Source organism: Klebsiella sp. 141203 (assembly GCF_032601985.1).
In the GTDB taxonomy this organism is placed as follows: domain Bacteria; phylum Pseudomonadota; class Gammaproteobacteria; order Enterobacterales; family Enterobacteriaceae; genus Klebsiella; species Klebsiella aerogenes.
Map to the genome: position 1 here is coordinate 56,262 of NZ_JAQIRL010000007.1, position 56,281 is coordinate 112,542.

The 56,281-nt window shown below is 57.1% G+C and carries 54 protein-coding genes (1 of these 54 running past the window's edge); 33 read left to right on the forward strand and 21 right to left on the reverse strand.

All coding sequences use genetic code 11. From position 1 onward, the window contains the following. The 3 genes in view from ytfR to yjfF are tightly spaced (at most 10 nt apart) and all read left to right on the forward strand, a layout consistent with a single transcriptional unit that may run on beyond the window. Positions 1-736, forward strand: partial view of a galactofuranose ABC transporter, ATP-binding protein YtfR gene (gene ytfR / locus PGR29_RS22120; protein ID WP_308957778.1) — the end only. 767 nt of this gene lie to the left of the window's left edge; the window shows 736 of its 1,503 coding nt (coding positions 768-1,503); its start codon lies off the left edge, out of view; its stop codon occupies positions 734-736. A gap of 10 nt (positions 737-746) precedes the next feature. Further along, on the forward strand, positions 747-1,772 hold the full coding sequence (gene ytfT / locus PGR29_RS22125; RefSeq protein WP_316425310.1) for a galactofuranose ABC transporter, ATP-binding protein YtfT: 1,026 nt from the start codon (positions 747-749) through the stop codon (positions 1,770-1,772). Further along, positions 1,759-2,757 carry a galactofuranose ABC transporter, permease protein YjfF gene (gene yjfF / locus PGR29_RS22130; protein WP_015704198.1) on the forward strand — a complete coding sequence of 333 codons (999 nt, stop codon included), beginning with the start codon at positions 1,759-1,761 and terminating at the stop codon, positions 2,755-2,757. Before ytfT ends, yjfF begins: the two co-directional genes overlap by 14 nt. Before the next feature lie 42 nt (positions 2,758-2,799). On the opposite strand, the gene fbp is transcribed toward yjfF, so the two are convergent. After that, positions 2,800-3,798, reverse strand: coding sequence for a class 1 fructose-bisphosphatase (fbp, locus tag PGR29_RS22135; protein ID WP_015368583.1), 999 nt, complete (start codon positions 3,796-3,798; stop codon positions 2,800-2,802). Between the two features lie 174 nt (positions 3,799-3,972). Between fbp and mpl the strand changes: the two genes are divergently transcribed. Both mpl and PGR29_RS22145 read left to right on the forward strand, forming a co-directional pair. Further along, positions 3,973-5,346, forward strand: a complete 1,374-nt coding sequence (mpl, locus tag PGR29_RS22140) for a UDP-N-acetylmuramate:L-alanyl-gamma-D-glutamyl-meso-diaminopimelate ligase (RefSeq protein ID WP_087858324.1) — start codon at positions 3,973-3,975, stop codon at positions 5,344-5,346. A gap of 68 nt (positions 5,347-5,414) precedes the next feature. Continuing rightward, a complete protein-coding gene (locus tag PGR29_RS22145; protein ID WP_213317454.1) occupies positions 5,415-5,936 on the forward strand; it encodes a GNAT family N-acetyltransferase in 522 nt (173 codons plus the stop codon). A 53-nt stretch (positions 5,937-5,989) separates the two neighbouring features. Here PGR29_RS22145 and yjgA read toward each other — a convergent pair whose 3' ends face one another. Beyond that, a complete protein-coding gene (yjgA, locus tag PGR29_RS22150; protein ID WP_015368580.1) occupies positions 5,990-6,541 on the reverse strand; it encodes a ribosome biogenesis factor YjgA in 552 nt (183 codons plus the stop codon). A gap of 94 nt (positions 6,542-6,635) precedes the next feature. On the opposite strand from yjgA, the gene pmbA reads away from it, so the two are divergent. The 14 genes from pmbA (at position 6,636) to PGR29_RS22220 (ending at position 18,075) form a co-directional block, all read left to right on the forward strand. Beyond that, complete coding sequence (gene pmbA / locus PGR29_RS22155; protein ID WP_213317455.1) at positions 6,636-7,988, forward strand: metalloprotease PmbA; 1,353 nt, start codon at positions 6,636-6,638, stop codon at positions 7,986-7,988. A gap of 64 nt (positions 7,989-8,052) precedes the next feature. Continuing rightward, positions 8,053-8,439 carry a cytochrome b562 gene (cybC, locus tag PGR29_RS22160; protein WP_015368578.1) on the forward strand — a complete coding sequence of 129 codons (387 nt, stop codon included), beginning with the start codon at positions 8,053-8,055 and terminating at the stop codon, positions 8,437-8,439. Positions 8,440-8,717: 278 nt separating this feature from the next. Next, entirely contained in the window at positions 8,718-9,056 is a 339-nt protein-coding gene (locus tag PGR29_RS22165; RefSeq protein WP_015368577.1) for a PRD domain-containing protein, read from the forward strand. 10 nt (positions 9,057-9,066) lie between these two features. After that, positions 9,067-9,429 carry an SFCGS family glycine-rich protein gene (locus tag PGR29_RS22170; protein ID WP_015368576.1) on the forward strand — a complete coding sequence of 121 codons (363 nt, stop codon included), beginning with the start codon at positions 9,067-9,069 and terminating at the stop codon, positions 9,427-9,429. 2 nt (positions 9,430-9,431) lie between these two features. Then, the gene (locus PGR29_RS22175; protein ID WP_015368575.1) at positions 9,432-9,731 is read left to right on the forward strand and encodes a DUF4312 family protein; all 300 of its coding nucleotides are present in this window, start codon (positions 9,432-9,434) and stop codon (positions 9,729-9,731) included. Positions 9,732-9,752: 21 nt separating this feature from the next. Next, positions 9,753-10,529 carry a DUF4311 domain-containing protein gene (locus PGR29_RS22180; protein WP_015368574.1) on the forward strand — a complete coding sequence of 259 codons (777 nt, stop codon included), beginning with the start codon at positions 9,753-9,755 and terminating at the stop codon, positions 10,527-10,529. 13 nt (positions 10,530-10,542) lie between these two features. After that, a complete protein-coding gene (locus tag PGR29_RS22185; protein ID WP_015368573.1) occupies positions 10,543-11,187 on the forward strand; it encodes a DUF4310 family protein in 645 nt (214 codons plus the stop codon). A gap of 111 nt (positions 11,188-11,298) precedes the next feature. Continuing rightward, positions 11,299-12,432 carry an amidohydrolase/deacetylase family metallohydrolase gene (locus PGR29_RS22190; protein WP_213317456.1) on the forward strand — a complete coding sequence of 378 codons (1,134 nt, stop codon included), beginning with the start codon at positions 11,299-11,301 and terminating at the stop codon, positions 12,430-12,432. Then, positions 12,416-13,534, forward strand: a complete 1,119-nt coding sequence (locus tag PGR29_RS22195) for a DgaE family pyridoxal phosphate-dependent ammonia lyase (RefSeq protein WP_015368571.1) — start codon at positions 12,416-12,418, stop codon at positions 13,532-13,534. The genes PGR29_RS22190 and PGR29_RS22195 overlap by 17 nt, the downstream gene beginning before the upstream one ends. After that, positions 13,531-14,271, forward strand: coding sequence for a 2-dehydro-3-deoxy-phosphogluconate aldolase (dagF, locus tag PGR29_RS22200; protein ID WP_020079796.1), 741 nt, complete (start codon positions 13,531-13,533; stop codon positions 14,269-14,271). Before PGR29_RS22195 ends, dagF begins: the two co-directional genes overlap by 4 nt. Before the next feature lie 125 nt (positions 14,272-14,396). After that, a complete protein-coding gene (locus tag PGR29_RS22205) occupies positions 14,397-15,548 on the forward strand; it encodes a lactonase family protein (RefSeq protein WP_316425312.1) in 1,152 nt (383 codons plus the stop codon). A 22-nt stretch (positions 15,549-15,570) separates the two neighbouring features. After that, complete coding sequence (locus PGR29_RS22210; RefSeq protein ID WP_213794684.1) at positions 15,571-17,481, forward strand: BglG family transcription antiterminator; 1,911 nt, start codon at positions 15,571-15,573, stop codon at positions 17,479-17,481. A 77-nt stretch (positions 17,482-17,558) separates the two neighbouring features. Continuing rightward, the gene (locus tag PGR29_RS22215) at positions 17,559-17,801 is read left to right on the forward strand and encodes a type II toxin-antitoxin system RelB/DinJ family antitoxin (protein ID WP_002886901.1); all 243 of its coding nucleotides are present in this window, start codon (positions 17,559-17,561) and stop codon (positions 17,799-17,801) included. Next, positions 17,791-18,075: a type II toxin-antitoxin system RelE family toxin gene (locus PGR29_RS22220; protein WP_045378458.1), complete on the forward strand. Its 285-nt coding sequence runs from the start codon at positions 17,791-17,793 to the stop codon at positions 18,073-18,075. Before PGR29_RS22215 ends, PGR29_RS22220 begins: the two co-directional genes overlap by 11 nt. A 3-nt stretch (positions 18,076-18,078) precedes the next feature. Here the strand turns inward: PGR29_RS22220 and nrdG are convergent, their stop codons facing one another. From nrdG to PGR29_RS22235, 3 genes are all read right to left on the reverse strand, one after another. Further along, positions 18,079-18,543: an anaerobic ribonucleoside-triphosphate reductase-activating protein gene (gene nrdG / locus PGR29_RS22225; RefSeq protein WP_213794685.1), complete on the reverse strand. Its 465-nt coding sequence runs from the start codon at positions 18,541-18,543 to the stop codon at positions 18,079-18,081. A gap of 240 nt (positions 18,544-18,783) precedes the next feature. Next, positions 18,784-20,922 (reverse strand): anaerobic ribonucleoside-triphosphate reductase, encoded by a 2,139-nt coding sequence (nrdD, locus tag PGR29_RS22230; protein ID WP_316425313.1) that lies wholly within the window; start codon positions 20,920-20,922, stop codon positions 18,784-18,786. A gap of 356 nt (positions 20,923-21,278) precedes the next feature. Continuing rightward, positions 21,279-22,022 (reverse strand): MurR/RpiR family transcriptional regulator, encoded by a 744-nt coding sequence (locus PGR29_RS22235; RefSeq protein WP_316425314.1) that lies wholly within the window; start codon positions 22,020-22,022, stop codon positions 21,279-21,281. Between the two features lie 261 nt (positions 22,023-22,283). On the opposite strand from PGR29_RS22235, the gene PGR29_RS22240 reads away from it, so the two are divergent. From PGR29_RS22240 to celB, 3 genes are all read left to right on the forward strand, one after another. Continuing rightward, positions 22,284-22,592: a PTS sugar transporter subunit IIB gene (locus PGR29_RS22240; protein WP_020079792.1), complete on the forward strand. Its 309-nt coding sequence runs from the start codon at positions 22,284-22,286 to the stop codon at positions 22,590-22,592. Positions 22,593-22,682: 90 nt separating this feature from the next. Then, positions 22,683-23,990 carry a 6-phospho-beta-glucosidase gene (locus tag PGR29_RS22245; RefSeq protein ID WP_032709707.1) on the forward strand — a complete coding sequence of 436 codons (1,308 nt, stop codon included), beginning with the start codon at positions 22,683-22,685 and terminating at the stop codon, positions 23,988-23,990. 25 nt (positions 23,991-24,015) lie between these two features. Beyond that, positions 24,016-25,368 carry a PTS cellobiose transporter subunit IIC gene (gene celB / locus PGR29_RS22250; RefSeq protein ID WP_015704207.1) on the forward strand — a complete coding sequence of 451 codons (1,353 nt, stop codon included), beginning with the start codon at positions 24,016-24,018 and terminating at the stop codon, positions 25,366-25,368. Between the two features lie 56 nt (positions 25,369-25,424). On the opposite strand, the gene treC is transcribed toward celB, so the two are convergent. The 3 genes from treC to treR form a co-directional block, all read right to left on the reverse strand. After that, positions 25,425-27,080 (reverse strand): alpha,alpha-phosphotrehalase, encoded by a 1,656-nt coding sequence (gene treC, locus PGR29_RS22255; protein WP_316425315.1) that lies wholly within the window; start codon positions 27,078-27,080, stop codon positions 25,425-25,427. A 51-nt stretch (positions 27,081-27,131) separates the two neighbouring features. Next, positions 27,132-28,550: a PTS trehalose transporter subunit IIBC gene (gene treB / locus PGR29_RS22260; protein WP_316425316.1), complete on the reverse strand. Its 1,419-nt coding sequence runs from the start codon at positions 28,548-28,550 to the stop codon at positions 27,132-27,134. 130 nt (positions 28,551-28,680) lie between these two features. Further along, positions 28,681-29,628, reverse strand: a complete 948-nt coding sequence (gene treR, locus PGR29_RS22265; RefSeq protein WP_087858337.1) for a trehalose operon repressor TreR — start codon at positions 29,626-29,628, stop codon at positions 28,681-28,683. A gap of 181 nt (positions 29,629-29,809) precedes the next feature. Here treR and mgtL point away from each other — a divergent pair, with 181 nt between their 5' ends. The 3 genes from mgtL (at position 29,810) to PGR29_RS22275 (ending at position 35,271) form a co-directional block, all read left to right on the forward strand. Then, positions 29,810-29,863, forward strand: a complete 54-nt coding sequence (gene mgtL, locus PGR29_RS24955; protein ID WP_219340445.1) for a mgtA regulatory leader peptide MgtL — start codon at positions 29,810-29,812, stop codon at positions 29,861-29,863. Positions 29,864-30,009: 146 nt separating this feature from the next. Beyond that, positions 30,010-32,718, forward strand: a complete 2,709-nt coding sequence (gene mgtA / locus PGR29_RS22270; protein WP_316425317.1) for a magnesium-translocating P-type ATPase — start codon at positions 30,010-30,012, stop codon at positions 32,716-32,718. 159 nt (positions 32,719-32,877) lie between these two features. Then, entirely contained in the window at positions 32,878-35,271 is a 2,394-nt protein-coding gene (locus tag PGR29_RS22275) for a beta-N-acetylhexosaminidase (RefSeq protein WP_316425319.1), read from the forward strand. 57 nt (positions 35,272-35,328) lie between these two features. Here the strand turns inward: PGR29_RS22275 and ridA are convergent, their stop codons facing one another. The 4 genes from ridA to PGR29_RS22295 form a co-directional block, all read right to left on the reverse strand. Beyond that, the gene (gene ridA / locus PGR29_RS22280; protein ID WP_020079786.1) at positions 35,329-35,715 is read right to left on the reverse strand and encodes a 2-iminobutanoate/2-iminopropanoate deaminase; all 387 of its coding nucleotides are present in this window, start codon (positions 35,713-35,715) and stop codon (positions 35,329-35,331) included. Between the two features lie 73 nt (positions 35,716-35,788). Further along, a complete protein-coding gene (gene pyrI, locus PGR29_RS22285; protein ID WP_015368555.1) occupies positions 35,789-36,250 on the reverse strand; it encodes an aspartate carbamoyltransferase regulatory subunit in 462 nt (153 codons plus the stop codon). Positions 36,251-36,263: 13 nt separating this feature from the next. Next, positions 36,264-37,199, reverse strand: coding sequence for an aspartate carbamoyltransferase (gene pyrB, locus PGR29_RS22290; RefSeq protein WP_087858340.1), 936 nt, complete (start codon positions 37,197-37,199; stop codon positions 36,264-36,266). A gap of 36 nt (positions 37,200-37,235) precedes the next feature. Further along, positions 37,236-37,370 (reverse strand): pyrBI operon leader peptide, encoded by a 135-nt coding sequence (locus PGR29_RS22295; RefSeq protein WP_072201274.1) that lies wholly within the window; start codon positions 37,368-37,370, stop codon positions 37,236-37,238. Between the two features lie 164 nt (positions 37,371-37,534). Here PGR29_RS22295 and PGR29_RS22300 point away from each other — a divergent pair, with 164 nt between their 5' ends. After that, positions 37,535-37,987: a YhcH/YjgK/YiaL family protein gene (locus tag PGR29_RS22300; protein WP_213317470.1), complete on the forward strand. Its 453-nt coding sequence runs from the start codon at positions 37,535-37,537 to the stop codon at positions 37,985-37,987. Positions 37,988-38,041: 54 nt separating this feature from the next. On the opposite strand, the gene argF is transcribed toward PGR29_RS22300, so the two are convergent. Next, the gene (gene argF / locus PGR29_RS22305; RefSeq protein WP_316425322.1) at positions 38,042-39,046 is read right to left on the reverse strand and encodes an ornithine carbamoyltransferase; all 1,005 of its coding nucleotides are present in this window, start codon (positions 39,044-39,046) and stop codon (positions 38,042-38,044) included. Positions 39,047-39,209: 163 nt separating this feature from the next. On the opposite strand from argF, the gene rraB reads away from it, so the two are divergent. After that, entirely contained in the window at positions 39,210-39,635 is a 426-nt protein-coding gene (rraB, locus tag PGR29_RS22310) for a ribonuclease E inhibitor RraB (RefSeq protein WP_015368550.1), read from the forward strand. A 71-nt stretch (positions 39,636-39,706) separates the two neighbouring features. Beyond that, the gene (gene miaE / locus PGR29_RS22315) at positions 39,707-40,471 is read left to right on the forward strand and encodes a tRNA isopentenyl-2-thiomethyl-A-37 hydroxylase MiaE (protein WP_087858343.1); all 765 of its coding nucleotides are present in this window, start codon (positions 39,707-39,709) and stop codon (positions 40,469-40,471) included. Positions 40,472-40,540: 69 nt separating this feature from the next. Here the strand turns inward: miaE and PGR29_RS22320 are convergent, their stop codons facing one another. Beyond that, positions 40,541-41,044 carry a GNAT family N-acetyltransferase gene (locus PGR29_RS22320; RefSeq protein WP_316425324.1) on the reverse strand — a complete coding sequence of 168 codons (504 nt, stop codon included), beginning with the start codon at positions 41,042-41,044 and terminating at the stop codon, positions 40,541-40,543. Positions 41,045-41,227: 183 nt separating this feature from the next. On the opposite strand from PGR29_RS22320, the gene PGR29_RS22325 reads away from it, so the two are divergent. Then, complete coding sequence (locus tag PGR29_RS22325) at positions 41,228-42,424, forward strand: YjgN family protein (protein ID WP_316425325.1); 1,197 nt, start codon at positions 41,228-41,230, stop codon at positions 42,422-42,424. Between the two features lie 47 nt (positions 42,425-42,471). On the opposite strand, the gene PGR29_RS22330 is transcribed toward PGR29_RS22325, so the two are convergent. The 3 genes from PGR29_RS22330 to pepA all read right to left on the reverse strand — a co-directional run bounded on the left by PGR29_RS22330 (position 42,472) and on the right by pepA (position 47,403). Next, the gene (locus PGR29_RS22330; RefSeq protein WP_015368547.1) at positions 42,472-45,327 is read right to left on the reverse strand and encodes a valine--tRNA ligase; all 2,856 of its coding nucleotides are present in this window, start codon (positions 45,325-45,327) and stop codon (positions 42,472-42,474) included. Beyond that, positions 45,327-45,770, reverse strand: a complete 444-nt coding sequence (holC, locus tag PGR29_RS22335; protein ID WP_020079783.1) for a DNA polymerase III subunit chi — start codon at positions 45,768-45,770, stop codon at positions 45,327-45,329. The genes PGR29_RS22330 and holC overlap by 1 nt, the downstream gene beginning before the upstream one ends. Before the next feature lie 121 nt (positions 45,771-45,891). Beyond that, the gene (pepA, locus tag PGR29_RS22340) at positions 45,892-47,403 is read right to left on the reverse strand and encodes a leucyl aminopeptidase (RefSeq protein WP_008807121.1); all 1,512 of its coding nucleotides are present in this window, start codon (positions 47,401-47,403) and stop codon (positions 45,892-45,894) included. A 390-nt stretch (positions 47,404-47,793) separates the two neighbouring features. On the opposite strand from pepA, the gene lptF reads away from it, so the two are divergent. Both lptF and lptG read left to right on the forward strand, forming a co-directional pair. Next, positions 47,794-48,891 carry an LPS export ABC transporter permease LptF gene (lptF, locus tag PGR29_RS22345; RefSeq protein WP_213317475.1) on the forward strand — a complete coding sequence of 366 codons (1,098 nt, stop codon included), beginning with the start codon at positions 47,794-47,796 and terminating at the stop codon, positions 48,889-48,891. Continuing rightward, a complete protein-coding gene (lptG, locus tag PGR29_RS22350; RefSeq protein WP_087858348.1) occupies positions 48,891-49,973 on the forward strand; it encodes an LPS export ABC transporter permease LptG in 1,083 nt (360 codons plus the stop codon). Before lptF ends, lptG begins: the two co-directional genes overlap by 1 nt. Positions 49,974-50,115: 142 nt before the next feature. On the opposite strand, the gene PGR29_RS22355 is transcribed toward lptG, so the two are convergent. From PGR29_RS22355 to PGR29_RS22365, 3 genes are all read right to left on the reverse strand, one after another. Next, positions 50,116-51,618 carry a helicase HerA-like C-terminal domain-containing protein gene (locus tag PGR29_RS22355; RefSeq protein WP_087858349.1) on the reverse strand — a complete coding sequence of 501 codons (1,503 nt, stop codon included), beginning with the start codon at positions 51,616-51,618 and terminating at the stop codon, positions 50,116-50,118. An 87-nt stretch (positions 51,619-51,705) separates the two neighbouring features. Beyond that, the gene (locus PGR29_RS22360; RefSeq protein WP_316425327.1) at positions 51,706-52,527 is read right to left on the reverse strand and encodes a TIM barrel protein; all 822 of its coding nucleotides are present in this window, start codon (positions 52,525-52,527) and stop codon (positions 51,706-51,708) included. 29 nt (positions 52,528-52,556) lie between these two features. Beyond that, positions 52,557-52,760, reverse strand: a complete 204-nt coding sequence (locus PGR29_RS22365; protein WP_316425328.1) for a hypothetical protein — start codon at positions 52,758-52,760, stop codon at positions 52,557-52,559. Between the two features lie 122 nt (positions 52,761-52,882). Here PGR29_RS22365 and PGR29_RS22370 point away from each other — a divergent pair, with 122 nt between their 5' ends. After that, positions 52,883-54,388: a CoA-acylating methylmalonate-semialdehyde dehydrogenase gene (locus PGR29_RS22370; protein WP_087858352.1), complete on the forward strand. Its 1,506-nt coding sequence runs from the start codon at positions 52,883-52,885 to the stop codon at positions 54,386-54,388. Between the two features lie 18 nt (positions 54,389-54,406). Beyond that, positions 54,407-55,207 (forward strand): 5-deoxy-glucuronate isomerase, encoded by an 801-nt coding sequence (iolB, locus tag PGR29_RS22375; protein WP_316425329.1) that lies wholly within the window; start codon positions 54,407-54,409, stop codon positions 55,205-55,207. 85 nt (positions 55,208-55,292) lie between these two features. On the opposite strand, the gene PGR29_RS22380 is transcribed toward iolB, so the two are convergent. Then, the gene (locus PGR29_RS22380) at positions 55,293-56,147 is read right to left on the reverse strand and encodes a MurR/RpiR family transcriptional regulator (RefSeq protein ID WP_015368536.1); all 855 of its coding nucleotides are present in this window, start codon (positions 56,145-56,147) and stop codon (positions 55,293-55,295) included. Positions 56,148-56,281 lie beyond the last annotated feature (134 nt).

The following is a 56,281-nucleotide window of genomic DNA, read 5'->3' on the forward strand; positions in this document are numbered from 1 at the left end:
CACGCTGCTCAGCGATAAGCCGGTGGCGGCATTTGAAGATTTTGGCAAGAAGGGCACGATTGCGCCGTTTACTCTGCAGGTGCGGCCGGGCGAGATCGTCGGCCTGGCCGGGCTGTTGGGATCCGGGCGCACCGAAACGGCGGAGGTCATTTTCGGCATCAAGCCCGCCGACAGCGGTAAAGCGTGGATCAAGGGCAAGCCGCAAACGCTGCGCTCGCCGCATCAGGCCTCCTGCCTCGGCATTGGTTTTTGTCCTGAAGACCGTAAAACCGACGGCATCATCGCCGCCGCCTCGGTACGGGAAAATATCGTGCTGGCGCTACAGGCGCAGCGCGGCTGGCTGCGGCCGATCCCGCGCCGCGAACAACATGAGATTGCCGAACGCTTTATTCGCCAGTTAGGTATCAGGACGCCCAGCGCCGAACAGCCGATCGAATTTCTCTCCGGCGGTAACCAGCAGAAGGTATTGTTGTCGCGCTGGCTGCTGACCAAACCCCAGTTCCTGATCCTCGATGAGCCGACGCGCGGTATCGACGTCGGCGCCCACGCTGAGATTATTCGCCTGATAGAAACCCTCTGCGCCGATGGTCTGGCGCTGCTGGTTATCTCCTCGGAGCTTGAAGAACTGGTGGGCTACGCTGACCGGGTGATCATCATGCGCGATCGCCAGCAGGTGGCGGAAATCCCCCTTGCCGAGCTGTCGGTCCCGGCGATCATGAACGCGATTGCGGCATAAGGAGCCCAGCATGATGCCCAGAACCGTACCACAAAGCGGACAGCCAAAACGGCGCTTTAGCTGGCCGAAAGGGATGCCGCAAATTATCGCTCTCCTGCTGGTATTAGCGGTGGATAGCCTGGTGGCGCCGCATTTCTTCCAGGTGCTACTGCAGGATGGGCGGCTGTTTGGCAGCCCGATTGACATTCTCAACCGGGCGGCGCCGGTGGCACTGCTGGCGATTGGCATGACGCTGGTCATCGCCACCGGCGGCATCGATCTGTCGGTCGGCGCGGTGATGGCTATCGCCGGGGCGACCGCTGCCTCGATGACCGTCGCCGGGCACAGCCTGCCGGTGGTGCTGCTCGCCGCATTGGGCGCAGGCGCGCTGGCTGGTCTGTGGAACGGCATTCTGGTGGCCGTGCTGAAGATCCAGCCCTTCGTGGCCACGCTTATCCTGATGGTCGCCGGACGCGGCGTCGCGCAGCTGATTACCTCCGGGCAGATAGTCACCTTTGATTCGCCGGCGCTTTCCTGGCTCGGCAGCGGATCGCTGCTGTTGCTACCGACGCCGGTGATTATCGCCGTCGCAACGCTGCTGCTGTTCTGGCTGTTTACCCGCCGGACCGCGCTCGGCATGTTTATTGAAGCGGTGGGGATCAATATCCGCGCGGCGAAAAATGCCGGAGTGAATACCCGCATTGTGGTGATGCTGGCCTATGTGCTGAGCGGCATCTGTGCGGCGATTGCCGGGATTATTGTGGCGGCGGATATTCGCGGCGCCGACGCCAACAACGCAGGATTATGGCTGGAGCTGGACGCCATCCTGGCGGTGGTGATCGGCGGCGGTTCGCTGATGGGCGGGCGCTTTAATCTGCTGCTGTCGGTGATGGGGGCGCTGATTATCCAGGGGATGAACACCGGGATTTTACTCTCCGGTTTCCCGCCGGAGCTCAACCAGGTGGTGAAAGCGGTGGTGGTGCTGTGCGTACTGATCGTTCAGTCGCCGCGCTTTATCGGTCTACTGAAAGGGGTACGCGGCCGTGATAAAACGTAATTTACCTTTGATGATTACCCTCGCGGTATTCGTGCTGGGCTATCTCTACTGCCTGACCCAGTTTCCGGGTTTTGCTTCGACGCGGGTGATTTGCAATATCCTGACCGATAACGCTTTCCTTGGGATCATCGCCGTCGGCATGACCTTCGTGATCCTCAGCGGCGGTATCGATCTGTCGGTCGGGTCGGTGATTGCCTTCACCGGCGTGTTTCTGGCCAAAGCGATCGGCTTTTGGGGGATCTCGCCGCTGCTGGCTTTCCCGCTGGTACTGGCCATGGGCTGCGCCTTCGGCGCGTTTATGGGGTTACTGATCGATGCGCTAAAAATCCCGGCATTTATCATCACCCTCGCCGGCATGTTTTTCCTGCGTGGGGTTAGCTATCTGGTCTCGGAAGAGTCGATTCCCATTAACCACCCGCTGTATGACACTCTGTCCGGGCTGGCGTGGACCATCCCTGGCGGCGGCCGCCTGAGCGCGATGGGGCTGCTGATGCTGCTGGTGGTGGTGCTGGGAATTTTCCTCGCCCACCGTACCCGCTTTGGCAATCAGGTCTACGCCATCGGCGGCAACGCCACGTCGGCCAATTTGATGGGCATTTCCACGCGTAGCACCACTATTCGCATCTATATGCTGTCGACCGGCCTGGCGACGCTTGCCGGCATTGTCTTCTCTATCTACACCCAGGCGGGCTACGCGCTGGCGGGCGTCGGCGTGGAACTGGATGCCATCGCTTCGGTGGTGATAGGCGGCACGCTGCTGAGCGGCGGCGTCGGAACGGTTCTGGGGACGCTGTTCGGCGTGGCGATTCAGGGCCTTATTCAGACCTACATCAACTTTGACGGTACGCTCAGTTCATGGTGGACGAAGATCGCCATCGGCATCCTGCTGTTTATCTTCATCGCGCTGCAGCGCGGGCTGACGGTGCTGTGGGAAAATCGCCAGAATGCGGCGGTGACTCGCGTGGGCGGGGCGATGAATCGCTAACAGGGAACTCCCTTCCCGCAGGGCGGGAAGGGAAGGTAGAAATTAAGCGTCCGGGAACTCTTTAATGAAGTTCTCGACGTCTTCTACCATGTGGTCGTTGCCGACAAAGAACGAACGGCGCTGGTGCAGGCTTTCCGGGATGATATCGAGAATACGCTCTTTACCATCGCTGGCTTTGCCGCCCGCCTGTTCCGCCAGCATCGCCATCGGGTTGCATTCGTACAGTAAACGCAGTTTCCCTTGCGGGTGGCTGGCGGTGCTCGGATACAGGTAGATGCCGCCTTTCAGCAGGTTACGGTGGAAGTCGGCCACCAGAGAACCGATATAGCGCGAGGTGTACGGGCGCTGGGTCTCTTTATCTTCTTCCTGACAGTACTTGATGTACTTCTTCACGCCCATCGGGAACTTGATGTAGTTACCTTCGTTGATGGAGTAGGTTTTGCCTTTCTCCGGGAAGCGCATCCGCTCCTGGCTCAGGCAGAAGACGCCGAGTGACGGGTCGTAAGTAAAGGCGTGCACGCCGCAGCCGGTGGTGTAGACCAGCATGGTGGAGGAGCCGTAAACCACATAACCCGCGGCAACCTGTTTGTTACCCGGCTGCAGGAAGTCTTCTTCGGTGACCGGCGTACCGACCGGCGTGACGCGGCGGTAGATAGAGAAGATAGTCCCCACGGAGACGTTAACGTCAATGTTGGAGGAGCCATCCAGCGGATCCATCAGCACAACGTATTTGGCGTGTTCGCACCCTTCGAAGACCACGATTTCATCTTCTTCTTCCGAGGCGATACCGGCGACGATATCACGTGCGCGCAGTGCAGCTTTTAATTTTTCATTCGCGAACAGGTCCAGCTTCTGCTGAACTTCACCCTGAACGTTTTCCGCACCGCTGGCACCCAGGATATCGACCAGACCGGCCTTATTGATATCGCGGTGGATGATCTTGGCGCCCAGTTTTATTGCCGACAACAAAGCAGTCAGCTCACCGGTAGCGTGGGAGAACTCGTGCTGCTTTTCGACAATAAATTCACCTAACGTTTTCATAACTCGTTCCCTGCATTTTTATGTTGAGTAAAACGAACGCAACAATCTTAACAAATAATAAAAAAACTGCGCACAGGTGAATCGCGCCAGCAAATGCAGATTTGCCTGAAATGCATTTCTCAGGGGGCATACATATGGGTAAAATGCGGGTCAGATTAATGAGGGAAGTAACGAATGCGCATTCATATTTTAGGAATCTGTGGCACGTTTATGGGGGGGCTGGCAATGCTGGCACGTTCCCTCGGGCATCAAGTAACCGGCTCGGATGCTAACGTTTATCCGCCAATGAGCACCCTGCTGGAAAACCAGGGCATCGATCTGATTCAGGGCTACGACGCCAGCCAACTGGACCCGCAGCCGGACCTGGTGATTATCGGTAACGCCATGACCCGCGGTAATCCGTGTGTCGAAGCGGTGCTGGAAAACAACATTCCGTACATGTCTGGCCCGCAGTGGCTGCACGACTTCGTCCTGCGCGACCGCTGGGTGCTGGCCGTTGCCGGTACTCACGGTAAAACCACCACCGCCGGCATGGCGACGTGGATCCTCGAAGCCTGTGGCTATAAGCCGGGCTTCGTTATCGGCGGCGTACCGGGGAACTTCGAAGTTTCCGCACGCCTGGGCGACAGCCCGTTCTTCGTGATTGAAGCCGACGAATATGACTGCGCCTTCTTCGACAAGCGTTCTAAGTTCGTTCACTACTGCCCGCGCACGCTGATCCTCAATAACCTTGAGTTTGACCACGCGGATATCTTTGACGACCTGAAAGCGATTCAGAAACAGTTCCACCACCTGGTGCGCATCGTGCCGGGCAAAGGCAAGATTATTCTGCCGGAGAGCGACATCAACCTGAAGCAGGTGATGGCGATGGGCTGCTGGAGCGAACAGGAGCTGGTGGGCGAACAGGGCCACTGGCAGGCGAAGAAACTCAACGCCGATGCCTCGCAGTGGGAAGTCCTGCTCGACGGCGAAAAAGTTGGCGAAGTGAACTGGGCGCTGGTCGGCGAACATAATATGCACAACGGCCTGATGGCGATTGCCGCGGCGCGTCATGTTGGCGTGGTGCCGGCGGATGCCGCTAACGCGCTGGGCAGCTTTATTAACGCCCGCCGCCGCCTTGAGCTACGCGGCGAAGCCAACGGCGTGACCGTCTACGACGATTTTGCCCACCATCCGACGGCCATTCTCGCGACGCTGCAGGCGCTGCGCGGCAAAGTCGGCGGCACCGCGCGTATTCTGGCGGTGCTGGAGCCGCGTTCCAACACCATGAAAATGGGCGTCTGCAAAGACGATCTGGCGCCGTCTCTGGGCCGCGCCGATGAAGTCTTCCTGCTGCAGCCGCAGCATATCCCATGGCAGGTGGCGGAAGTGGCGGAAGCCTGCGTACAGCCGGCGCACTGGAGCGCCGACGTCGATACGCTGGTGGATATGATCGTGAAAACCGCGCATCCGGGCGACCATATTCTGGTGATGAGCAACGGCGGCTTTGGCGGCATTCATCAGAAGCTGCTGGATAAACTGGCGCAAAAAGCGGCCGCGGCAGAGTAAGCGCGAACGCTTCCGGTTACTGCCCTCCGCGTGAGGGCAGTTTTGTTTTCGCCACCAGGGATTGTGTGATGCTGACCTGTGAAAGAGTACTTTCTACCGATTCGCCCCATTTCGCCGCGCTTGACGCGCTGTACGCCCGCGCCTTTCCATGGCACGAACAGCGCGAAAGCGACGCCAAACTTCAGGCGCTGAGCAACCCGCACTATGCGCTGGAAGCCTGGTTTGATGACGGGATATTTATTGGCCTGAGCGGCTGCTGGCAGTTTGCCGGTTATAGCTATATCGAACATCTGGCGATTGACGACACCCTGCGTTCGCGCGGCTATGGCAAACAGCTGCTGGCGCAGATCCTGACGCGTGCGCCGCTGACTATTCTGGAAATCGATCCACTCACCAGCGAAATCGCCCATAAGCGGCTGCGCTTTTATCAGTCGATGGGATTCCATGCCAATGCCTGGGCGCACCGGCATCCGACCTATCATCAAGGGATCGACGATCATGAACTGCTGGTGTTGAGCTGTCCGCAACCGATCGATGCGGCGCAGTATCAGCAGTTTGCCGAGGATTTAGGGCGTGAGGTGATGGGGTAGCCCGGATAAGGCGCAACGCGCCGCCATCCGGGAGATGGCGGTTAGCGTGGGAATTAGCCTTCGTTTTCGGCCAGTTCGCGCAGATACTGGAAGATCAGGCGCGCGGATTTTGGCGGCTTGTTGCCTTCTTTCTCTTTTTTGGCATTGCGGATCAGTGAGCGCAGCTGCTGACGGTCAGCGTCTGGCCACAGGTTCAATACCTCTACGACAGCATCATCGCCATTATCAATCAGGCGATCGCGGATTTGTTCCAGCTTATGGAACAGCGCCACCTGCTGGTTGTGACGGTTCTTCAGCTTATCCAGCGCCTGGCGAATCGGATCGACGTCGCGGTTACGCAGCATTTTACCAATCAGCTGCAGCTGGCGGCGGCGGCCTTCTTTCTTGATACGCTGGGCGAGTTCAATGGCGTCGCGCAGGTCGGTATCGAGCGGCAGCTTATCCAGCGCGTTCTTACCGAGATCTACCATTTCCGCGCCAAGACGCTTCAGTTCTTCCGCATCGCGCTTAATTTCACTCTTGCTGACCCAGATAATTTCATCATCTTCATCTTCAACGTCATCACCGGGCACGTCGTCGAGCCAGTCTTCGGGCTGCTTTGTCATCTCAGGCTCCTTAAAAAAGAGGCTAATGTTACCAGTTAAGGCGCGCACTGAAAAACGGTTCTCTGTTAGACTTCAGTTAACTCCTTCTTACATTATGGCATTAGCAATGAAAGTCATCTCTCAAGTTGCACAGCAGCGTAAGACGCTGGAAGAAGCCGTTAGTACGGCACTGGAACTGGCGGCAGGCAAATCCGACGGTGCGGAAGTCTCCGTCAGCAAGACCACCGGCATCGGCGTCAGCACCCGCTACGGTGAGGTGGAGAATGTTGAATTCAATAGCGACGGCGCGCTCGGCATCACCGTTTATCATCAAAACCGTAAAGGCAGCGCCTCTTCGACCGACCTGAGCCCGGACGCTATCGCCCGTACCGTGCAGGCGGCGCTGGATATCGCGCGTTACACCTCGCCGGACCCGTTTGCCGGCGTGGCGGATAAAGAACTGCTGGCCTTTGACGCCCCGGATCTGGACCTGTTCCATCCGGCGGAGGTCTCCCCCGATGAAGCCATCGAGCTGGCGGCCCGCGCCGAGCAGGCCGCTCTGCAGGCCGACAAACGTATCACCAATACCGAAGGCGGCAGCTTCAACAGCCACTATGGAATTAAAGTGTTCGGTAACAGCTATGGCATGCTCCAGAGCTATTGCTCTACCCGCCACTCGCTCTCTAGCTGCGTGATTGCCGAAGAAAACGGCGACATGGAACGCGACTACGCCTACACCATTGGCCGCGCCCTTGGCGATTTACAGACCCCGGAGTGGGTCGGCAACGAATGTGCCCGCCGCACTTTGTCGCGCCTGGCGCCGCGTAAGCTGTCGACGATGAAAGCGCCGGTTATCTTCGCCAACGAAGTGGCTACCGGGCTGTTTGGCCACCTGGTTGGGGCGATCGCCGGCGGCGCGGTCTACCGTAAATCGACCTTCCTCCTCGACTCCCTCGGCAAACAGATCCTGCCGGAGTGGCTGACCATCGAAGAACATCCGCATCTGCTGAAGGGGCTGGCCTCCACGCCGTTCGACAGCGAAGGCGTGCGCACCGAACGTCGCGACATCATCAAAGACGGCGTGCTGACCCAGTGGCTGCTGACTAACTACTCCGCGCGTAAGCTGGGTATGAAAAGCACCGGCCACGCCGGCGGCATCCATAACTGGCGCATCAACGGCCGCGGCCTGAGTTTTGCAAAGATGCTTAAAGAGATGGGCACCGGGCTTGTGGTCACCGAATTGATGGGGCAGGGTGTCAGTGGCGTGACCGGCGACTACTCGCGCGGCGCATCCGGTTTCTGGGTAGAAAACGGCGAAATTCAGTATCCGGTCAGTGAGATCACCATCGCCGGAAATCTGAAAGAAATGTGGCGTAATATTGTCACCGTCGGCGACGATATCGAAACGCGCAGCAATATTCAGTGTGGTTCCGTACTGCTGTCGGAAATGAAAATCGCCGGTCAATGACCTGTGTGCCGGGCGCGTCCTGCCGCGCCCGCTTGATATCTTCATAATAAAAAGGAAGTGAGCAATGCGTAAAAAACTGTTAGCGATGCTGGCCGTCTCTGCTTTTGCGCTCGGTTCGGCATCGGCGTTCGCCGACCTTGGCGAAGACATGGACACCCTTGCGGAAAACCTGCAGGTGGTACAGAAAACCTCAGACATTGGCGAGCTGAAAGCGGCGCTGAATAAGATGCGTACCGCTGCGGTTGACGCCCAGAAAGAGACGCCGCCAAAACTGGAAGGCAAAGCGGCCGATAGCCCGGAGATGAAAGATTTCCGCCACGGTCTGGAGACGTTGGTCGGCCAGATCGACGGCGCGCTGAAGTTAGCTGACGCCGGTAAGCTGAAAGAGGCGCAGGCCGCCGCGGAGGACTTCAAAACTACCCGCAATACCTACCATAAGAAGTATCGCTAATCGCCGTTTTCGGGAGGCGTCAGCCGATGTCTCCCGCCTAAAAACCTACCTGTATCACATTTTTCCCTTTTCTTTTTCCGGTCTTTTTCCGCTCAACCTCGCGCATTGTTGTGATGCGTATCACGTCATATCGCCTGTTTTTACATTTATCCGGCGAATATGTGGAGTCGATCACCTAAGCCTTCTCCCTTTCCACTTCGAAGTGGAAAACAACTCGCTACAAACTCCTGACCCCCGGCGCTACTTTGGATTCCAGAGACATCAGCGGGGTAACACAAGTGAATAACGGAGCGGTAATAAACGACGTAGGGGAGCAGGCGGCGCAGACCGAACGCCTGGCTGACAAGATGTTACAGCAGGTCTTCGCCCTGTTAAGCCGTCACGACATCGTCCCTAACGACGTTCAGGAGCAAATGCTGACTTCCCACGTGCGGGCCATGGCCCACCGGTCAATCAGCGGCGAACCGCTACCGGAAGTGGATGCCAGTCTGTTCGAAGAAATTTCTGAAGATTCAATGATGCTGGCCCGCGAAGTGGTCGCACAGTTCGGCAACCTGCCTGATGAAGAGGCCTGGTTGTTGTCCGTCCACTTCGAAGTCGCAAAAGAAAACCTGTAAGGAGCAAAACATGGAACAAATCACCGTAGTTATTGGCGACCGTCTGGGTAAAGGACAAAAAGTCGCGGCAGGCGCAGAAAAAGCCGGCGCACGTGCAGTGGTCGTCCCTGGCGTTGCTGCAGACATGAAACTTGGCGACATGATGAAAGCGGAAAACGCCTCTTTCGGCATCTCCTTCTGCGGCAGCGGCGGCGCAGGCGCTATTACCGCGCAGACCAAGTACGGCTACAAAGCAAAATACGGCATGCGTTCTATTGAAGAGGGCGTCACCGCCATCAACGAAGGCTGCAACGTGCTGGGCTTCGGCTTCATGGATAAAGAAGAGCTGGGCGAGCGTCTGGTTGAAGCCTGGAAAAAGAAATACGGCGCATAAGTATGAAAGAGCAATTCACCACCACCGTGAGGGTTGCAGGCAAAGGCGAAAGCAAATCACGGGCCTTCGCCGATGCCCTGAACCATGTGCAGGCTGCGGTGATGAAGTCATCATCGCGCATCCTACTGCGTATTGAGCCACAGGACGTGACGGTTGTTCATGCGCGCGAAGCGGTACGAAAAGAGGCGTTTCTGTTCATCTTTTTGCGCCGTGAACGACGGACCTACAGCGTGGAGCTGGACGTCACCGTCAACGTGACCGCCATCGATCTCGATAAAGTGGATTTCGTCACGCAAACCTGATTGTTACCAAAGGGTCAGATTATGTTCCTGATAATTTTAATAAAATCGCTCATCATCGGCGGCCTGGTCGGCGTCGGCGTGGGCGCCGGAGCGGCACGCATGTTTCACGCGCCCACCACGCAAGGGATGGGCGCGTTTCGTACCTTGGGCGAGCTGAATTCCTGCGAAGGCGATCCAGCTTCTCACTTCTCTTTTGGTCTCGGCTTCTTCTTTAACGCCTGGGCCTCTTCCGTTGCAGCAGGCTCCTTCACCCAGGACGTTGACCACCGCATTATCCCGAACTGGGGCGCGGCGGCGTTGATGGTGAAAAATCGTAACGTTGGCGAAACGCTACACGATCCGAAAAAAATGGCGATTGCCTGCGGCATCATCGGCATGATCGTCGTCGCCTTCCTTAACCTGACCGCCTCTTCCGTACCGGAAGCGCTGCAGGTCACCGCCGTTAAGGTATTGGTTCCGGCGGCAAACCTGCTGGTGAACACCGTGATGCCGGTGATTTTCTGGCTGGCGGCTATTGATGCCGGTAAGAAATCAGGCTTCTGGGCGACGATTTTCGGCGGCGCGGCGCAGCTGATTATGGGTAACGCCGTACCGGGTCTGGTACTGGGGATCCTGATCGGTAAAGGCGTAGAAGAGAGCGGCTGGAACCGGGTAACCAAAGTGATGATGATCGCCATTGTCGCGCTGTTTGTCCTCAGCGGCTTCTTCCGCGGCTTCGACATGAAGATGCTCGAATCCTTCCATCTGACCGTGCCGAACTGGCTGGACATGATCCACAACTCACTCAGCGGCAAGTAACGGGAGCCTGATAATGGAACAGAATAAAGGTTTTTGGTATGCCGACTGGTCGTTCCCGATCTTTGTTGGCCTGCTCTCCTCCGGCGTCTTCGCCGGGACGCACATGTACTATCTGTACGGCATCGGCGCCTTTAACGAAGTGGCCTTCGTGGCGATGTTGAAGGCAGGGATTGATACCGGCGCGTACGGCGCGGTGGCGGCATTCGGCGCGAGCTTCCTGTTCGCCCGCATCATCGAAGGTTCGCTGGTGGGGATTCTGGATATCGGCGGCGCCATTCAGACCGGTATCGGCCTCGGCGTACCGGCGCTGCTGCTCGGCGCGGGCTTTGTCTTCCCGGTGGCGAACTTCGCCGCGTCGCTGGCAACCGGCCTGATCCTCGGCCTGGCGGTCGGCTACATCATCATTCTGGCGCGTAAGTTCACCATCAACCAGAGCGACTCCACCTACGGCGCTGACGTGATGATGGGGGCCGGTAACGCCTCCGGCCGCTTCCTCGGTCCATTGATCATCCTCAGCGCGATGACGGCGTCTATTCCTATTGGGATTGGTTCTTTGGTTGGCGCACTGCTGTTCTACATCTGGCAGAAACCGATCACCGGCGGCGCCATCCTCGGCGCGATGATCCTCGGTTCCATCTTCCCGATTGCGATTAGCTAATTGCCCGATGGCGCTGCGCTTATTGGCCTACAAGTCAGCGCGATTTGTAGGCCCGATAAGGCGGTACGCCGCCATCCGGCAACAGATTCACTCTTTCATCAGGAGATAGCTATGTTTGATTTACTCCTGCGCCGTGCGCGCCTCGTCGACGATACCCTGACTGATATCGCCATCCAGGACGGGAAAATCGCGGCGCTGGGCGAGATTAGCGCGCCCTCCCGTAAAACCATTGAGCTGAACGGCAACGTTTACGTCAGCGCTGGCTGGATTGACTCTCACGTTCACTGCTACCCGAATTCACCGATTTATCACGATGAGCCGGATAGCGTCGGCATCGCCACCGGCGTCACCACCGTGATCGATGCCGGCAGCACCGGCGCCGACGACGTTGATGACTTCTATCAACTGACCCGCAAAGCGGCGACGGAAGTTTATGCGTTGCTCAACATCTCCCGCGTCGGGCTGATTGCGCAGAATGAGCTGGCGAATATGGCCAATATCGACGCCGCCGCGGTGCAGCAGGCGGTGCAGCGTCATCCTGACTTTATCGTCGGCCTGAAGGCGCGGATGAGCAGCAGCGTCGTCGGCGAAAACGGCATTACGCCGCTGGCGCGCGCCAAGGCCATTCAGCAGGAAAACGGCGATCTGCCGCTGATGGTGCACATCGGCAATAACCCGCCGAACCTCGATGAAATCGCCGATCTGCTGAGCAGCGGCGACATCATTACCCACTGCTATAACGGCAAGCCGAACCGTATTCTTAATCCTGCCGGCGAGCTGCGCAGCTCCATTACTCGCGCTCTGCAGCGCGGCGTGCGACTCGATGTCGGCCACGGTACCGCAAGTTTCAGCTTTGAAGTGGCGCGGCGGGCAATTGCGATGGGCATTCTGCCGCACACCATTAGCTCCGATATTTACTGCCGTAACCGTATCGATGGCCCGGTGCGCTCGCTGGCGCTAGTGATGTCGAAGTTCCTCGCCATCGGCATGACCCTGCCGCAGGTGATTGACTGCGTGACCGTCAGCGCCGCCGAGGGGCTGCGCCTGGCGCGTAAAGGGCGCCTGGAAGCGGGCTTTGATGCCGATTTAACGCTATTTAGCCTGCAGCATCAGCCCACGTTGCTGGTGGATGCCGAAAAAGAGAGCCTGCAGGCTGACAACATTCTGGTGCCGCTGGCCGCGATTCGCGCGGGCAAGGGCTATCTGACCGAACAAGGGAGCGCGGAACATGCCTTCGATTTTTGAGAAATACCATTTAAAACAAGTTATTAATACTTCAGGCCGGATGACGGCGCTGGGCGTCTCCACGCCGCGCCCGGAAGTGGTTGAAGCCGCGATGGCCGGTATGAACCAGTACTTTGAAATGAAAGACCTGGTGAATAAAACCGGCGAGTACATCGCCAAACTGCTGGATGTGGAAGGGGCGACCGTTGTCTCCTGCGCGTCGGCGGGGATTGCCCAGTCGGTCGCAGCGGTGCTGGTGAAAGACAGCGACTGGCTGCTGGAAAACCTGCACGTTACCCCGATTGAAAATAACGAAATCGTGTTGCCGAAGGGCCACAACGTCAACTTCGGCGCGCCGGTTGGCACCATGGTGGCGCTGGGCGGTGGTAAGCTGGTGGAAGCGGGCTACGCCAACGAATGTTCTGCCCAACAGCTGGCGGCGGCGATCACTCCGCGCACCGCGGCGATTCTGTACATCAAATCCCACCATTGTGTGCAAAAAAGCATGCTTAACGTCGCGCAGGCCGCGGAAGTGGCGCGCCAGCATAACTTGCCGCTGATCGTCGATGCGGCGGCGGAAGAAGATCTGCAGTGCTACTACCGCATGGGCGCCGACCTGGTTATCTACAGCGGCGCGAAAGCGATTGAAGGGCCGACCAGCGGGCTGGTCATCGGCAAAACGCAGTACGTCGAGTGGGTTAAGCGCCAGTCGATGGGGATTGGCCGGGCGATGAAAGTGGGTAAAGAGGGCATTCTTGGCCTGACCTGCGCCATTGAACACTACCTGACGGCGACTAAAGAGAGCGGTCAGCAGATGGTGGACAAGATGACGCCGTTTATCGAACAGCTCAACACTCTCAACGGCGTGACCGCGCGGGTGGTGTGGGATAGCGCGGGCCGTGATATCGCCCGCGCCGAAATTAAATTTGATGAAGCGACCACCGGCGTGAATACCGGCGATCTGGTTAACGCGCTGAAGCAGGGCGAATACGCCATTTACTTCCGCGGCTATAAAGCGAATGAAGGCATTATCGAAGCCGATGTCCGCAGCGTGAACGCGCAGCAGCTGGAGGTGGTCGCTCGCCGCATCGCAGAAGTTCTGAATAAGGAGAAAAAAGCATGAAACTGACCCCAAACTTTTACCGTGACCGCGTGTGCCTGAACGTACTGGCGGGCAGCAAAGACAACGCCCGTGAAATTTACGACGCGGCGGAAGGTCACGTACTGGTTGGCGTGCTCTCCAAAAACTATCCGGACGTCGCCAGCGCGGTGGCCGATATGCGTGAATACGCGAAGCTGATTGATAACGCGCTCTCCGTCGGGCTGGGCGCAGGCGATCCAAACCAGTCGGCGATGGTGAGCGAGATTTCTCGCCAGGTGCAGCCGCAGCACGTCAACCAGGTCTTCACCGGCGTGGCTACCAGCCGCGCGCTGCTCGGGCAGAACGAGACCGTGGTGAATGGTTTGGTCTCGCCGACCGGTACGCCGGGAATGGTGAAGATCTCAACCGGCCCGCTGAGCAGCGGCGCGGCGGATGGGATTGTTCCGCTGGAAACCGCCATCGCGCTGTTAAAAGATATGGGCGGCAGCTCTATCAAATACTTCCCGATGGGCGGCCTGAAGCACCGCGCTGAGTTCGAAGCCGTCGCCAAAGCCTGCGCCGCGCACGATTTCTGGCTGGAGCCGACCGGCGGTATCGATCTGGAAAACTACAGCGAGATCCTGAAAATCGCGCTGGATGCCGGCGTGAGTAAAATCATCCCGCATATTTACAGCTCGATTATCGATAAAGCCAGCGGCAACACCCGCCCGGCCGATGTGCGCCAGTTGCTGGAGATGACCAAACAGTTAGTGAAGTAGTGCCTTTGCCCCTCACCCTAACTTTCTCCCGGAAGGAGAGGGAACCATCTGGTTTTCTCCCTCTCCCTTTGGAAGAGGGCCGGGGTGAGGGGAAACTTATCCCACCGAACCATCAAGGAGTTACCATGCCAACCGCTCGTCACCTGCTTGTTGCTTCACTGTCTTTGCTTGCCGCCGGCGCCGCCGCGCAAACCCACTACGCCTGGATTGGCACCTATAATCCTAATGGCGAAGGTCTGTATCGCTTTACCGTCGATGCCAAAACCGGCGCTCTGCGCGATAAGGCGCTGGTAAGTTCGTTGCCGAACGTCGCGCAGCTAACCGTGTCGCGCGATGGCAAAACGCTGTATGCCGCCAGTGAAGTCGAAAAAGGCGTGGTGCAGGCGTGGCGAATTGACAAGAACGGCGAGCTGACGGAACTCAACCAGGTTGCCTCCGGCGGCGCCGGGCCGGTGTATCTCTCCCTGACGCCGGATGGTAAATATCTGTTGGTGGCCAACTACGTTAGCGGCAGCACCGCCGTGCTACCGGTGAAAGAAGATGGTAGCCTGGGCGAAGCGGTGGATGTGCATCAGGATGAAGGTCCGGCCGGCGCCGAACGTCCGGCGGCGGCCGTCGAGGGCAGCTTTGCTATTAGCGATCACAATGGCCCGCATGCCCATATGATCGCCGCCGATCCCAGCGGAAAGTTTGTTTACTCCACCGATCTCGGGCTGGATCGGATCTATCAGTATCGGCTGGATAGCGCCAGCGGCAAACTGACGCCAAACGAGCCGCCGTTTATCGCCGCCTCTTCGCCGGGCGCCGGTCCGCGCCACTTCGTCTTTACGCCAAAGGGCGACGGTCTGTGGCTGATTAACGAAGAAGCGTCGACGCTGACCTTCTATCATCTTGATAAGCAAAGCGGCCTGCTGCGCGAAGGCAAAACCGTCTCCGCGCTGCCGAAAGAGTATAAGGGCACCAGCTTTGCCGCGGGCCTTGTGCTGAGCAACGATGGCAAACAGCTATACGTCGCCAACCGCCTGCATAACAGCATTGCTCACTTTAGCGTGTTGGCTGACGGCAGCCTGAGCCACCAGGAGGATATCTGGACGCGTGGGGATTACCCCCGTACGCTGACGCTGGATAATCAGGGGCAGTGGCTGTACGTCATGAACCAGCGTAGCGATAATATTACCCGTTTTAGCGTGGCGCCGAAGGATGGCAAATTAACCTTTGCCTCAGACTACACGCCGGTCGGTAGCCCATCGCAGATGGTGATATCCGCCCAACCCTGAGCCGTAACAACAAGGAACTGACATGCGATTTCCCAACCAACGCTTAGCGCAACTCTTCACCCTGCTGCGAAATGAAACGCTGCCGCAGGATGAACTGGCGCAGCGGCTGTCGGTTTCTACCCGTACCGTGCGCGCTGATATTACCGCGCTGAATGCGCTGTTGGCGCAGTATGGCGCGCAGTTTACCCTCAACCGCGGTAGCGGTTATCAGCTGAAGATTGACGACCGATCGCGTTTTCAGGCGCTGGAGGAGACGGCGCCGAAGACGCAGCACGTGCCGCGTACCGCCCAGGAGCGCATCCACTTTTTGCTGGTGCGTTTCCTGACCTCGGCGTTCTCCATCAAGCTGGAAGATCTGGCCGATGAGTGGTTCGTCAGCCGCGCCACGCTGCAAAATGATATGGTCGAGGTGCGCGAGCGCTTCCAGCGTTATCAGTTGACTCTTGAAACCCGCCCGCGCCACGGCATGAAGCTGTTCGGCAGCGAGGTATCGATTCGCGCCTGCCTGACCGATTTACTGTGGGAGCTGACGCTGCAGGGCGGCATTAATCCGTTGATTAGCGCCGAGGCGCTGGAAGCGGATGTTCCTGCGCAACTGGAACCGGTGCTGCAGGAGACGCTCACGCGGCATCATATTCGCCTCACCGATGTCGGCGAGCGCTTTATCTGCCTGTACGGCGCGGTTGTGGTGCGCCGCGTGAGTGAAGGCTACCCGCTGGCCGATTTTAGCGCCGAAGATGTGGCGCAAAACGTCCGCGACGCCGCGCGTGATTTGGCGGGTGAGCTACAGCGGTTGGCCGGAAAACCCTTCTCGCCCGCCGAAGAAGAGTGGCTATGCGTGCATATCGCCGCTCGCCAGGTACAGGATGTCGACCCGGAAACGATCAGCGCCGACGATGATGAAGCACTGGTCAATTACATTCTGCGTTACATCAACAGCCAGTATAACTACAACCTGCTGGACGACGCCCAGCTGCACGCCGATCTGCTGACCCACATTAAGACCATGATCACCCGCGTGCGCTATCAGATAATGATCCCCAATCCGCTGCTCGATAACATCAAACAGCACTATCCGATGGCATGGGATATGACACTTGCCGCGGTATCGAGCTGGGGCAAATACACGCCTTATACCATCAGCGAAAACGAAATCGGCTTTCTGGTGCTGCATATCGGCGTCGGGCTGGAACGCCACTACAACATTGGCTACCAGCGCCAACCGCACGTACTGCTGGTATGTGATACCAGCAATGCGATGGTGCGGATGATCGAAGCGATCCTGCAGCGCAAATATCCGCAGTTGGAGATCGCCGCCACCATTTCCCAGCGCGAGTACGAACAGCGAGAAGCGATCGATGAGGACTTTGTTATCTCAACGGTGCGGATTAGCGAAAAAGATAAACCGGTGGTGACCATCGCGCCGTTCCCCACCGATTACCAGTTGGATCAGATTGGCAAGCTGGTGCTGGTGGACCGTACCCGTCCGTGGATGTTGAATAAGTACTTCGATGCCGCCCACTTCCGGGTGATCGATAAGCCGATGGATCAGCAAACATTGTTCGCCGAGCTGTGCCAGCAGCTGGAACAAGAAGGTTTTGTCGATGCGGAGTTTCATGATTCGGTGGTCGAGCGTGAAGCGATTGTCAGCACCATGCTGGGTGACGGTATTGCGCTGCCGCACGCCCTCGGCCTGTTAGCGAAAAAGACGGTGGTCTATACCGTTATTGCTCCGCAGGGAATCGCCTGGGGCGACGAAACCGCCCATATCATCTTCCTGCTCGCTATCAGTAAGAGCGAGTATGAAGAGGCGATGGCGATTTACGATATTTTCGTGACGTTCCTGCGCGAGCGAGCCATGAGCCGCCTCGCCGCGACCCGCAGCTTCGATGAGTTTAAAACGGTGGCGATGGAGTGCGTCAGCCGGTTTTGAGAGGCGTTTTCCAGATTCGAATGTAATTCAAATGTAATGCTATACTGCATTACAAAATTCCCCTTTCTGGAGGCATAATGGCCACGCTCAATGTTCGACTGGACGATAAACTCAAAAAAGAGGCTTATGCCGTGCTGGAGAAACTCGATATGACGCCAACGGAGGCGGTACGCTTGCTGTTTCAATACATTGCGGAAAATGGCCGCATGCCGGTGAAAAGTATGACCATCAGCGATGGCGAAGCGGCGTTGTTACGCACCGTTCGCGAGCGGCTGGAAAACCCACGGCCGGGGGTTAAGGTGAGTCTGGATGACCTATGAACTGGAGTTTGATCCACGAGCCTGGCGCGAATGGCAGAAGCTTGGCGAGACGGTCAAAAAACAGTTCAAAAATAAGCTCCTGCAGATTGTGCAGAATCCGCGAATGGAGTCGGCCAGGCTGAGCGATTTACCGGATTGCTACAAAATCAAGCTTAAGGCGTCAGGTTATCGGCTGGTGTATCAAGTACGAGATAGTGTGGTGGTGGTTTACGTTATTGCCATTGGCAAAAGAGAGAAAGCTGCCGTTTATCATCAGGCGAATAAACGGCTCTAAACGCTATCGCAAATGATGCACGACCTGGTTGCTGCTGCCGCGCCAGATAAGCGCCGGGTCTTTTAAATCCTGCACAAACTTACCGTCGACCAGCACGTTAATCAGGTTAACCACTTGCATCTGTGCGTCATTGAGCTCGTCGAGCTTATAGCCGGTCCAGACCCAGATATCTTTGCCCGGGCATTCGGCGCGCACGCGCTGCACCAGATTGAGGATCTCCGCGATGTTTTGCGGATGCAGCGGATCGCCGCCGGAGAGTGAAAGCCCCTGGCGTTTGATGCGGGTATCGTTGAGGTCGGCGATGATGCGGTCGGCCATCCCGGTTGTGAAAGGCATACCGGAATTTACCCGCCAGGTGCTTTTGTTGTAGCAGCCGGGGCACTCGTGGACGCAGCCGGAGACAAACAGGGTGCAGCGGGTGCCGGGGCCGTTGACGATGTCGACGGGGTAATACTGGTGATAATTCATTTTCGCTTCTCAATTAACGCCATAGCGGCGTTGGCTGCGCTCACTCACCCCAGTCACGTACTGAATGTACGCTCCTGGGGATTCCTTCGTTTGCCGCCTTGCTCTGACGTTAATTGCTTTGCGAAAACGGAGGAGTGGGGCCATTTCCCGGCGTCGCTGCGCTCGGCCAGGCTACGACAGTAGTAGTGGTAGCCCGGATAAGGCGCTGCGCGCCGCTATCCGGGAAAAGCGCATTGGTCTTTAACCGATCTGTCCATTGCCCAGGTGCTTCACGCGGCGCTTCACTTCTTCCTGCTTGCCGGCATTGAACGGACGCGCGTCCGGGCTGCCGAGATAACCGCATACCCGGCGGGTCACCGATACGCGGGCGGCGTCGTGGTTGCCGCATTTCGGGCAGGTAAAGCCCTTGCTGGTGCACTCGAACTCGCCGGTAAAACCGCACTCGTAGCATTCATCGATCGGCGTATTGGTGCCGTAATACGGTACGTGCTGATAGCTGTAATCCCACACGTCTTCCAGCGCCTTGAGGTTATGCTGGATATTCGGATATTCGCCGTAGCAAATGAAGCCGCCGTTGGCCAGCGGAGGATACGGCGCTTCAAAATCGATCTTGTCGTACGGGTTAACCTTCTTCTCGACGTCGAGATGGAAGCTATTGGTGTAGTAGCCTTTCTCGGTCACGCCCGGTACCACGCCGAATTCGGCGGTATCGAGTCGGCAGAAGCGATCGCACAGGTTTTCGCTCGGCGTGCTGTACAGGCTGAAGCCGTAGCCGGTCTCTTCCTTCCACTGTTCAACGGCGTCGCGCAGACGCTGAACGATGGCGATGCCTTTTTCACGCAGCGCTTCGCTATCGTACATATGCTGATTGTTGTACAGCGCGTTGATGGTCTCGTGAATCCCGATGTAGCCCAGGGAAATGGACGCGCGGCCGTTCTTGAAAATTTCCGCGACGTCGTCGTCGGCTTTCAAACGCACGCCGCAGGCGCCTTCCATATACAGAATCGGCGCGACGCGGGCTTTCACCCCTTCCAGACGGGCGATACGGGTCATCAGCGCTTTGCGCGCCAGCAGCAGGCGCTCGTCCAGCAGCGACCAGAAGGCCGCTTCGTCGCCTTTCGCTTCCAGCGCGATACGCGGCAGGTTCAGGCTGATAACGCCGAGGTTGTTGCGCCCATCGTGTACCTGTTCGCCGTTCTCGTTTTCCCACACCCCGAGGAAACTACGGCAGCCCATCGGCGTTTTAAACGACCCGGTGACTTTTACTACCTGATCGTAGTTGAGAATATCCGGATACATGCGCTTGCTGGCGCACTCTAATGCCAGCTGTTTGATGTCATAGTTCGCATCGCCGAACTTATGGTTCAGGCCGTCGCGAATAGCGAAGACCAGTTTCGGGAATACCGCCGTTTTGCGGTTTTTGCCGAGGCCGGCGATGCGGTTGCGCAGAATCGACTGCTGGATCAGGCGCGACTCCCAGCTGGTGCCGAGGCCAAAACCAAAGGTGACGAACGGCGTCTGGCCATTGGCGGTATGCAGCGTGTTGACCTCATACTCCAGCGACTGGAACGCGTCGTAGCACTCTTTCTCGGTACGCGTACGCGCATAGCCTTCGGCGTCCGGGATCTGCCACTCTTCGGCAATTTTACGATGCTTTTTGAAGCTCTCGGTGACGAACGGCGCCAGCACTTCATCGATACGGTTAATGGTGGTGCCGCCGTAAATATGGCTGGCGACCTGGGCGATAATCTGCGCCGTGACCGCGGTGGCGGTAGAGATAGACTTCGGCGGCTCAATTTCGGCATTGCCCATTTTAAAGCCGTGCGTCAGCATGCCTTTCAGGTCGATCAGCATGCAGTTGAACATCGGGAAGAACGGCGAATAGTCGAGATCGTGGTAGTGGATCTCGCCGCGCTCGTGCGCCTGTACGACATCGCGCGGCAGCAGATGCTGACGGGCATAGTGTTTGGCTACGATACCGGCCAGCAGATCGCGCTGGGTCGGGATCACTTTACTGTCTTTGTTGGCGTTCTCGTTGAGCAGCGATGAGTTGGTTTGCTCGACCAGACCACGAATTTCCTGGTTCAGACGGCCGCGCTTTTCACGCTCGATATCGCGATCGTGGCGATATTCGATATAGGCGCGCGCCAGCTGTTTCCACGGGCCGGACATCAACTGGTTTTCCACGGCGGTCTGGATATCGTTGATATCGACCTGCGCGCGGCCCTGCATTTGCTGGCTAACGACTTCTGCGACGGTGGCGCAATAGTCTGCGTCATCGACTCCCGCTGCTTTAGCTGCACGCAGAATTGCTTCTTTAATGCGCTCTGACTTGAACGGCACTTTACAGCCATCACGTTTCATCACATGCGGTGTCATGATCACTCCATATATAGAACAGGTTATCCACAGAGGCGGAAGGTCTCCCAAAAGCGCGCCACGCTACGAGTAGCGGCGTTTGCCTTCGGATCCGGCCCTTTTTATCCACATCTCATCACCGCCCAACAACGACAAGATATGGTGACATAATAGACGATTAATACAATATGTAGGGCCGGGGCGCATTTTAAGTTCTATATGTAGTGATTTGCATCAAAGATGTTTGCGATTTTATTGACCCAGAACAAGGTAAAAAGGTGAGAGTACGGATGATGGGCGCTGGCGTAAATGTAAATTTAGGCGCTTAAAATATAAGCAAAAATTGGGCCCGAACGCTAAAGGAACGGGCAGAATATTCAGGCAATCAATGTATCGTTAAGCAGATCGACCAGCAGCAGCAGGGCGTAGCGGGCATGCAGCGGGTTGGCTGGCAGCGGAAGCACGGCGCTTGCCATATCGGCCAGCGCATGCTGTTCCGGGGTCAGAGCGATAATCGTCACCCCTTGCGTACGCGCCTGCAGCGTCGCGCTCTGCAATACGGTATTGGCTTCGGCGGTGGCCAGCACCAGCAGCAGGTGATCGTCATTAAGGGTACTGGCGGTCATTCGCATCAGCGCCGCATCCTGGCAGAGATTAATCGCGATGCCGGATGGCAGCAGCTGGTGCTGCAGCAGCGCCGCCAGCGCCACATCCTGAGCACCGAGGGCGAAGCAATGCACCGCGCGGGCGCTCAGCAGGCGCGATTTGCACTTCTCCACCGCCGCTTCGGCGGTGTGGCCGAGCTGGCGGGTTAGCGTATCGCCGAGGCTGCTAAGTTTGTCGCGCCAGGCGACGGGCAGGGCGGCGCTATCCGGCGTGAGCCAGCTGGTGCGTCGTTCGCTGGCCTGCGCCAGCTGTTTACGTAAATCGCGAATATCATCACAGCCCACTGAACGGGCGAAGCGGGTGATGGTGGCCGGGCTGACCCCCGCGCTGGCGGCCAGCTCATCAATGGAGGCGCTGGCGGTAAAGCTAAGATTTTCCAGAATAAAGGCGGCGACGCGCGACTCCTGAGCGCTAAAGCGGATCAATCCTTCCTGTAGCTGACCTACGATATCCATCCTGATGTTCCCTTTGGCAGTACCCGGAATTGAAAATATTTTTCACTTAATGAATAGCCGTTTTTATAGCATCTGCGCAGGCGATTTCCTATGTCTGGCGTCGATATTTCGCAATGGCACGAAGAAATAGTGCGCAAAAATTGAGCCTCGATCACATCGGTGAAAATTATTTTCATATAGCCTTCACTATCACACAATATTAACAATATAGTCGCATAGGCCGTGAGGGCTGAAGCGATAAACACGCAAAGGGGAAGCGCAATGCCACGAATCGTACTCTGTTGTGCCGCAGGCATGTCGACCAGCATGCTGGTGAACAAAATGAAAGCGGAAGCCCAGCAGCGCGCGCTGGCGCTGGAAATCTACGCGGTGGCGGTGGCGGAATTTGAACGCGAACTGCCGAACGCCGATGTCATCCTCCTCGGGCCGCAGGTCAAATACGAAGCCGGACGGCTAACCGCGCTGGCGGCCCCGCAGGGCAAAGCGGTGGCGGTGATCGATATGGCCGACTACGGCATGATGCGCGGTGCCGCGGTGCTGGATAAAGCGCTGGCCCTGCTCGAACGCTAATTTTCTAATCCCGTTTTTATCACCCTCACGCGCGGTCCTGGCGATCGCGCGCGGCGATCTGCATGCCGAAAAATGCGAATAGAGGTCACTATGCAAGCACTGAAAATCGCCGTTATCGGCGGCGGCAGCAGCTACACGCCGGAGCTTATTGAAGGGATTATCGTTCGTTATGAGCAGCTTCCGGTCACCGAGCTGGCGCTGGTGGATGTCGAATCCGGCAGGGAAAAAGTTGAGATCATTGCCGCGTTGGCCCGGCGGATGTTGAAACATAAAGGGCTGGAGCAGGTGGCGGTCAGCGTCCACTTTACGCTCGATGAGGCGATCCGCGGCGCCAGCTTTGTGCTGACGCAGCTACGCGTCGGGCAACTGGCGGCGCGCGCCGCGGATGAACGGCTGGGTCTCAAATATCATCTATTGGGCCAAGAGACCACCGGCGTCGGCGGGTTCGCCAAGGCGCTGCGGACGATCCCGGTGATCCTCGAAGTTGCGCGCAAAGTGGAACAGCTGGCGCCGGAAGCGTTCATTCTTAACTTTACCAACCCGGCGGGGATCGTCACCGAGGCGGTCAGCCGCTACAGCAAGGCGAAGATCATCGGCCTGTGCAACGTGCCGATCAACATGCAGCACATGATCGTCGGCATGTTGGGCGCGCAGGAGTCCGAAGTAAAACTGCGCTTTGCCGGGCTCAACCATATGGTTTGGGTGCATAAGGTGCTACAGGGGCGCGAGGATGTCACCGGTAAAGTGATCGATATGCTCTGCGACGGTAAGGCGCTGTCGATGAACAACATTAAAGAACTGCCGTGGCCGGCGGAATTCCTCCGCGCGCTAAAGGCGATTCCGTGCCCTTATCATCGTTATTTCTGGCTGACGCCGGCGATGCTGGCGGAAGAGATCGCCGCAGCGAAAACCAAAGGCACCCGCGCCGAGCAGGTGATGAAGGTCGAGCAGGAGCTGTTTGCGCTGTACGCCGACCCGCAGCTGGAAGAAAAACCAGAGCAGCTGAGCTTTCGCGGCGGCGCTTACTACTCGGAAGTGGCCGTTGAGCTTATTAACGCGATTCACAACAACCTGGGCGCGGAGATGGTGGTAAACACCCGCAACAACGGCGCGATTCACGGCCTTGATGATGATGCGGTGGTGGAAACCAACAGTATTATCGATGCGCAAGGGGCGCGGCCGCTGGCGTTCGGCCCGTTGCCGCCGGCGATGAACGGCCTGACGCAGCAGGTAAAGGCCTTTGAACGGCTGACGATCGAAGCCGCGGTACACGGCTGCCGCGAGAGCGCGCTGCTGGCGCTAGTGGCTAACCCGCTGGTCGGTAATGTCACCGATGCCCAGGCGCTGCTGGATGAAGTGTTAACGATAAACCGTCAATGGCTGACGCAATTTAACTGACCGCTATTTCCCTCGGGAGCACACCATGTCGAATACAAGCTGGATTGAACGTTACGTCATGCCGGCGGCGCTGAAAATCGCCGGGCAAAAGCACGTCCTGTCGGTACGCGATGGCATCATTCTGAATATGCCGTTTATGCTGATTGGCTCGTTTTTCCTGATTTTCGCCTACCTGCCGATCCCCGGCTATGCCGACATGATGAGCGGCCTGTTTGGCGAGGTCTGGCGCGATAAAATGCTGTACCCGGTGAAAGCGACCTACGACATTATGGCGCTGATTTCCAGCTTCGGCATTGCCTATCGGCTGGCGGAGAAGTACCGCACCATCGACCCGCTGAGCGCCGGGGCGATGTCGCTGGTGGCCTTTGTGATGACTATCCCGCAGAACACCCTCTTTACCCCGGTACACGGCGCGGCGGAGGTGATTAAAGGGGTGATCCCGGTGAGCATGGTCGGCAGCCAGGGGTTGTTTGTCGCTATTGTCATTTCGCTGCTGTCGACGGAGATTTATCGTTTGGTCGCCAGCCGTAACCTCGTTATCCGCATGCCTGACGGCGTGCCGCCGGCAGTGGCGAAATCTTTCCTCGCTCTGATCCCCGGCTTCTGTGTTCTGGCGGTGGTGCTGGCGCTGCGCCTGGCGGTTGAGGCCTCGCCGTTCGGCGACATCAACAGCATGATTGCCACCCTGATCGGTATTCCGATGCACCACGTCGGCGGTACGCTGCCGGGGATGATTATTTCGGTGATAGTGATCGGTATTTTGTGGACGCTGGGCCTGCACGGCGACGCGATTGTGCTGGTATTTATCCAGCCGGTGTGGCTGTCGAATATGTCAGAGAACCTGACGGCGTTTCAGAACGGCCAGCCGATCCCGCATATCATTACCCAGCAATTTTACGATCTGTGGATTGCGCCCGGCGGCACCGGCGCGCTGCTGGGGCTGGTGATATTTATGTTGCTGCGCAGCCGTAGTCAGCAGATGAAACAGCTGGGGAAAATTGCCGCGCCGGGAGCGTTGTTTAACATCAGCGAGCCGATGGTGTTCGGCATCCCGCTGGTGATGAACCCGTACTTCTTCCTGCCGTTTATTTTAACGCCGGTGCTGCTGGTGATCGTGTCCTATACCGCAATGGCGACCGGGCTGGTTGCGCCGCCGGCCGGAATCGCGCTGCCGTTCACTACGCCGATCTTCATCAGCGGCTATCTGGCGACCGGCGGCCATATTTCCGGCACCATACTGCAGGTAGTGAATTTAACTATTTCGCTGGTGGTCTACTATCCGTTCTTCCGCGCCTGGGATCGGCTGAAGGCCAAAGAGGAGCACGCCTCAGCGCAGCCGCAGGAGAGCGTTATCCTTCCTGACGCTGACCGCGCGTAAACTCCAGCCCCACGAACCGGTAGCCCCGGTGAGCGTAGCGCCACCGGGGAAAAGCTTTACGCCTGCAACCACCATACCGCTTCGAACGGCCGCAGCGTCATTGCCGCCGGGCGGTTGGACGTTTCCGCATAGTTACCAATCAGCGCCCGCCAGTCGCCGGACATCTCCGGCGGCTGCCACGGCTGGAACTCACGGCTCAGGTTGGCGGCCACCACCAGGGTCTGCCCCTGCCACTGGCGGCGATAACACCACAGCGACGGATGGTCCGGCAGCAGATCCTGATAATCCCCCCAGGTCAGCACCGGCGTGGTTTTTCGCAGCGCGATCAGCTGCTGATAGGTGTAAAACACCGATTCCGGATCCGCCAGCGCCGCCTCGACGTTAATCTCGCGATAGTTATCACCCAACGCGATCCAGGGTTTTCCATCGCTGAAACCGCCGTTATCGCCGTCGTGCCACGGCATCGGCGTGCGGCTATTGTCGCGCGATTTGCTGGCCAGAATCGCCAGCAGTTCATCGGGGCTTTGCCCCTGCGCCGCGCGCTCGATAAACATGTTATGGCTTTCCACATCGCGATAATCGCTGATATTGCTGAAATGCGGGTTGGTCATACCAATCTCTTCGCCCTGATAGATATAGGGCGTGCCCTGCATGCCGTGCAGTACCATCGCCAGCATCTTCGCCGCCGGCACCCGGTACTCGCCCTCGTCGCCGAAGCGCGACACGATGCGCGGCTGATCGTGGTTACACCAGAACAGCGCATTCCATGCCCGGTTATGCATCCCTTGCTGCCAGTGGCGGAATAGCGCTTTCAGCGCCACGTAGTCCGGACGAGCGAGGGTCCATTTTTCGCCGCCGGGATAATCGACTTTTAAGTGATGAAAATTAAACGTCATCGACAGTTCGCGTCCGTCCAGCGCGGCGTACTGCTGGCAGTGTTCAAGCGAAGTGGAAGACATTTCGCCGACGGTCATCAGGTTACGCGGAGTGAAAACATCGCGGCTCATTTCCTGCAAGAACTCGTGAACCCGTGGGCCATCGGTGTAGAAGCGGCGTCCATCGCCAACGGTATCGGAGGGGAAGTCCTGCTCCTTGGAGATAAGATTGATGACATCGAGGCGCAGGCCATCAACGCCGCGATCGGCCCAGAACTCGCAGACTTTTTTCAGCTCGGCGCGTACCGTCGGGTTTTCCCAGTTGAGATCCGCCTGCTCGGTGGCGAAAAGATGCAAATAATACTGTTCGCTTTCCGCATGCCATTGCCAGGCGTTACCGCCGAATTTCGAACGCCAGTTATTCGGCAATGCTCCCGGCTCGCCGTCGCGCCAGATATAGAACTGGCGATACGGGCTCGCCTTATTTAACGACTGGCGGAACCATTCGTGTTCCGTCGAGGTATGGTTAAACACCATATCCAGCACGATGCGGATACCGCGCGCTTTCGCTCCGGCGACCAGTTGGTCGAAATCCTCCAGCGTGCCGTATGAGGGATCGATAGCGGTATAGTTCGCCACGTCATAGCCGTTGTCCACCTGTGGCGAGACGTAGAACGGCGTCAGCCAGATAGCGTCGACGCCGAGCTTTTGCAGGTAGTCGAGACGGGCGGTGACGCCGCGTAAATCACCGGTACCGCTGCCGGTGGTGTCCTGAAAACTCTTCGGGTAGATTTGATAAATAACGCCGTTTTGCCACCAGCGGGGAAGGGTATTCATATTACGTTCCTGCGAATATAGGGGGCGCAAGCCGCGCCCCGAAAGAAGACGTTAGATAATCTGCAAGGTGCCCTGACGGTACTTGCGTTGATAAACCACGGTGGTGAGGATAATCGGCACTACCACGGCGATGGCCATCGCCGTGGCGTAGACCTGCCAGTAGCTTGGCTGAATTGACAGGATGCCCGGCAGGCCGCCGACGCCGATGCCATTCGCCAGCACGCCGTTCAGGCCGCACAGCAGGCCAGCAAGGCCGGATCCGACCATCGCACACAGCATCGGGAAGCGGTACTTCAGGTTGATGCCGTACATCGCCGGTTCGGTGACCCCGAGATAGGCGGAGATCGCCGCGGGTACCGAAATTTCGCGTTCATTTTGTTTACGGCTGGCAATAATAATGCCGACCACCGCCGATGCCTGAGCAATATTAGATAGCGCAATCAGCGGCCATACCGGCGTACCGCCGATGCTCTGTACCATCTGCATATCGATAGCAAGAGTGGTCTGATGTACGCCGGTTATTACCAGCGGCGCATACAGGAAGCCGAACAGCGCGGCGCCGATCGGCGCGAAGCTGCCGGTTAACAAATGGCGCACCGCGAAGGCCACGCCGTCGCCGATTAGACGGCCAAACGGGCCGATAACCGCATGGGCAAGGAACACCGCCAGAATCAGCGAGCACACCGGCACCACCACCAGATAGAGGTAGTCAGGCACGATGCGCTTGAGGCGCGTTTCGATAAAGCCCAGCACCAGCCCCGCCAGCAGAGCCGGGATCACCTGCGCCTGATAGCCGACTTTCGCAATGGTAAACAGGCCGAAGTTCCACACTTCCGGCACCTGCTGGCCGAGCAGGTAGGCGTTCATCAACTGCGGAGAGACCAGCGTGACGCCAAGCACGATCCCGAGGATCGGCGTGCCGCCCATTTTCTTCACCGCTGACCAGCAGATCCCCACCGGCAGATAGAAGAAGATAGCCTCGCCAATCAGCCACAAGAAGTCATAAATCGTTTTCAACGACGGGTGCATTTGCGCCAGGGTCTGGCCGTTGCTCATGGGTAGATCGCCGATGACGTTACGGAAACCGAGGATCAGACCGCCGCTGATAAGCGCCGGCAGGAGCGGGAAAAAGATCTCGGCAAAGTGCGAGATCAACCGTTCGTGCCACTTCATGTTTTGCCGCGCGGCCTGTTTGGCCTGCTCTTTGTCGGCGGACGCCTGGCCGGTGGTGGCCAGCAGCGCCTTATAGTAATCGCCGACTTCGGTGCCGATGACCACCTGGAACTGCCCGGCGTTAGTGAAGCATCCCTTCACCATGCGCAACTGCTCAATGTCTTTCGGTTTGGCGATGGCCGGATCGTTTAGCACAAAGCGCAAACGGGTAATACAGTGGCTGACGGTGGCAATGTTGCCGCGCCCGCCCACCAGTTCGATCAGTTTATCGATGTCCTGCTGGTTTACTTTGCTCATGATGAAGCCTCAAAAACAGAGGGGAGAGATGCCGTTTTTAACTTGCATGCATCCTAACTGTTCCGTTGGCAATGCAAAATGGGAACGTTCCCGAAAGTCGGCGAAGATCACATAAATCGCCCGAACGAGATTAATTCAGGGCAGCGGGAATGACGATTTGGCGGGGTTCGGCGTGGCCGGCGATCTGGTCGATCAGCTGCTGCGCCGCCTGGCGCCCGGCTTCGGCGTAGCCGGGATCGACGGTGAGGATCTCCGGATGCAGAAACTTCATCAGCGGCGTGCTGCCGACGCTGGCGAGCTGTAAAGTTTCAATACGTTGTTCCTGCAGATATTTACTGGCGCCGAGAGCGAGAGTATCGGTGGCGCAGACCAGCGCGCGGGTCTCGGGAGTCAGCACGCTGGCAACGCTTTCATACCCCTGCTTCATCGCCAGTCCCGGCAGCGCAGCGGTTGGCGTGAGCTTCTTTTGCGCGCAGAAATCGAGATACGCCTGATGACGGCGTTCCCCGGTGGTGACGTCGCTGTGCGGCACGCCGAGGAAGCTTATATGCCGGTGCCCGCGCTCATAGAGACGCTGCATCAGTAACTTGATCGCGCCATGATCGTCATAGCACACCGAAGCGAAGCCGGGGGCATCGCGCGCCAGCAGCACCAGCGTTTCGCGCCACGGCGCGAGCATCTCCTCACTAATACCGGTAAAGCCGAACAGCACCACGCCGTCGATATTGCGCCGGGCGAGCATGCCCAGATGTTCTTCCACCAGCGCCGGGGAAAACTGGCTCTCCATCATGATAGGATCGTAGCCCTGCTGATAAAAGGCGGGCAGCATGGTCTGCACCGCTAAATTTTCCGACAGCGAATCCAGACGGGTGACGATAATCGCCACCACCTTATCGCTCTGACCGCGCATGGCGCGGGCGGAGCGGGAAGGGGAGAAACCGTGCTGCTGCATCACCGCTTCCACCCGTTCGCGGGTACGCTCGCTGACGCCGCTTTCGTTATTCAGCACGCGCGAGACCGTCGATTTTCCGACGCCGCTTAAACGCGCGATATCTTTGATTGTTAGCCGGTTTTGCATACGAGGTTCTCGCCGTCGTCCGATTTGAGTGAGTCTAATGCTACTCAACGAATCCTCAATGAGCAAAGACTGGTTGATGTCCGGTTTAGTTGCCGGACGGTATGATAGCCATAATAGCCACAAATAGTTTCCTGGTCGCGGTATACTCCGCGCCGTCTTGAGTTACTTACCGGAGAATTTTATGGACCCCGATCCCACTCCTCATCCTCGATGGAGCAACCTTTCTTTCCGGTAAGCCTGTTTAGCACTGCTTTACCGGAAAGCGTAAAGCAGTGACGTCCTCGATGTCCCTGCCCTATAAAAATAATGCCTGACAGGTAAGGCTTTGCCACGCCTGTTGGCAACGCTGCGTTCGCTCGCGCGAGCGCGGAGGGACTGTTTATGCTGAAAAATTTTACCCGGCAGCTGTTCGCGCAGCTTAGCCGTCATTTACCACATCGTTTGATCCAGCGCGATCCGCTGCCCGATGCCCGTAACCTGGCCAGCGCGCCGATCCCGGATTCACTCGGCAAGCGCTGTCTGGACGTCGCGGCTATGGATGAGCAGGAGATCTGGCGCGCGTTCGATAGCCACCCTGAAGGGCTGAACGACGCCGAAGTGGCGGCGAAAATCGCCCTGCACGGCGATAACCAAATCCCGGCGCAGAAGCCGTCGCCGTGGTGGGTTCATCTGTGGACCTGCTATCGTAACCCGTTCAACCTGCTGTTGACGGTGCTCGGCATCGTCTCCTATTCAACTGAAGATCTATTCGCCGCGGGCGTTATCGCGCTGATGGTCGGCATCTCGACGCTGCTTAACTTCATCCAGGAAGCGCGCTCGACCAAAGCGGCGGATGCGCTGAAGGCGATGGTCAGCAATACCGCCACGGTGCTGCGGGTTATCAACGAGCAGGGCGAGAGCCGCTGGCTCGAACTGCCCATCGACCAACTGGTGCCGGGCGATATCGTCAGGCTATCGGCGGGAGATATGATCCCGGCGGACCTGCGCATCATTGTGGCGCGCGACCTGTTTGTCGCTCAGGCCTCGCTGACCGGCGAATCGCTGCCGGTTGAGAAAGTCGCGCGCACCCGCGATCCGCTACAAACCAATCCACTGGAATGCGACACCCTGTGCTTTATGGGGACCAACGTGGTGAGCGGCTCGGCGCAGGCTATCGTCTACGCCACCGGCGGCAACACCTGGTTCGGCCAGCTTGCCGGGCGCGTCAGCGAGCAGGAAAGCGAGCCGAACGCCTTCCAGAAAGGCATCAGCCGGGTCAGCATGCTGCTGATCCGCTTTATGCTGGTGATGGCGCCGGTGGTGCTGCTGATCAACGGCTACACCAAAGGCGACTGGTGGGAAGCGGCGCTGTTCGCGCTGTCGGTGGCGGTCGGCCTGACGCCGGAGATGTTGCCGATGATCGTCACCTCGACGCTGGCGCGCGGGGCGGTGAAGCTGTCAAAACAAAAAGTGATCGTCAAACACCTCGACGCCATTCAAAACTTTGGCGCGATGGATATCCTCTGCACCGATAAAACCGGCACCCTGACCCAGGATAAAATCGTGCTGGAGAACCATACCGATGTTTCCGGTAAATCCAGCGAGAGAGTCCTGCACACCGCCTGGCTCAATAGCCATTACCAGACCGGGCTGAAAAACCTGCTCGACACCGCGGTGCTGGAAGGCGTGGAGCTGGATGCCGCTCGCGGTCTCGCGGAGCGCTGGCAGAAGGTGGATGAGATCCCGTTCGACTTCGAACGCCGCCGCATGTCGGTGGTGGTAAAAGAGCAGGACGAGGCGCATCAGCTGATCTGTAAAGGGGCGCTGCTGGAGATCCTCAACGTCTCGACTCAGGTGCGCTACAACGGTGAAATCGTACCGCTGGACGACACCATGCTGCGCCGTATCCGCCGGGTGACCGATACCCTGAACCGTCAGGGGCTGCGGGTGGTGGCGGTGGCGACCAAATACCTGCCGGCGCGGGAAGGCGACTATCAGCGTGCGGATGAATCCGACCTGATCCTCGAAGGCTACATCGCCTTCCTCGATCCGCCGAAAGAGACCACCGCCCCGGCGCTGAAAGCGCTGAAGGCCAGCGGCATTACGGTGAAAATTCTCACCGGCGACAGCGAACTGGTGGCGGCGAAAGTGTGTCATGAAGTGGGGCTGGATGCGGGCGAAGTGGTGATTGGCAGCCAGATTGAAGCCATGAGCGACGACGAACTGGCGGCGCTGGCGAAACGCACCACGCTGTTCGCGCGCCTGGCGCCGCTGCATAAAGAGCGCATCGTGACGCTACTGAAACGAGAAGGCCACGTGGTGGGCTTTATGGGCGACGGTATTAACGACGCCCCGGCGCTACGCGCGGCGGATATTGGCATTTCCGTTGACGGCGCGGTGGATATCGCCCGCGAGGCGGCGGATATCATTCTGCTGGAAAAAAGCCTGATGGTACTGGAAGAGGGGGTTATCGAAGGCCGCCGCACCTTCGCCAACATGCTCAAGTACATCAAAATGACCGCCAGCTCCAACTTCGGCAATGTCTTCAGCGTGCTGGTGGCCAGCGCCTTCCTGCCGTTCCTGCCGATGCTGCCGCTGCACCTGTTGATTCAGAACCTGCTGTACGATGTCTCTCAGGTGGCGATTCCGTTTGATAACGTCGATGATGAGCAGATCCGTAAACCGCAGCGCTGGAACCCGGCCGATCTCGGGCGTTTTATGGTCTTTTTCGGGCCGATCAGCTCGATTTTCGATATCCTCACCTTTGGCCTGATGTGGTGGGTGTTCCACGCCAACAGCGTCGAGATGCAGACCCTGTTCCAGTCCGGCTGGTTCATTGAAGGGCTGCTGTCGCAGACGCTGATTGTGCATATGATTCGTACCCGCCGCATTCCGTTCGTCCAGAGCCGCGCCGCGTGGCCGCTGTTCGCGATGACGCTGCTGGTGATGGCGGTGGGGATCGCGCTGCCGTTCTCGCCGCTGGCGGGCTACCTGCAGCTGCAGGCGCTGCCGCTCAGCTATTTCCCGTGGCTGGTGGCGATTCTGGCGGGTTACATGGTATTGACCCAGACCGTTAAAGGTTTCTACAGCCGCCGTTACGGCTGGCAGTAGTGGTTTCGCCCCTTTGCCGTTCGACAGAGGGGCTTACCGGTATTTCTCTTAAATCTCATCAAGTTGTGAAGCCCGTCATCACCATGTATTGACGCAATTTTGTGCGCATGTTAACCCAATGTTTTGCTTTTTTTTGGCCCGTCATAAAAAGGAACATTGATGATTAACACCGTGCGTTACAGTCTGCTGACCGGCGGAATATTACTGAGCAGTATGGCGCTTGCCGCCCCGGCGGGCGATCTGCCGCTGATACCGTGGCCCGCCCATGTGGAGCGCCCGCAGGCGCAGGGGGCGCTGGCGTTGAATAACCAGCTGACGATCAACGTCAGCGGCGACGATCTTGGCGAGGCGGCAAACCGCTGGCGCGAACGTCTTGCGCGGCAAACCGGCTGGACGCTTCAGCCGCAGACGGCGCCGGCGAAAAGCCCAACCATTAACGTGATCGTCAGTAAAAAAGTGCCTTTCCTGCCTCAGCCGGATAGCGACGAAAGCTATCAGCTAACCGTTAACGCAGACGGCGCGACCCTGAAAGCCAATACGCGTTTTGGCGCGCTGCGCGGCATGGAAACGCTGCTACAGCTGGTACAAAACGGCCCTGACGGCACCACCATTCCTTATGTCGCCATTAACGATGCGCCGCGCTTCCCGTGGCGTGGACTGCTGCTAGATTCCGCCCGCCATTTTATGCCGCTGTCGGCGATCAAACGGCAGATTGACGGTATGGCGGCGGCGAAGCTTAATGTACTGCACTGGCATCTGACCGACGATCAGGGCTGGCGCTTCGCCTCCAGCCGCTATCCGAAGCTGCAGCAGCAGGCCAGCGACGGCCTGTTTTATACCCAGACGCAGATGAAAGACATTGTGCGCTATGCCGCCGAGCGCGGTATTCGCGTGGTGCCCGAAATCGATATGCCGGGCCACGCCTCGGCGATCGCCGTGGCTTATCCGGAGCTGATGAGCGCGCCGGGGCCTTACGCGATGGAGCGCCACTGGGGCGTGCTGAAACCGGTACTCGACCCAACAAAAGAGGCCACCTACGCGTTTGCCGAGGCGATGGTCAGCGAACTGGCGGCTATCTTCCCCGATCCGTATCTGCATATCGGCGGTGATGAAGTTGATGACAGCCAGTGGCGCGCCAATCCGGCCATTCAGAAATTCCTCAAAGAGAAGGGGCTGGCGGACAGCCACGCGCTACAGGCGTACTTTAACCGGCGCCTGGAGACGTTACTCGAAAAACATCACCGGCAGATGGTCGGCTGGGATGAAATCTACCACCCTGATTTACCGAAGAGCATTCTGATTCAGTCGTGGCAGGGGCAGGACGCATTAGGCGACGTCGCTAAACACGGCTATCGCGGCATTCTCTCCACCGGTTTTTATCTCGACCAGCCGCAGTACACCGCCTATCACTATCGTAATGAAATTATCCCGCAGGGGCTCAACGGCGTGGATACGATTACCGATAACGACAGCGCCCAGAGCTGGCAGTTTTCGATGCCGCGCCTGAAGGGCAGCGCGGTTGAGGGCAGCTTTACGCTGGTAAAAGGCGATAGCGGCTGGCGTGGATTCATTGATTTTAAAGGGAAATCACGGCGTGCCGTGCAGGAGATTGAATGGCTCGGCGACAATCAGGTCACGTTCCGCGTTGATACCTGGATGGGCGAGACCCGCCCGGTGCTAACCATTAACGACGACAAGCTCGCAGGCTACTTCCTGCTTGGCAACACCCGTTATCCCATTGACGGCAAGCGGCTGGATGCCGTACCGCAGGGCATTCAGCCGACGCTGCCCGACGCGCAGCAACAGAAGAATCTGCTCGGCGGCGAGGCGGCGCTGTGGGCGGAAAACGTCGCCGCGCCGGTCATCGATATCAAGCTGTGGCCGCGCGCTTTTGCGGTGGCGGAGCGGTTGTGGTCGGCCGAAGACGTCAAAGACAGCGACAATATGTATCAGCGCCTGCAGGCGATGGACAGCTGGTCAACGGTCTCCGTCGGCCTGCAGCAGCACGCTCAGCAGCTGGAGCAGTTCACCCGGCTGGCGAACAGCAGCCATACGCTGGCGTTACAGATCCTCGCCGAGGCGTTGGAGCCGGCGCATTACTACACCCGTCAGCATCTCAAGTTCCAGGCGAACAATTACCATCAATTTGAACCGCTGAACCGACTGGCCGATGCGCTGCCGGCGGAGAGCGATACCGTACGCAGCCTGAACCAGTGGGCGGAGCGGCTGATTAGCGATGCTGAAGATACAGAGAGCGCCGATGCGCTGCGCCACGTCTTTACCCGCTGGCAGAACAACAGCGGCGATGCGCTGGCGCTGACTGACAATAACTATCAGCTGGCGGCGATTAAACCGGTGGTGCAGCAGGTTGATAAGCTGGCGAGCCTCGGGCTGCGCTTGACCGATCTGGTGGCGCGGCAGGGAACGCTGGACGATAAAGAGTACGCCTCAATCCAGGCGCAGCTGGATACGGCGGCGAAAACCCAGGATGAGCTGGTGATTGCGGCGGTCTATCCGCTGGAGAAACTGCTGCGGGCAACGAAGATAAAATAGGGCATTTCCCTCACCCCGCGGATGACGCAAGCGCCTGGGGTGAGGGCAGAGAAGCGCTTAGCGACGGATCGCGATAGCTTCAATCTCAATCTTCACGTCTTTCGGCAGACGCGCGACTTCTACGCAGGAACGCGCCGGGAAAGTGGCGTTATGCTCGGTGAAGAACGCTTCATACGCGGCATTCACGGTGGCGAAATCGTTCAGATCTTTCACGAAAACGGTGGTTTTCACGATATCGCCCACTTTCAGGCCAGCGGCTTCAACGATAGCTTTTACGTTGTCCAGGGACTGACGCGCCTGCGCGGCGACATCTTCCGGCACGCTGCCGGTTTTCGGGTCTACTGGGATCTGGCCGGAAGTGATGATCATGCTACCCAGATCAACGCCTTGTACATAAGGGCCAATAGCTGCTGGTGCTTTTTCCGTCGCAATAGTTTTGCTCATAATATCTCCAGATGAACTGCAGTAATTAGGTCGTAGCCATTATAGGGAGGGCCGGTATTAATACCAACCGCAATTAGTTGGCCAGCACCACATAATGGGAAAACTCTTTTTCACAGTATTTGCATTTGAGTGCAATGTCATCGGCGCGTTTTTTCACTGCGAAACTCGACGAAACCGGCTCAGCGTGACTAATGCAGTTGCTGTTCGGACAGACCAGCACGCTGTTGATGCGCTCCGGCAGGCTCGGGCGGGATTTGCCCACTACTTCGTAATCATCAATACGGTTAACCGTTGCGTCCGGCGCATACAGCGCCAGCTGATTGACCTGCTCATCGGTCAGGAAGGTGTTCTCAATTTTAATCAAATCTTTACGGCCCATCTCGCCGGACGGCAGGTTCAGGCCGATGGTGATGCGCTGGTCGGTTTCGGTCAGCTTGAACAGGGTCAACAACTTGAAGCCGACCTGGGCCGGGATATGGTCGATTACGGTGCCGCGTTTAATGGCTTCTACTTGCAGTTTATTGTCGTGTGTCATCTCTCAATCCCCCTTACTGTGCCAGCTCGCTATTCAATACCAGTGCCAGTAACGCCTGGCGGGCGAAGATGCCGTTGCCTGCCTGCTGGAAGTACCAGGCGTGCGGCGTTTTATCGACATCGGTGGTGATTTCATCAACGCGCGGCAGCGGGTGCAGCACTTTCATATTGGCGCGCGCGCCTTCGAGATCTGCGGCCCGCAGCACGAACTGCGCCTTCACGTTGGCGTATTCCGATGGGTCCAGGCGCTCTTTCTGCACGCGAGTCATATACAGAATATCGACCTCAGCCATTACTTCGTCGATGGCGCTATGTAGGCTCCAGGCGATGCCTTTTTCATCCAGCATATCGAGAATGTACTGCGGCATCGCCAGCGCGTCCGGGGCGATGAAGTAAAAGCGGTTGCCGTTGAATTTCGCCAGCGCCTGGGTCAGCGAGTGTACGGTACGGCCATATTTCAGATCGCCGACCATCGCGACATTGAGGTTCTCAAGGCGGCCCTGAGTTTCCTGAATGGTGAACAGGTCGAGCAGGGTTTGCGTTGGATGCTGATTGGCGCCGTCGCCGGCGTTGAGAATCGGTATGCCGCCGGAGAACTCGGTTGCCAGACGCGCGGCGCCTTCTTGCGGATGGCGCATCACGATAGCGTCGACGTAGGTGCTGATCACCGAAATGGTGTCGGCCAGGGTTTCGCCTTTCTTACCGAGCGAGGTGTTGCTGCTGTCGGAGAAGCCGACCACGCTGGCGCCGAGGCGGTGCATGGAGGTTTCAAAAGAGAGGCGAGTACGGGTGGAGGCTTCAAAGAAACAGCTGGCGATAACCTTATGCTTCAGCAGCTCGGGTTGCGGATTGGCTTTCAGCTTTGCGGCCGTCGCCAGCACCAGTTCGAGGTCTTCGCGGCTGAGATCGTTTATGGAAATGATATGTTTTTGATATAGCGGGTTAGCCATGCTTATCTCCTGACGCCTGAGCAAAAAAAAAGCCCCTTAAATAAGGGGCTTCGAGAATTCATTGAGCAACGGAAAGAAAAACGCCAGGCCAGCGCCTGCTTTCAGACGCGGTAAGACACAGCAATGTCGTACGCAATTGACCATATTTCCTCCCGGCAAAACGGCTGGCATTATACGCAGCTTTGATGAGCAATCAAGCGATTAATCCACAATCAGGGAAACGTTTGCCTGCGAAGGCTGCGCCAGCGCAAAAAACCGCGATAAAAATGTGGTCTGGCAGTGGTAAGCGGCGTATAAAACCAAAATGAAAAGCTGTTTTATATTTGAGGGCTCTTATGATTATCGGCAACATTCATCATCTGCAATCCTGGCTGCCGGACGCGCTGCGTCAGGCGATTGAGCATGTTAAAGCCCACGTTAGCGCGTCGACGCCGCTCGGCAAGCACGACATCGACGGCAATAATCTGTTCTATCTGATTTCTGAAGACAGCACCGAACCGCAGGCCGAACGTCGCGCCGAGTTTCACGCCCGCTATCTGGATATCCAGATTGTACTTCGCGGTCAGGAAGGGATGACTTTCAGCACCTTACCCGCAGGCGAGCCGCAGATTGACTGGCTGGCGGACAAAGACATCGCCTTCCTCGCCGAGGGCGCGCAGGAGAAAACCGTTATCCTTAACGAGGGCGATTTTGTGGTGTTTTATCCAGGCGAAGTGCATAAACCGCTCTGTGCCGTCGGGGCGCCGGCGAAGGTGCGCAAAGCGGTGGTGAAGGTATTGATGGCTTAAAACGGGTAGCCCGGATACGCCTGGCGCTATCCGGGAATCTACCGTGGTTAATGGCTATTTTCCAAGCGTCGCCACCATCACAGCCTTGATGGTGTGCATGCGGTTTTCCGCCTGATCGAAGACGATGCTCGCTGGCGACTCAAATACCTCGTCGGTCACCTCCATGCCGCCGTGCAGCCCATACTCCGCCGCCATCTGTTTGCCGAGAATGGTCTGGTCATCGTGGAACGCGGGCAGACAATGCAGGAATTTCACCTGCGGGTTGCCGGTCAATTGCAGCATGGTTTTATTCACCTGGTAACCGCGCAGCAGGGCGATACGCTCCGCCCATTTCTCTTTCGCCTCGCCCATCGACACCCACACGTCGGTATAAATGAAATCAGCGCCTTTTACGCCCGCGGCGATATCTTCCGTCAGGGTAATATTGCCGCCGTGCTTTTTCGCCAGCGCAGTGCATTCCGCCACTAAACCCTCTTCCGGCCAGCAGGCTTTTGGCGCCACCAGGCGCAGGTCCAGCCCGGTCAGCGCGGCGGCTTCCAGCATGGAGTTACCCATGTTGTTACGCGCGTCGCCGGCGTAGACCAGCGTCATTTCATTAAATGCCTTACCCGGCAGGTGCTCTTGCATGGTCAGCAGATCGGCCAGGAGTTGCGTCGGGTGGAATTCATCGGTCAGGCCGTTCCACACCGGCACGCCGGCATACTCCGCCAGGGTTTCCACCAGCTCCTGGCCGTAGCCGCGATATTGAATACCGTCATACATGCGGCCCAGCACGCGGGCGGTATCTTTCATGGATTCTTTGTGGCCGATCTGGCTACCGCTGGATCCGAGATAGGTCACGCGGGCGCCCTGGTCGTAAGCGGCAACTTCGAAAGAGCATCGTGTACGGGTTGAGTCTTTTTCGAAGATGAGCGCGATGTTTTTGCCCTTTAGTTTCTGGGCCTCGATGCCGTTTTTCTTATCGGCTTTTAATTGCGCGGCCAGAGCGACAAGGCCGGTAATTTCTGCAGCAGTGAAATCCAGTAATCTCAAGAAATGCTTCTGATATAACGCGGACATAATTCCCTCACCTGGCAAACGCCACTATTGAATTAAAATTCACTTTATATGTATGAATATTCATTTGCAACCCCGAGTAAGAAATCTTTTACACAGAAGGTGGAGGCAATCACGGCGGTATGTGACAATAGGAGTATCTGCCGCACATTATGAGGAACGAGCCATGGCAAACCCGGAACTACTGGAAGAGCAGCGTGAGGAAACGCGTCTGATTATCGAAGAGCTGCTGGAAGATGGCAGCGATCCGGACGCGCTGTATACCATTGAGCATCATCTCTCTGCCGACGATTTCGAAACGTTGGAAAAAGTGGCGGTAGAGGCCTTCAAGATGGGTTATGAAGTCACCGAGCCGGAAGAGCTGGAAGTCGAAGAAGGCGAAGTGGTGATCTGCTGCGATATTCTGAGCGAAAGCGCGCTCAACGCCGATCTGATCGACGCCCAGGTTGAACAGCTGATGAACCTGGCGGAAAAATTCAACGTCGAGTACGACGGTTGGGGTACCTATTACGAAGACCCGAACGGCGAAGACGATGACGGCGAAGATGACGAAGATTTAATTGACGAAGACGACAACGGCGTACGCCACTAAGTCGTCAACGGATACGGCGGCGTCTGCCGCCGTATATACCCGTCCTGATTAGGGTATAGCCTGGAGCTTCAATGGATTACCCGCAAATACTCTCCCCGATTTTAGCATTCCTGCACTGCCCAACGCCGCAGGCGTGGATTGACGAAGCCCGTAAACCGGAAAACCTGCCGCTGCTGCTGACCGACCACATGGTATGCGAGCTGAAAGCGGCGCAAAACGCCATGCTGCTGGTGCGCCGCTACGTCGCCGATAAAGACGGCGCCGACGAGCTACTGGAATGCCTGAAACCGTACGAAGACTTTACCTATCGCCGTGGGCCGGAGCCGGATTTTGTCGCTCTGCATAAGCGGATCAACAAAAGCGCTATGCCGCGAACCAACGACCCGTGGGGCAGACAGTTGCTCGACAGCATGATTCTGCTTATCAAAGAGGAGCTGCACCACTTCTGGCAGGTGCGCGAGATCATGCTGGCGCGAGATATCCCTTACGTCAAAATCACCGCCAGCAACTATGCCCGCGGTATGCGCCGGGAGGTGCGATCGCACGAGCCGGTGATGCTGATCGATAAGCTGATTTGCGGCGCTTATATCGAAGCGCGCTCCTGTGAGCGGTTTGCCGCGCTGGCGCCGTGGCTGGATGATGATCTCCAGAAGTTTTATCTGTCGTTGCTGCGCTCCGAGGCCCGTCATTATCAGGATTACCTGGACCTGGCGCAGCAGATAGCGGGGGAAGATATCAGCGAGCGCGTACGCCAGCTTGGCGAGGCGGAAGCGGCATTGATTCTCCGCCCGGAGTCCGAGTTCCGCTTCCACAGCGGCGTACCGACGGCGCCGTAGCCCGCGGTTTCCGGACTCTGTAGCCCCGGTAAGCGCAGCGCTACCGGGGACGCCTACGGTAGCGAGGCGTTAAAGCGGTTTCAACATTCGTACTTCACAATCGACGTGGCCGGTGCAGCCCAGCGGCTCGTCGATATGCTCAAACCCGAGATGCTCATACAAGCCAATCGCTTCTTTCAAAAAAGCGGTGGTCTCCAGATAGCAGCGTTTAAAACCCTGTTCGCGGGCGTAATCCATCGCCATCAGCGCCAGCTTTTTCGCCAGCCCTTTGCCGCGCGCCGAGGTCATAAAGTACATTTTCTGCAGCTCACAGATATCGGACTCGCTACATGAGAGCGCCGCCACGCCGCCGCCGCCGACCACTTCGCCATTTTGCTCCACAACCCAATAGGCGGAGCCCGGTTGGCTATAAAGTTCGTACAGTTCATCCAGGTTGGGATCAGCGACCGTATAGCCTTTATCGGCGGTCAGGCCGTATTCCGCTGAGACCTGGCGGATAACTCGGGCGATGGCGGCATTATCTGCTGCCGTAATGCGGCGTAAAGTAAAGGTCTGTGGCGCAGCAAGATTCATAGAATCACTCAATTTTAGCTTAAATAACCATACATTGTTTTAATACCATTATTCTTTGATCGACGCAAGATGTGCATAAATATATTGCTGAGTAATTTCCAGATAATATATTCTGTATGCTTAATGGAAATTATTCTGGCTTATTATTTATATATATACTTTAAAATGCAAGGACGGCGAGGTATGGAGATTTTTTCAGGGGAAAAACAAAGCAGTAGTCATTTTTTTGTTTTTCACGGTCGGGCAAAGAGTTATTTTTTTATTTGTTTGGTTAATATTATACTGTCTGTAATTACTTTAGGGATATTCATTCCCTGGGCATGGGTACGTAGTCGCCGTTATTTTTGTGAAAATATGGAAGTTAACGGTAACCGTTTTGCTTACCACGGGCGCGGTTTCACGATTTTACTTAGCTGGCTGCTGATGTTTATCGTGCTGGTTTTACTTAGTCTGGCGCTTGCCATTTTCTCTCCCGGTAGTGAAGGGCTCGAGACGCTGGCATTTCTTATCCTGCTGCCGGTCATGGTAATGAAGGGGTTAAGCTATCACGCGAATATGACCTCATTCGCTAATATTCGTTTTGGGTTTAAATGTAATCTACTGCGCGCATGGTGGATTATGCTCGGGTTACCTTTGCTGATAGTCGTGCTAATGGCGGTTATCCTCTTCATTCCCGGAAGCCGTCTCTGGTTAGGTTTTAGCATAAATGGCATGTTAGTGGGTTTCGTTGCCCTGCTTTTACTGGCACTGTGTGTCATGGCCGCCGCCAGTGGGGTGGTTTACAGTCACTGGCTTGAGCTGATCGGCAAAGGCGGAAACTTAGGTAAAACTAAATTTAATATTTATATCAGCACTAAGCGTTGCATCGTGGCGTTTTTATGGGCAACGGTAATTTTGTTGCCGTTTATGGTGCTGTTTTTGGGTTTTTTCATTTCCGCATTTATGCAATTTTTCACAGGATGTATGTTCGGCATGTGTAATGAAAATACAGCGCTGTTTATGGCATTGCGGCATCTTAGTGCGGTATTGAGTGGATATTTATCTCTCACCATTGGTATCGTATTAGCCATGGCATTTGTCCGGGTGGCCTTACGTAATCACGCGTGGAATAATTTGGTGCTTGGCGACAGCATTCGTTTTCGTTCTACCCTGACGTTTTTTGGCCTTGCTCCGCGTTTATTGGCTCTGACGTTTCTTTCTCCGCTGACATTGGGTCTGGCGTATCCTTGGTTAAAGATTAATTTGATGCGCCATATTGCCGCCAACACTGAGGTGATTGGTGACTTTGAAACGCTCGACCTGCAGCAAGATGAGGCCTGTAAGCCGCCAGTAGCTGGTAAATTGTGCAGCGGTTTTTTACCTAACCTGCCGTTCTTATAATGTAAAAAAAGCCGGAGCAAGCTCCGGCTTTTTTCTATCGCGAGTTTTTACAGCGCGGCGATCACTGCCTGCTGTTCAATCAGTTTCGCTTTCGCTTCCGCGTAGCCTTCCAGCTTCTCACGCTCTTTGGCGATAACCGCCTCCGGCGCGCGGGCCACAAAGCCTTCATTGGACAGCTTGCTTTCGATACGGCCGATTTCCGCTTCGACTTTCGCCACTTCTTTTGCCAGACGCGCCAGCTCGGCTTCTTTGTCGATAAGACCCGCCATCGGGATCAGCAGCTCGGCGCCGTCGATAATCTTGGTCACGGAAACCGGACCTTTATCATCGGCAGGCAGCACGGTGATGCTTTCCAGACGCGCGAGGTTCAGCAGGAAGCTGCGGTTGTCGTTAACACGACGCTCGGCATCTTTGCTGCAGCCGCGCAGCAGCAGTTCCAGCGGTTTACCTGGCGCAATGTTCATCTCCGCACGGATGTTACGTACGGCGACGATCGCCTGCTTCAGCCATTCGGTGTCGGCCAGCGCCGCTTCATCAACCTGAGAAGCCTCGTACTGCGGGAACGGCTGCAGCATGATGGTATCGGCGGTGATACCGCAGATTACTTTCACGCGCTGCCAGATGGTCTCGGTGATGAAAGGAATAATCGGGTGCGCCAGGCGCAGCAGACCTTCCAGCACGGTCACCAGAGTATGACGAGTCCCGCGCAGCTCCGCTTCGCTGCCACCGTTCATGACCGGCTTGGTCAGTTCAAGGTACCAGTCGCAGAACTGGTTCCAGGTAAATTCATACAGGATGCCCGCGGCGATATCGAAGCGGAAGTTATCCAGCGCTTCGCGGTACGCTTTCACGGTCTGGTTGAATTCAGCCAGGATCCAGCGGTCGGCCAGGGACAGCACCATCTCGCCGCCGTTGAAACCGCAATCCTGATCTTCGGTATTCATCAGTACGAAGCGGCTGGCGTTCCACAGTTTGTTGCAGAAGTTACGGTAACCTTCAAGGCGCTTCATATCCCAGTTGATGTCGCGGCCGGTAGAGGCCAGCGCCGCCAGGGTAAAGCGCAGGGCGTCAGTGCCGTGTGGCTCGATGCCGTTCGGGAACTGTTTCTCGGTGCGCTTACGGATTTTTTCCGCCAGCTGAGGCTGCATCATGTTGCCGGTACGTTTTTCCAGCAGCTCCGGCAGGGTGATACCGTCAACCATATCCAGCGGGTCAATAACGTTACCCTTGGATTTGGACATCTTCTGGCCTTCGTCGTCGCGGATAAGGCCGGTCATGTAGACGGTCTTAAACGGAACCTGCGGCTTACCGTTTTCATCTTTGATGAAGTGCATGGTCATCATGATCATGCGGGCAATCCAGAAGAAGATGATGTCGAAGCCGGACACCATCACGCTGGTCGGGTGGAACTGACGCAGCGCGTCGGTGTTTTCCGGCCAGCCGAGGGTGGAGAAGGTCCACAGCGCGGAAGAGAACCAGGTATCCAGAACGTCTTCGTCCTGACGCAGGGCAACGTCGGCGCCGAGATTATTTTCCTGGCGTACTTCGTCTTCGGTGCGGCCAACGTAGACGTTGCCCTGATCGTCGTACCATGCCGGGATGCGGTGACCCCACCACAGCTGACGGGAAATACACCAGTCCTGAATATCGCGCATCCAGGAGAAGTACATGTTTTCGTACTGCTTCGGCACGAACTGAATGTCGCCATTCTCAACGGCTTCAACTGCCGGCTTGGCCAGTACGTCGGCACGCACGTACCACTGGTCGGTTAGCATCGGTTCGATAACCACGCCGCCGCGATCGCCGTAAGGCACGGTCAGGTCGTGCGGTTTGATCTCTTCCAGCAGGCCCAACGCGTCGACGGCGGCAACCATCGCTTTACGCGCGGCAAAACGTTCCATCTTCTGGAATTCAGCCGGGATCTCGTTGGAATAAACGTCGGATTCATTGCCTTTGGTATCGTAGACTTCCGCGCTTTCGCGGATGTCGCCATCAAAGGTCAAAATATTAATCATCGGCAGCTGATGACGGCGGCCAACTTCGTAGTCGTTAAAGTCGTGCGCCGGGGTGATTTTCACGCAGCCGGTGCCTTTTTCCATGTCGGCGTGCTCGTCGCCAACAATTGGAATGCGGCGGTTAACCAGCGGCAGCACTACGAATTTACCAATCAGGTCTTTGTAACGCGGATCTTCCGGGTTAACGGCCACGCCGGTATCGCCCAGCAGGGTTTCCGGACGGGTGGTGGCGACCACCAGGTAATCTTTACCGTCAGCGGTTTTCGCGCCATCGGCCAGCGGATAGCGAATGTGCCACATAGACCCTTTCGATTCGCGGTTTTCCACTTCGAGGTCGGAAATGGCGGTACGCAGTTTCGGGTCCCAGTTGACCAGGCGCTTGCCGCGATAAATCAGGTCTTCTTTGTACAGGCGAACGAAGACTTCTTTCACCGCGTTGGACAGGCCTTCATCCATCGTGAAGCGCTCGCGCTCCCAGTCGACGGAGTTGCCGAGGCGGCGCATCTGACGGGTAATGGTGCCGCCGGATTCCGCTTTCCACTGCCAGATTTTGTCGATGAAAGCATCGCGGCCGTAGTCGTGGCGGGTTTTACCTTCTTCAGCGGCAATCTTACGCTCAACCACCATTTGGGTAGCGATACCCGCGTGGTCGGTACCGGCCTGCCACAGGGTGTTTTTACCCTGCATGCGCTGGTAACGAATCATGGTATCCATGATGGTTTGCTGGAAGGCATGACCCATATGCAAACTGCCGGTGACGTTCGGCGGCGGGATCATGATGCAGAAGCTCTCCTGGCTTTCATCACCATTCGGTTTGAAATAGCCCTGCTTTTCCCAGTGCTCGTAAAGCGGCTGTTCGATATCTTGTGGGTTGTATGTCTTTTCCATTATTTCCAGGTTGCCGTGTTCAGGTTGAAACCAGCCATGCGGTACGCTTTATAGCGTTCGCGCGCCAGTTGTTTCAAAGAATCTTCGTAAGGGACAAAGTCTATCACTTCTGTGAAAGCGGTGGCAAAATCTGCAAAGTTTAGCCGCAGGCTGATAAGAATATCCCGCGGACTGCTGTTGCGCTTTTGCGGCCAGGCAATTTCCACCGGCGCGCCGCCTCTCGGGCCTTCGCCCGCCAGATTATGCGGCACAAAGCTCTCCGGAGGACGCGTCCACAGCGCTTCGTCGAGGCGAATAGCCTGCTGTTCATCTTCACAGGCGATCAGGACGCGCTTGCCGTTGCGCCAACGTTCTGCGGCAATTTCACACACCAGCTGCTCGACGGCGCTGAGCTCGTCGACGGTGTCTTCGTTGTCCAGAAGATAGAACGTTGCGTTTTTCATATATGGGGCTTCTTGTTGTGGATTTAAATGCAAAGCCGGGTGGCGCTACGCGTACCCGGCCTACAAACGGCATCATTCCGTAGACCCGGTAAGCGTAGCGCTACCGGGCATCAGACGGCAATCACTCTTCGCCGTTAAAACCCGCACGATTGAGCAGGAACTGCGACAGCAGCGCCACCGGGCGGCCGGTCGCACCTTTGGCTTTCCCGGAACGCCAGGCGGTACCGGCGATGTCAAGGTGCGCCCAGTTGTACTTGCGGGTGAAGCGTGACAGGAAGCAGCCAGCGGTAATCGCGCCGCCAGGACGGCCGCCGATGTTGGCCATATCCGCAAAGTTGGACTCCAGCTGATCCTGGAACTCGTCGGCCAGCGGCAGACGCCATGCGCGGTCGCCGGCCAGTTCGGAGGCGCCGATCAGTTCATGAGCCAGCGGGTTATGGTTCGACATCAGGCCGGTGATGTGATGGCCGAGGGCAATCACGCAGGCGCCGGTCAGCGTCGCCACATCGATAACCGCTTCCGGCTCGAAGCGCTCAACGTAGGTCAGCACATCGCACAATACCAGACGGCCTTCGGCGTCGGTATTCAGCACTTCAACGGTCTGCCCGGACATGGTGGTCAGAACATCGCCCGGGCGATACGCGCGACCGCCAGGCATATTTTCACAGCCTGCCAGCACGCCGATGACGTTTAGCGGCAGCTGCAGCTCGGCAACCATTCGCATTACGCCGTAGACCGCCGCCGCGCCGCACATGTCGTACTTCATCTCGTCCATGCCTTCGGCAGGCTTGATGGAGATACCGCCGGAGTCGAAGGTCAGGCCTTTACCGACCAGCACGATAGGGCGCGCGTCTTCAGACGGGTTGCCTTTATACTCGATGACCGACATCAGCGACTCGTTCTGCGAGCCGTTGCCGACGGCAAGATAGGAGTTCATCCCCAGCTCGCGCATCTGCTGCTCGCCGATCACGCGGGTGATGACGTTCTTGCTGTAGGTGTCAGCCAGCTGGCGCGCCTGGGAAGCCAGATAAGCCGCGTTACAGATATTCGGCGGCATATTGCCGAGATCTTTCGCCGCTTTGATGCCGGCGGCAATCGCCAGGCCATGCTGAATGGCGCGTTCGCCGCTGGTGAGCTCGCGGCGGGTCGGCACGTTAAAGACCATTTTACGCAGCGGACGACGCGGCTCGCTTTTGTTGGTCTTCAACTGATCGAAGCTGTACAGCGTCTCTTTGGCGGTTTCAACGGCCTGGCGAACTTTCCAGTAGTTGTTGCGCCCTTTAACGTGCAGTTCGGTCAGGAAGCAGACGGCTTCCATCGAGCCAGTGTCATTCAGAGTATTAATGGTTTTCTGAATAACTTGTTTATACTGACGTTCATCCAGTTCGCGCTCTTTACCACAGCCGATGAGCAGAATGCGCTCAGACAGGATGTTCGGCACATGGTGCAGTAACAAGGTCTGGCCAGGCTTGCCTTCGAGCTCGCCGCGACGCAGCAGGGCGCTGATGTAACCGTCGCTGATTTTATCGAGTTGTTCGGCGATGGGGGAGAGGCGACGTGGTTCGAAGACGCCGACCACGATACAGGCACTCCGCTGCTTCTCCGGGCTACCGCTTTTTACACTGAACTCCATGCACTATGCTCCTGAATCTTAAAGACAACAGTGGTGGCTACGGCTATACTCGTCGCCTTTCCAGTTGCAGATGCGTTGGCTACGCCTGCTTACCCCTGACGCTGGCTGATGCCGCTTTGGGGCTTCACAGTCCTGCCGCCTTTCTACAACTCGAAATCCATTGAGTATATAATTGCAAGCTTTCGTAACTCATGTCCGCTGTTGCGGTGACTTCGTGTTAATCTTAACGTTATTACGGCCTTGGTTCGTCAGAAAAGATCCTGATACGCAGAACCGATGAGTCATTTAATCTTAGCGATGTTTTCGACGACAAAAGAGAATAAATGACGTTTAAGCCATGAAACAAGCAATTTTCCTGCAATAAGACGGGTTTTTACGGGCGTATTTATAGTGATAATCATAAGATATCTGGTTCGTGAGACGCTGAAAAGCCAGTTGGCGATCCTATTCATCCTGTTACTGATTTTCTTCTGTCAGAAACTCGTCAGGATCCTCGGCGCCGCGGTAGATGGCGATATCCCGACCAACCTGGTGCTCTCGCTGTTAGGGCTGGGCGTACCGGAAATGGCGCAGCTCATTCTGCCCCTGAGTCTTTTCCTCGGGTTGTTGATGACGCTGGGCAAACTGTATACCGAAAGTGAAATTACGGTGATGCACGCCTGCGGCTTGAGTAAAGCCGTATTGATTAAGGCGGCAATGATCCTTGCCCTGTTTACCGGCGCTGTCGCGGCGGTCAACGTGATGTGGGCGGGGCCGTGGTCGTCGCGCCATCAGGACGAAGTGCTGGCGGAAGCCAAAGCTAACCCCGGAATGGCGGCGCTGGCTCAGGGCCAGTTCCAGCAGGCCAGCGACGGCAGCGCGGTGTTGTTTATCGAAAACGTCAACGGTAACCGCTTCAACGACGTGTTCCTGGCGCAACTGAGGCCTAAAGGCAACGCGCGTCCTTCCGTGGTGGTTGCGGATTCCGGCGAGCTGTCGCAGAAAAAAGACGGCTCCCAGGTGGTCACGATGACTCAAGGGACGCGTTTTGAAGGCACGGCGATGCTGCGCGATTTCCGTATTACCGACTTCAAAAACTACCAGGCGGTTATTGGCCATCAGGCGGTAGCGGCCGATCCTGGCGACACTGAACAGATGAATATGCGCACCCTGTGGCATACCGACACCGATCGCGCCCGCGCCGAGCTGCACTGGCGATTTACGCTGGTGGCGGCGGTGTTCATGATGGCGCTGATGGTTGTCCCGCTCAGCGTGGTGAACCCGCGTCAGGGCCGCGTGCTGTCTATGCTGCCGGCGATGCTGCTGTATCTGGTGTTCTTCCTGCTGCAAACGTCGATCAAATCGAACGCGGGTAAAGGCAAAATGGACCCCGCCATCTGGATGTGGGGCGTGAACCTGCTCTACTTCGCGCTGGCGGTGCTGCTTAACCTGTGGGATACGGTGCCGATGCGTCGTTTCCGTGCCCGGTTTAATAAAGGAGCGGTGTGATGCAGGCGTTTGGCGTACTTGACCGCTATATCGGTAAAACCATTTTCAACACCATCATGATGACGCTGTTCATGCTGGTGTCGCTCTCCGGCATTATTAAGTTTGTCGACCAGCTGAAAAAAGCCGGGCAGGGCAGCTATGATGCGCTGGGAGCCGGACTCTATACCATTCTCAGCGTGCCAAAAGATGTGCAAATCTTCTTCCCAATGGCGGCCCTGCTTGGGGCTTTGCTGGGGCTGGGTATGCTGGCGCAGCGCAGCGAACTGGTGGTGATGCAGGCTTCCGGCTTTACCCGTATGCAGGTGGCGCTGGCGGTGATGAAAACGGCGATCCCGCTGGTGTTGTTGACCATGGCGATGGGGGAATGGGTGGCGCCGCAGGGCGAACAGATGGCGCGTAACTATCGTGCGCAGCAGATGTACGGCGGTTCGCTGCTGTCGACCCAGCAGGGGTTGTGGGCGAAAGACGGGCATAATTTTGTCTACATTGAACGCGTAAAGGGCAACGATGAGCTGGGCGGGGTGAGTATCTACCAGTTTAACGATAACCGTCGTCTGCAATCTGTCCGTTACGCCGCTTCCGCTAAGTTTGATAATGACGCCAAGATCTGGCGCCTGTCGCAGGTGGATGAATCTAATCTGACCGATCCGAAACAGGTTACCGGCACGCAAATGGTCAGCGGAACCTGGAAGACCAAACTGACGCCGGACAAACTCGGCGTGGTTGCGCTGGATCCGGACGCGCTATCAATCAGCGGCCTGCATAACTATGTGACCTATCTGAAGTCCAGCGGCCAGGATCCTGGCCGTTACCAGCTCAACATGTGGAGCAAGATCTTCCAGCCGCTGTCGGTGGCCGTGATGATGCTGATGGCGCTGTCGTTCATCTTTGGTCCCCTGCGGAGCGTGGCAATGGGCGTGAGAGTCGTTACCGGGATTAGCTTCGGCTTTATCTTTTACGTACTCGACCAGATATTTGGCCCGCTAACATTGGTTTACGGCATACCGCCGATAATCGGCGCGCTGCTGCCAAGCGCAAGCTTCTTCCTGATAAGCCTTTGGCTGATGATGAGAAAAGCGTAGTTCGATAAATGACCCGGCCAAGCGCAAGCAACGCCGGGTTTTTTGTGCCCGCGGTTTGAGTGGCGATCCGCAGTGTAATGCCCTGTATTGTTGTCGCCCGGATCGGACGCAGCGCGCCGCAATCCGGGGCTCGACACTGACGTTAACGGCGCCTTCCGCCTAGCAGGCTTCCCAGCATGCCGCGGACGATCTGGTTGGTGACCTGACGTACGGCGCTTTTGGCGGCGGTCTGCACAATACCATCTCGTTTACCGCCGCGCGGGCCGGTAGTGCCGAACAGAATATCTTTCAGTCCCCCGAGCAGCCCGTCGTCATCGCCGCTTTGTTGGCCTTTTGCCGGCGGCGCCGACTGCTGCTCGGTGGCGACCTGCACCCCTTTTTGCAGCATTTCGAAGGCCGATTCGCGGTCAATCTCTTCTTCATACTTGCCGTACAGCGCCGAGTGGTTAATCAGGCCATTTCGCTCATCGTCGCTGACCGGCCCCATCCGCGAGCAAGGGGCGATAACCATCGCTCTTTCTACTATCGATGGGCTGCCTTTTTCGTCGAGGAAGGAGATCAGCGCTTCGCCGGTACCGAGCTCCTGAATGGCCTGCTCGGTACTGAACGCCGGATTGGCGCGCATGGTTTGGGCGGCGGTCTTCACCGCTTTTTGATCCTTCGGGGTAAAGGCGCGCAGGGCATGCTGCACGCGGTTGCCCAACTGGCCGAGCACGGCATCCGGGATATCCGATGGATTCTGCGAGACAAAATAGACGCCGACCCCTTTAGAACGGATAAGGCGAATCACCTGCTCGATTTTATCCAGCAGTACCTGCGGCGCATCGTTAAACAGCAGGTGGGCTTCGTCGAAGAAGAACACCAGCTTCGGTTTTTCGAGGTCGCCGGCTTCCGGCAGGCGCTCGTAGAGTTCGGAGAGCATCCACAGCAGGCTGGCAGCGTAAAGCTTCGGCATCTGATAGAGCTTTTCGGCGCTGAGGATATTAATCACCCCTTTACCGCTGGCATCGACACGCATCCAGTCCTGAATATCCAGCATCGGTTCGCCGAAGAAGTGCTCTGCGCCCTGCTGCTCCAGGGTTAACAGCCCGCGCTGGATAGCGCCTACCGAAGCGCTGCTGATGTTGCCATACTGGTTCTGGAAGGCTTTGGCGTTATCACCGATAAACTGGGTGATGGCGCGGAGATCTTTAAAGTCCAGTAGCAGCAGACCGCGATCGTCAGCGATACGGAAAATAATGTTCAGCACGCCGCTTTGTACTTCATTAAGATTGAGCAGGCGGGCGAGCAGCAGGGGGCCGAGGTCTGACACCGTGGCGCGCACCGGGTGGCCCTTTTCACCAAAGATATCCCAAACAACCACCGGGTTGGCGTGCGGCTCCCAGTCGGTAACGCCGATTTTTTCCAGACGCGCCTGAAGCTTCTCAGAGCTCTGGCCTGCCTCCGCAATACCGGTCAGGTCGCCTTTCACATCGGCCATAAAGACCGGCACGCCGATCTCCGAAAATGACTCCGCCAGTTTTTGCAAAGTTACGGTTTTACCGGTACCGGTGGCGCCGGTAATTAGGCCGTGACGGTTAGCCATTGCTGGCAGCAGATGGAGCTGTTTGTCCAGCGTGCGTGCGATTAGCAAGGGTGAGCTCATGATCGATTCCTCCATTTATCCTGCGTCGATTATAGGCAACCTGACAGCAAAAAGAGGGAGGAAATCGATAACTCTCAACGTTTAATCTTACGCGCAGTGGCGCTGAATCAGCGCAATGCTCTGTTCAATCTCGCGGCGAATATCCTCTTCGCGCCATGACGCCAGCTGCGGAGCGAAAGGCTCGAAGGCGTAATCCCCCTGGTATCCGCGGGATTCGAGATGCCGCACCTGTTGACAGGTCAGCAGCCGGTCATGCGGCGTCAGCATGATGCGCTCGTCGTCGGTCAACTGTTCTCGCGGGCGGGAATCGTCAACGCCGGAGAGATGAACCAGACCTATCTCAGCAATGTCCAGCTGGCTGAATTCCTCTTCTGCTTGTGGATAAAGATGATGGTGGAAAGTATCAATTAATAGCTTAAACGGTACCTGGGCGTCGCGAATGAGCGCCTGAGCCTGCGCCGCCGAGCGTAGCGAACTTTGTGGGAAGCCTAGCGGCTCGACCAGGCCCTGAATGCCATATTGTTCGAACAGCGGCGCCAGCTCGCGCATAGCGGCAAGCGTTTCTTGCGGCGCTACCGTGGTAGCATCATTTAACGGGCACATCACCAGCGATTTGGCGCCAATAGCCTGCGCCTCTTTCAGCAGCGACTCCGTCAGGTGACGTACTTCAGCGCTGTGGCGGTTGAAAGGATAGACGGCGTTGATCGTCAGAATTTCAAGCTGGTAACGGTCGGCCAGCCTGCGCACCTGCTGGTGGGTGAGCGCGTCGGTGACTTTACCGCTGGGTAAATCATTACGCAGCTCGACCTTGTGCAGCCCGAGTTCGCTCACCAGACGGAAAAACGCCTCAATGCTGAGCGACGGCGCAATTTTACGATTGATACAGAAACGCTGCAGGGCAATGGCCATTTGACACTCCTGACAAGATGTTGACTGGTTTAGTTCGCTTGCCAGATAGTTAAAATGTTTATTTCATCATTGGCAATGGGTGAAATGATGGTTGTTTGAGCACGATCGCAAAAAAGTTGCTGCGCCATTTCATGGTTTACATCAAAGATAACCGCATAAAATCTCACCTTCGCTACTGCTGTGATTTGAAATTGTATGGAGAGTGGTTTGCTGAAAAATGCGACAACCATCACCAAAGTAGAATTTCATTTTATCTGATTATTGAAATATAAATTTCATTTTACTACGGTTATAGCACAGCACAATCAGCGACGGGCCGTAACTTGAACGGCCTTCTACACTATGAGGCGAGAAGATGACTATCACAGGTAACTTTATTGGTGGGAAAACGGTAACCAGCAGCAGCCAGGAAACGATGCCGGTGTACGATCCGGCTACTGGCGATGTGGTTCGCGAAGTCACGCTTTCCACCGCGCAGGAGGTTTCCGATGCAATCCAGGTCGCTCGCGACGCTTTTGACAGCTGGTCCCGCACCACGCCGCTGCGCCGCGCCCGCGTGCTGTTCAATTTCAAAATGCTGCTCGAACAGCACGTCGATGAACTGGCGGGCATTATCGTTAGCGAGCATGGCAAAGTATGGTCCGATGCGTTGGGCGAGCTGACCCGGGGCATGGAAGTGGTTGAGTTTGCCTGCGGCATTCCGCACCTCATTAAAGGTGAGTTTTCTTCCGACGTGGGTACCGGCGTCGACAGCTATTCGCTCATGCAGCCGCTGGGCGTGGTGGCGGGGATAACGCCGTTTAATTTCCCGGCGATGGTGCCGATGTGGATGTTCCCCATCGCGCTGGCCTGCGGCAACAGCTTCGTGCTAAAACCACCGGCGCTGGCCCCGACCGCGGCGGTACGCATGGCTGAGTTACTGAAAGAAGCCGGTCTGCCGGATGGCGTCTTTAACGTCATTCACTGCAGCAATGAAGATGCCGAGCAGCTTTATACCGACCCGCGTATTGCCGCCGTCAGCTTTGTCGGCTCCTCCGGCGTGGCGGAATATATCTATAAAACCGCCAGCGCTCACGGAAAACGCGTCCAGGCGTTTGGCGCGGCGAAAAACCATGCCATCGTGATGCCGGACGCCGATCTTGATGCGACCGTGAATGCCATTATGGGCGGCGCGTATGGTTCCGCTGGCGAGCGCTGCATGGCCCTGCCGGTAGTGGTGGCCGTCGGTGACGAGACTGCAGATAAGTTGATTGCCCGCCTGAAACCATTAGTCGAGTCGCTGAAAGTCGGTCCTGGCTGCCTGCGCGGCAAAGACGAAAACGAAATGGGGCCGGTGGTATCCGAAGCGCATCAGAAAAAAGTACTTGGCTATATTGATAAGGGCGTCAGCGAAGGGGCGTCGTTGGTGGTGGATGGCCGCAGGCTGCGCGTGGCCGGGCATGAGGACGGATATTACGTTGGCGGTACGCTGTTTGACCACGTCACTCCGGAAATGACCATTTGGCGCGAAGAGATTTTTGGTCCGGTGCTGGGGATTGTCCGCGTCGCTGATTACCAAAGCGCGCTGTCGCTGGTTAACAGCCACGAATTCGGTAACGGCAGCGCCGTCTTTACCAGCAACGGCCATACCGCCCGCGAGTTCGTCCATGACGTACAGGCCGGCATGGTTGGCGTCAACGTACCGGTGCCGGTGCCGATGGCCTTCCATAGCTTCGGCGGCTGGAAGCGCTCGGTATTTGGCGCGCTGAACGTCCACGGGCCGGACGGCGTCCGCTTCTATACCCGTATGAAAACTGCCACCGTGCGCTGGCCGCAGGGGCAGCAAACCGTATCTGAATTCAGTATGCCGACGTTAGGTTAATCGGCGAAGGAGAACGCTATGTCGTTATTGGCTAAAGCGCAACAAGAGGGACATATCCAGCACATCACCCCGCAGAGCGCGGGGTGGCATTATATTGGCTTTGATGTCTGGATGTTAAAACAGGGGCAAACCGTGACCCTGGAGAGCGGTGATCGTGAGCTATGTCTGGTTCTGGTCTCCGGGCTGGCCTCGATCAAAACTCAGCACGCCGATTTTCCCGACCTCGGTAAACGCATGTCGCCATTCGAGCGTACGCCGCCGTGGTCGGTCTATGTGCCGCCGCACGATAAGGTCGAGGTCACTGCAGATTCCGATCTTGAGCTGGCGGTTTGCAGCGCGCCGGGCAAAGGCAGCTTCCCGGCGCGAGTGATACGGCCTGAGGATGTTGGCGTAGAACATCGCGGTAAAGGGCGTAACCAGCGGCTGGTACATAATATTCTGCCGGATAATGCGCAGGCGGATTGCCTGCTGGTGGTGGAAGTCTACACCGAAGAAGGGGCGACCAGCTCCTGGCCATCGCACAAGCACGATACCGCGCTGCCGGGGCAGGAAACCCAGCTGGAAGAGACCTACTACCACCGCTTCGATCCGCCGCAAGGCTTTGCCTTTCAGCGAGTGTACACCGATGACCGCAGCCTGGATGCCTGTATGGCGCCCTATAACCATGATGTGGTGATGGTGCCGCGCGGCTACCATCCGGTAGCGGCGATCGCCGGTTACAACAGCTACTATCTGAACGTAATGGCGGGGCCGGATCGTAAGTGGCTATTTACCTGGGAAGACGATCACGCCTGGATCAACAGCGAGCGCTATTCATAGTGCGCGATAAACGAGAAAAGCCGGGGATGTCCCCGGCTTTTTTGTCTGTTGATTGCCGTTGTATACAGCGTAGTGCAACGGGTAATCAGGCGCGGTGCTGCTGCGGCTCTTTGCTGCTATTCAATGCCAGCGATACCGCTAGCGTCTGGGCCAGGCACAGCGAGGCCACCTGCGAGCGGAAACCATCAACCTGCGCTTCACGCACCACAAAGCACACATCACTGAAGGCGGCAAGCGGGCTTACCTGGCTATCGGTAATGGCGATTTGTCGCGCCTTGCGCTGGGCGCCAAGCTCAACCAGTTCCACCACTTCACGGGCGTAGGGCGAGAAGCTCACCGCCACAACCACATCCTTCGGCCCCACCAGACTGAGCTGCTCGGTGAACATCCCGCCGAGGCCGTCGATCAGGAAGGCTTTGCGATCCAGATGGCGCAGCGCGTAGGTCAGGTAAGAGGCGACGCTGAACGAGCGACGCAGGCCGATGACATAGATATTTTCCGCATCCGCCAGTAAATCTACCGCCCGGTTGAGGTCTTCGCCGGAGGTCTGCATTGCCAGTTGCTGTAATGCCTGGGTATTGACCATGCTGAACATGTTGAGGATTTCCGTCGGCGTTTCCGGCGGCGTTGTTTCGTCGTTAGTGGTCTGGCGGAACAGACGCGCGCGCTCGGTGTAGTTGGCGGTCTCTTCCATCAGATGCTGCCTGAACATCTGCTTCATTTCGTTAAAGCCGCTAAAGCCAAAGGCGTTAGCGAAGCGAATCAGCGTTGAGGGCGGAACGTCAGCCTGTTGCGCAATGGAGGCTACGGTATCGAAAGCAACGCTATTACTGTTATCCAGTATATAGCGCGCTACCTGCTTCAGACGTTTACTGAGCGTGTCGTAGCGCCGTCTGATTTCATCCTGCAGGATGGTCAGTTGGGTCGGATTATTAGCCATAAGTTGCGCTCTGAGAAAATGGAAGGAATATGGCTTCCAGTGTACCAAATGAAGCGAATTTTTCATTTTTTGCGATGAAATACGCGATTCATTTCACGAAGAAACCGCAGGCCCGCCGCTTTCAAGGAAGAGGC

Excerpts from the sequence above, each read along its gene's own strand:
- PGR29_RS22320 (WP_316425324.1), bottom strand. The coding sequence starts at position 41,044 with ATGAATCTTGCTGCGCCACAGACCTTTACTTTACGCCGCATTACGGCA.
- PGR29_RS22180 (WP_015368574.1), top strand. The coding sequence starts at position 9,753 with ATGTTCCTGATAATTTTAATAAAATCGCTCATCATCGGCGGCCTGGTC.
- PGR29_RS22195 (WP_015368571.1), top strand. The coding sequence starts at position 12,416 with ATGCCTTCGATTTTTGAGAAATACCATTTAAAACAAGTTATTAATACT.
- PGR29_RS22370 (WP_087858352.1), top strand. The coding sequence starts at position 52,883 with ATGACTATCACAGGTAACTTTATTGGTGGGAAAACGGTAACCAGCAGC.
- mpl (WP_087858324.1), top strand. The coding sequence starts at position 3,973 with ATGCGCATTCATATTTTAGGAATCTGTGGCACGTTTATGGGGGGGCTG.
- nrdG (WP_213794685.1), bottom strand. The coding sequence starts at position 18,543 with ATGAATTATCACCAGTATTACCCCGTCGACATCGTCAACGGCCCCGGC.
- celB (WP_015704207.1), top strand. The coding sequence starts at position 24,016 with ATGTCGAATACAAGCTGGATTGAACGTTACGTCATGCCGGCGGCGCTG.
- iolB (WP_316425329.1), top strand. The coding sequence starts at position 54,407 with ATGTCGTTATTGGCTAAAGCGCAACAAGAGGGACATATCCAGCACATC.
- PGR29_RS22175 (WP_015368575.1), top strand. The coding sequence starts at position 9,432 with ATGAAAGAGCAATTCACCACCACCGTGAGGGTTGCAGGCAAAGGCGAA.
- PGR29_RS22170 (WP_015368576.1), top strand. The coding sequence starts at position 9,067 with ATGGAACAAATCACCGTAGTTATTGGCGACCGTCTGGGTAAAGGACAA.
- pepA (WP_008807121.1), bottom strand. The coding sequence starts at position 47,403 with ATGGAGTTCAGTGTAAAAAGCGGTAGCCCGGAGAAGCAGCGGAGTGCC.
- nrdD (WP_316425313.1), bottom strand. The coding sequence starts at position 20,922 with ATGACACCGCATGTGATGAAACGTGATGGCTGTAAAGTGCCGTTCAAG.
- PGR29_RS22355 (WP_087858349.1), bottom strand. The coding sequence starts at position 51,618 with ATGAGCTCACCCTTGCTAATCGCACGCACGCTGGACAAACAGCTCCAT.
- rraB (WP_015368550.1), top strand. The coding sequence starts at position 39,210 with ATGGCAAACCCGGAACTACTGGAAGAGCAGCGTGAGGAAACGCGTCTG.
- PGR29_RS22205 (WP_316425312.1), top strand. The coding sequence starts at position 14,397 with ATGCCAACCGCTCGTCACCTGCTTGTTGCTTCACTGTCTTTGCTTGCC.
- yjgA (WP_015368580.1), bottom strand. The coding sequence starts at position 6,541 with ATGACAAAGCAGCCCGAAGACTGGCTCGACGACGTGCCCGGTGATGAC.
- PGR29_RS22220 (WP_045378458.1), top strand. The coding sequence starts at position 17,791 with ATGACCTATGAACTGGAGTTTGATCCACGAGCCTGGCGCGAATGGCAG.
- PGR29_RS22240 (WP_020079792.1), top strand. The coding sequence starts at position 22,284 with ATGCCACGAATCGTACTCTGTTGTGCCGCAGGCATGTCGACCAGCATG.
- PGR29_RS22145 (WP_213317454.1), top strand. The coding sequence starts at position 5,415 with ATGCTGACCTGTGAAAGAGTACTTTCTACCGATTCGCCCCATTTCGCC.
- fbp (WP_015368583.1), bottom strand. The coding sequence starts at position 3,798 with ATGAAAACGTTAGGTGAATTTATTGTCGAAAAGCAGCACGAGTTCTCC.
- PGR29_RS22185 (WP_015368573.1), top strand. The coding sequence starts at position 10,543 with ATGGAACAGAATAAAGGTTTTTGGTATGCCGACTGGTCGTTCCCGATC.
- PGR29_RS22190 (WP_213317456.1), top strand. The coding sequence starts at position 11,299 with ATGTTTGATTTACTCCTGCGCCGTGCGCGCCTCGTCGACGATACCCTG.
- pyrI (WP_015368555.1), bottom strand. The coding sequence starts at position 36,250 with ATGACACACGACAATAAACTGCAAGTAGAAGCCATTAAACGCGGCACC.
- treR (WP_087858337.1), bottom strand. The coding sequence starts at position 29,628 with ATGCAAAACCGGCTAACAATCAAAGATATCGCGCGTTTAAGCGGCGTC.
- miaE (WP_087858343.1), top strand. The coding sequence starts at position 39,707 with ATGGATTACCCGCAAATACTCTCCCCGATTTTAGCATTCCTGCACTGC.
- mgtA (WP_316425317.1), top strand. The coding sequence starts at position 30,010 with ATGCTGAAAAATTTTACCCGGCAGCTGTTCGCGCAGCTTAGCCGTCAT.
- treC (WP_316425315.1), bottom strand. The coding sequence starts at position 27,080 with ATGAATACCCTTCCCCGCTGGTGGCAAAACGGCGTTATTTATCAAATC.
- ridA (WP_020079786.1), bottom strand. The coding sequence starts at position 35,715 with ATGAGCAAAACTATTGCGACGGAAAAAGCACCAGCAGCTATTGGCCCT.
- PGR29_RS22245 (WP_032709707.1), top strand. The coding sequence starts at position 22,683 with ATGCAAGCACTGAAAATCGCCGTTATCGGCGGCGGCAGCAGCTACACG.
- PGR29_RS22235 (WP_316425314.1), bottom strand. The coding sequence starts at position 22,022 with ATGGATATCGTAGGTCAGCTACAGGAAGGATTGATCCGCTTTAGCGCT.
- ytfT (WP_316425310.1), top strand. The coding sequence starts at position 747 with ATGATGCCCAGAACCGTACCACAAAGCGGACAGCCAAAACGGCGCTTT.
- dagF (WP_020079796.1), top strand. The coding sequence starts at position 13,531 with ATGAAACTGACCCCAAACTTTTACCGTGACCGCGTGTGCCTGAACGTA.
- pmbA (WP_213317455.1), top strand. The coding sequence starts at position 6,636 with ATGGCATTAGCAATGAAAGTCATCTCTCAAGTTGCACAGCAGCGTAAG.
- holC (WP_020079783.1), bottom strand. The coding sequence starts at position 45,770 with ATGAAAAACGCAACGTTCTATCTTCTGGACAACGAAGACACCGTCGAC.
- PGR29_RS22295 (WP_072201274.1), bottom strand. The coding sequence starts at position 37,370 with ATGCCAGCCGTTTTGCCGGGAGGAAATATGGTCAATTGCGTACGACAT.
- pyrB (WP_087858340.1), bottom strand. The coding sequence starts at position 37,199 with ATGGCTAACCCGCTATATCAAAAACATATCATTTCCATAAACGATCTC.
- PGR29_RS22300 (WP_213317470.1), top strand. The coding sequence starts at position 37,535 with ATGATTATCGGCAACATTCATCATCTGCAATCCTGGCTGCCGGACGCG.
- PGR29_RS22215 (WP_002886901.1), top strand. The coding sequence starts at position 17,559 with ATGGCCACGCTCAATGTTCGACTGGACGATAAACTCAAAAAAGAGGCT.
- PGR29_RS22210 (WP_213794684.1), top strand. The coding sequence starts at position 15,571 with ATGCGATTTCCCAACCAACGCTTAGCGCAACTCTTCACCCTGCTGCGA.
- PGR29_RS22330 (WP_015368547.1), bottom strand. The coding sequence starts at position 45,327 with ATGGAAAAGACATACAACCCACAAGATATCGAACAGCCGCTTTACGAG.
- treB (WP_316425316.1), bottom strand. The coding sequence starts at position 28,550 with ATGAGCAAAGTAAACCAGCAGGACATCGATAAACTGATCGAACTGGTG.
- PGR29_RS22360 (WP_316425327.1), bottom strand. The coding sequence starts at position 52,527 with ATGGCCATTGCCCTGCAGCGTTTCTGTATCAATCGTAAAATTGCGCCG.
- PGR29_RS22275 (WP_316425319.1), top strand. The coding sequence starts at position 32,878 with ATGATTAACACCGTGCGTTACAGTCTGCTGACCGGCGGAATATTACTG.
- lptG (WP_087858348.1), top strand. The coding sequence starts at position 48,891 with ATGCAGGCGTTTGGCGTACTTGACCGCTATATCGGTAAAACCATTTTC.
- argF (WP_316425322.1), bottom strand. The coding sequence starts at position 39,046 with ATGTCCGCGTTATATCAGAAGCATTTCTTGAGATTACTGGATTTCACT.
- PGR29_RS22325 (WP_316425325.1), top strand. The coding sequence starts at position 41,228 with ATGGAGATTTTTTCAGGGGAAAAACAAAGCAGTAGTCATTTTTTTGTT.
- PGR29_RS22380 (WP_015368536.1), bottom strand. The coding sequence starts at position 56,147 with ATGGCTAATAATCCGACCCAACTGACCATCCTGCAGGATGAAATCAGA.
- cybC (WP_015368578.1), top strand. The coding sequence starts at position 8,053 with ATGCGTAAAAAACTGTTAGCGATGCTGGCCGTCTCTGCTTTTGCGCTC.